This window comes from Streptomyces sp. AA4 (assembly GCF_000158875.1).
Lineage (GTDB): Bacteria > Actinomycetota > Actinomycetes > Mycobacteriales > Pseudonocardiaceae > Amycolatopsis.
Genome location: NZ_GG657746.1, coordinates 2,872,577 through 2,927,728, shown reverse-complemented (window position 1 = coordinate 2,927,728; position 55,152 = coordinate 2,872,577). Strand labels below are relative to the sequence as shown.

The 55,152-nt window shown below is 70.0% G+C and carries 58 protein-coding genes and 1 pseudogene (1 of these 59 running past the window's edge); 33 read left to right on the top strand and 26 right to left on the bottom strand.

All coding sequences use genetic code 11. The features are described 5' to 3' along the window. A protein-coding gene (locus tag SSMG_RS13575) for an ABC-F family ATP-binding cassette domain-containing protein (protein WP_009076631.1) crosses the window boundary here: on the top strand, positions 1–135 show its 3' end. It extends 1,485 nt beyond the left edge of the window; 135 of the gene's 1,620 nt are visible here — the last part of the coding sequence; its start codon lies beyond the left edge, outside the window; it ends in the stop codon at positions 133–135. On the opposite strand, the gene SSMG_RS13570 is transcribed toward SSMG_RS13575, so the two are convergent. Next, positions 132–638 (bottom strand): putative immunity protein, encoded by a 507-nt coding sequence (locus tag SSMG_RS13570; protein ID WP_009076629.1) that lies wholly within the window; start codon positions 636–638, stop codon positions 132–134. The genes SSMG_RS13575 and SSMG_RS13570 overlap by 4 nt on opposite strands. 61 nt (positions 639–699) lie before the next feature. Between SSMG_RS13570 and SSMG_RS13565 the strand changes: the two genes are divergently transcribed. After that, a complete protein-coding gene (locus tag SSMG_RS13565; protein WP_050788171.1) occupies positions 700–1,005 on the top strand; it encodes a hypothetical protein in 306 nt (101 codons plus the stop codon). Positions 1,006–1,009: 4 nt separating this feature from the next. Here the strand turns inward: SSMG_RS13565 and SSMG_RS13560 are convergent, their stop codons facing one another. Next, entirely contained in the window at positions 1,010–2,062 is a 1,053-nt protein-coding gene (locus SSMG_RS13560; protein WP_050788170.1) for a YeiH family protein, read from the bottom strand. A gap of 96 nt (positions 2,063–2,158) precedes the next feature. Here SSMG_RS13560 and SSMG_RS13555 point away from each other — a divergent pair, with 96 nt between their 5' ends. Together SSMG_RS13555 and SSMG_RS13550 are read left to right on the top strand one after the other, a co-directional pair. After that, entirely contained in the window at positions 2,159–2,935 is a 777-nt protein-coding gene (locus SSMG_RS13555; RefSeq protein ID WP_009076626.1) for a GntR family transcriptional regulator, read from the top strand. Positions 2,936–2,967: 32 nt separating this feature from the next. After that, a complete protein-coding gene (locus SSMG_RS13550) occupies positions 2,968–3,342 on the top strand; it encodes a hypothetical protein (RefSeq protein WP_009076624.1) in 375 nt (124 codons plus the stop codon). A 1-nt stretch (position 3,343) separates the two neighbouring features. Here the strand turns inward: SSMG_RS13550 and SSMG_RS13545 are convergent, their stop codons facing one another. Further along, complete coding sequence (locus SSMG_RS13545) at positions 3,344–4,135, bottom strand: thioesterase family protein (RefSeq protein ID WP_009076622.1); 792 nt, start codon at positions 4,133–4,135, stop codon at positions 3,344–3,346. A gap of 197 nt (positions 4,136–4,332) precedes the next feature. Here SSMG_RS13545 and SSMG_RS13540 point away from each other — a divergent pair, with 197 nt between their 5' ends. From SSMG_RS13540 to SSMG_RS13530, 3 genes are read left to right on the top strand one after another with little or no spacing between them, the layout of a single operon-like run. Further along, complete coding sequence (locus SSMG_RS13540) at positions 4,333–4,731, top strand: YciI family protein (RefSeq protein ID WP_009076620.1); 399 nt, start codon at positions 4,333–4,335, stop codon at positions 4,729–4,731. Continuing rightward, positions 4,728–5,966 carry an RNA polymerase sigma factor gene (locus SSMG_RS13535; protein WP_009076618.1) on the top strand — a complete coding sequence of 413 codons (1,239 nt, stop codon included), beginning with the start codon at positions 4,728–4,730 and terminating at the stop codon, positions 5,964–5,966. The genes SSMG_RS13540 and SSMG_RS13535 overlap by 4 nt, the downstream gene beginning before the upstream one ends. Before the next feature lie 30 nt (positions 5,967–5,996). Further along, positions 5,997–6,389 carry an Imm1 family immunity protein gene (locus SSMG_RS13530; protein WP_009076616.1) on the top strand — a complete coding sequence of 131 codons (393 nt, stop codon included), beginning with the start codon at positions 5,997–5,999 and terminating at the stop codon, positions 6,387–6,389. A gap of 20 nt (positions 6,390–6,409) precedes the next feature. Here SSMG_RS13530 and SSMG_RS13525 read toward each other — a convergent pair whose 3' ends face one another. Then, positions 6,410–7,246, bottom strand: coding sequence for an SDR family oxidoreductase (locus tag SSMG_RS13525; RefSeq protein WP_009076614.1), 837 nt, complete (start codon positions 7,244–7,246; stop codon positions 6,410–6,412). 173 nt (positions 7,247–7,419) lie between these two features. On the opposite strand from SSMG_RS13525, the gene SSMG_RS13520 reads away from it, so the two are divergent. The 3 genes from SSMG_RS13520 to SSMG_RS13510 all read left to right on the top strand — a co-directional run bounded on the left by SSMG_RS13520 (position 7,420) and on the right by SSMG_RS13510 (position 13,622). Further along, positions 7,420–8,631, top strand: a complete 1,212-nt coding sequence (locus SSMG_RS13520) for a hypothetical protein (protein WP_037713562.1) — start codon at positions 7,420–7,422, stop codon at positions 8,629–8,631. 1,236 nt (positions 8,632–9,867) lie between these two features. Continuing rightward, positions 9,868–10,626, top strand: a complete 759-nt coding sequence (locus SSMG_RS13515) for a trypsin-like serine protease (protein ID WP_009076610.1) — start codon at positions 9,868–9,870, stop codon at positions 10,624–10,626. A gap of 1,898 nt (positions 10,627–12,524) precedes the next feature. Continuing rightward, the gene (locus SSMG_RS13510) at positions 12,525–13,622 is read left to right on the top strand and encodes an MFS transporter (RefSeq protein ID WP_009076609.1); all 1,098 of its coding nucleotides are present in this window, start codon (positions 12,525–12,527) and stop codon (positions 13,620–13,622) included. A gap of 48 nt (positions 13,623–13,670) precedes the next feature. On the opposite strand, the gene eno is transcribed toward SSMG_RS13510, so the two are convergent. Next, entirely contained in the window at positions 13,671–14,945 is a 1,275-nt protein-coding gene (gene eno, locus SSMG_RS13505; protein WP_009076603.1) for a phosphopyruvate hydratase, read from the bottom strand. 334 nt (positions 14,946–15,279) lie between these two features. Between eno and SSMG_RS13500 the strand changes: the two genes are divergently transcribed. Together SSMG_RS13500 and SSMG_RS13495 are read left to right on the top strand one after the other, a co-directional pair. Next, positions 15,280–16,776, top strand: coding sequence for a metallophosphoesterase family protein (locus SSMG_RS13500; RefSeq protein WP_234392826.1), 1,497 nt, complete (start codon positions 15,280–15,282; stop codon positions 16,774–16,776). A 150-nt stretch (positions 16,777–16,926) separates the two neighbouring features. Then, the gene (locus tag SSMG_RS13495; RefSeq protein ID WP_199785900.1) at positions 16,927–18,147 is read left to right on the top strand and encodes a cytochrome P450; all 1,221 of its coding nucleotides are present in this window, start codon (positions 16,927–16,929) and stop codon (positions 18,145–18,147) included. A 332-nt stretch (positions 18,148–18,479) separates the two neighbouring features. On the opposite strand, the gene SSMG_RS13490 is transcribed toward SSMG_RS13495, so the two are convergent. Next, entirely contained in the window at positions 18,480–19,574 is a 1,095-nt protein-coding gene (locus tag SSMG_RS13490) for a CaiB/BaiF CoA-transferase family protein (protein ID WP_009076597.1), read from the bottom strand. A 209-nt stretch (positions 19,575–19,783) separates the two neighbouring features. Here SSMG_RS13490 and SSMG_RS13485 point away from each other — a divergent pair, with 209 nt between their 5' ends. Then, positions 19,784–20,350 (top strand): antitoxin, encoded by a 567-nt coding sequence (locus SSMG_RS13485; protein WP_050788169.1) that lies wholly within the window; start codon positions 19,784–19,786, stop codon positions 20,348–20,350. Positions 20,351–21,248: 898 nt separating this feature from the next. Here the strand turns inward: SSMG_RS13485 and SSMG_RS13480 are convergent. Further along, complete coding sequence (locus SSMG_RS13480) at positions 21,249–21,881, bottom strand: class I SAM-dependent methyltransferase (RefSeq protein ID WP_009076593.1); 633 nt, start codon at positions 21,879–21,881, stop codon at positions 21,249–21,251. 53 nt (positions 21,882–21,934) lie between these two features. Continuing rightward, the gene (locus SSMG_RS13475; protein WP_100266781.1) at positions 21,935–22,816 is read right to left on the bottom strand and encodes an ornithine cyclodeaminase family protein; all 882 of its coding nucleotides are present in this window, start codon (positions 22,814–22,816) and stop codon (positions 21,935–21,937) included. Positions 22,817–22,909: 93 nt separating this feature from the next. On the opposite strand from SSMG_RS13475, the gene SSMG_RS13470 reads away from it, so the two are divergent. The 3 genes from SSMG_RS13470 (at position 22,910) to SSMG_RS13460 (ending at position 28,383) form a co-directional block, all read left to right on the top strand. After that, a complete protein-coding gene (locus SSMG_RS13470; RefSeq protein ID WP_009076589.1) occupies positions 22,910–23,548 on the top strand; it encodes a GntR family transcriptional regulator in 639 nt (212 codons plus the stop codon). Next, positions 23,545–24,768, top strand: a complete 1,224-nt coding sequence (locus SSMG_RS13465) for an MFS transporter (protein ID WP_009076587.1) — start codon at positions 23,545–23,547, stop codon at positions 24,766–24,768. The genes SSMG_RS13470 and SSMG_RS13465 overlap by 4 nt, the downstream gene beginning before the upstream one ends. Before the next feature lie 243 nt (positions 24,769–25,011). After that, the gene (locus SSMG_RS13460; protein ID WP_199785899.1) at positions 25,012–28,383 is read left to right on the top strand and encodes a S8 family serine peptidase; all 3,372 of its coding nucleotides are present in this window, start codon (positions 25,012–25,014) and stop codon (positions 28,381–28,383) included. Positions 28,384–28,465: 82 nt separating this feature from the next. On the opposite strand, the gene SSMG_RS13455 is transcribed toward SSMG_RS13460, so the two are convergent. The 4 genes and pseudogenes from SSMG_RS13455 to SSMG_RS13445 all read right to left on the bottom strand — a co-directional run bounded on the left by SSMG_RS13455 (position 28,466) and on the right by SSMG_RS13445 (position 31,025). Beyond that, positions 28,466–29,320 (bottom strand): IS3 family transposase, encoded by an 855-nt coding sequence (locus SSMG_RS13455; RefSeq protein ID WP_009077419.1) that lies wholly within the window; start codon positions 29,318–29,320, stop codon positions 28,466–28,468. After that, entirely contained in the window at positions 29,317–29,640 is a 324-nt protein-coding gene (locus SSMG_RS46855; protein ID WP_234392755.1) for a helix-turn-helix domain-containing protein, read from the bottom strand. The genes SSMG_RS13455 and SSMG_RS46855 overlap by 4 nt, the downstream gene beginning before the upstream one ends. Positions 29,641–29,679: 39 nt before the next feature. After that, positions 29,680–29,751 (bottom strand): annotated as a pseudogene (locus tag SSMG_RS47620) (hypothetical protein); the annotation flags it as partial. 203 nt (positions 29,752–29,954) lie between these two features. Beyond that, entirely contained in the window at positions 29,955–31,025 is a 1,071-nt protein-coding gene (locus SSMG_RS13445; RefSeq protein WP_009076584.1) for a TetR/AcrR family transcriptional regulator, read from the bottom strand. Between the two features lie 88 nt (positions 31,026–31,113). Between SSMG_RS13445 and SSMG_RS13440 the strand changes: the two genes are divergently transcribed. The 3 genes from SSMG_RS13440 (at position 31,114) to SSMG_RS13430 (ending at position 33,526) form a co-directional block, all read left to right on the top strand. After that, positions 31,114–32,250, top strand: coding sequence for a cytochrome P450 (locus SSMG_RS13440; protein WP_037713559.1), 1,137 nt, complete (start codon positions 31,114–31,116; stop codon positions 32,248–32,250). Between the two features lie 85 nt (positions 32,251–32,335). Further along, on the top strand, positions 32,336–32,929 hold the full coding sequence (locus SSMG_RS13435) for an HdeD family acid-resistance protein (protein ID WP_009076581.1): 594 nt from the start codon (positions 32,336–32,338) through the stop codon (positions 32,927–32,929). A gap of 45 nt (positions 32,930–32,974) precedes the next feature. Next, positions 32,975–33,526, top strand: a complete 552-nt coding sequence (locus SSMG_RS13430; protein WP_009076579.1) for a DUF6069 family protein — start codon at positions 32,975–32,977, stop codon at positions 33,524–33,526. A 105-nt stretch (positions 33,527–33,631) separates the two neighbouring features. Here the strand turns inward: SSMG_RS13430 and SSMG_RS13425 are convergent, their stop codons facing one another. Beyond that, a complete protein-coding gene (locus SSMG_RS13425) occupies positions 33,632–34,483 on the bottom strand; it encodes an NAD(P)H-binding protein (protein WP_009076577.1) in 852 nt (283 codons plus the stop codon). Positions 34,484–34,571: 88 nt separating this feature from the next. Between SSMG_RS13425 and SSMG_RS13420 the strand changes: the two genes are divergently transcribed. The 3 genes from SSMG_RS13420 to SSMG_RS47615 all read left to right on the top strand — a co-directional run bounded on the left by SSMG_RS13420 (position 34,572) and on the right by SSMG_RS47615 (position 35,924). Further along, positions 34,572–34,979: a helix-turn-helix domain-containing protein gene (locus SSMG_RS13420; protein ID WP_009076576.1), complete on the top strand. Its 408-nt coding sequence runs from the start codon at positions 34,572–34,574 to the stop codon at positions 34,977–34,979. Between the two features lie 55 nt (positions 34,980–35,034). After that, entirely contained in the window at positions 35,035–35,388 is a 354-nt protein-coding gene (locus SSMG_RS13415; RefSeq protein WP_009076574.1) for a hypothetical protein, read from the top strand. A 413-nt stretch (positions 35,389–35,801) separates the two neighbouring features. After that, entirely contained in the window at positions 35,802–35,924 is a 123-nt protein-coding gene (locus SSMG_RS47615) for a DUF2510 domain-containing protein (RefSeq protein ID WP_078561103.1), read from the top strand. On the opposite strand, the gene SSMG_RS13410 is transcribed toward SSMG_RS47615, so the two are convergent. Together SSMG_RS13410 and SSMG_RS13405 are read right to left on the bottom strand one after the other, a co-directional pair. After that, the gene (locus tag SSMG_RS13410; RefSeq protein ID WP_009076573.1) at positions 35,925–36,488 is read right to left on the bottom strand and encodes an HD family hydrolase; all 564 of its coding nucleotides are present in this window, start codon (positions 36,486–36,488) and stop codon (positions 35,925–35,927) included. A gap of 12 nt (positions 36,489–36,500) precedes the next feature. Then, positions 36,501–37,571: a helix-turn-helix transcriptional regulator gene (locus SSMG_RS13405; RefSeq protein WP_063631938.1), complete on the bottom strand. Its 1,071-nt coding sequence runs from the start codon at positions 37,569–37,571 to the stop codon at positions 36,501–36,503. Positions 37,572–38,428: 857 nt separating this feature from the next. Between SSMG_RS13405 and SSMG_RS46115 the strand changes: the two genes are divergently transcribed. The 3 genes from SSMG_RS46115 (at position 38,429) to SSMG_RS46850 (ending at position 39,591) form a co-directional block, all read left to right on the top strand. Further along, positions 38,429–38,656 (top strand): helix-turn-helix domain-containing protein, encoded by a 228-nt coding sequence (locus SSMG_RS46115; RefSeq protein ID WP_199785897.1) that lies wholly within the window; start codon positions 38,429–38,431, stop codon positions 38,654–38,656. Between the two features lie 434 nt (positions 38,657–39,090). After that, positions 39,091–39,336, top strand: a complete 246-nt coding sequence (locus SSMG_RS13395) for a helix-turn-helix transcriptional regulator (RefSeq protein WP_009076562.1) — start codon at positions 39,091–39,093, stop codon at positions 39,334–39,336. A gap of 120 nt (positions 39,337–39,456) precedes the next feature. Beyond that, entirely contained in the window at positions 39,457–39,591 is a 135-nt protein-coding gene (locus SSMG_RS46850) for a hypothetical protein (RefSeq protein ID WP_255409867.1), read from the top strand. Positions 39,592–39,768: 177 nt separating this feature from the next. Here the strand turns inward: SSMG_RS46850 and SSMG_RS13385 are convergent, their stop codons facing one another. Continuing rightward, entirely contained in the window at positions 39,769–40,923 is a 1,155-nt protein-coding gene (locus SSMG_RS13385; protein WP_009076559.1) for an acyl-CoA dehydrogenase family protein, read from the bottom strand. A gap of 10 nt (positions 40,924–40,933) precedes the next feature. Next, positions 40,934–41,785: a 3-hydroxybutyryl-CoA dehydrogenase gene (locus SSMG_RS13380; RefSeq protein WP_009076557.1), complete on the bottom strand. Its 852-nt coding sequence runs from the start codon at positions 41,783–41,785 to the stop codon at positions 40,934–40,936. Positions 41,786–41,926: 141 nt separating this feature from the next. On the opposite strand from SSMG_RS13380, the gene SSMG_RS13375 reads away from it, so the two are divergent. Further along, positions 41,927–42,595: a TetR/AcrR family transcriptional regulator gene (locus SSMG_RS13375; protein WP_037713554.1), complete on the top strand. Its 669-nt coding sequence runs from the start codon at positions 41,927–41,929 to the stop codon at positions 42,593–42,595. 70 nt (positions 42,596–42,665) lie between these two features. Here SSMG_RS13375 and SSMG_RS13370 read toward each other — a convergent pair whose 3' ends face one another. From SSMG_RS13370 to SSMG_RS13355, 4 genes are all read right to left on the bottom strand, one after another. After that, a complete protein-coding gene (locus tag SSMG_RS13370; RefSeq protein WP_009076553.1) occupies positions 42,666–43,205 on the bottom strand; it encodes a YbaB/EbfC family nucleoid-associated protein in 540 nt (179 codons plus the stop codon). A gap of 1 nt (position 43,206) precedes the next feature. After that, positions 43,207–44,253, bottom strand: coding sequence for a hypothetical protein (locus SSMG_RS13365; RefSeq protein ID WP_009076550.1), 1,047 nt, complete (start codon positions 44,251–44,253; stop codon positions 43,207–43,209). A gap of 1 nt (position 44,254) precedes the next feature. After that, the gene (locus tag SSMG_RS13360) at positions 44,255–44,632 is read right to left on the bottom strand and encodes a hypothetical protein (RefSeq protein ID WP_037713551.1); all 378 of its coding nucleotides are present in this window, start codon (positions 44,630–44,632) and stop codon (positions 44,255–44,257) included. A 119-nt stretch (positions 44,633–44,751) separates the two neighbouring features. Then, positions 44,752–45,576 (bottom strand): DUF1295 domain-containing protein, encoded by an 825-nt coding sequence (locus SSMG_RS13355; protein WP_009076547.1) that lies wholly within the window; start codon positions 45,574–45,576, stop codon positions 44,752–44,754. A 51-nt stretch (positions 45,577–45,627) separates the two neighbouring features. Between SSMG_RS13355 and SSMG_RS13350 the strand changes: the two genes are divergently transcribed. Continuing rightward, the gene (locus SSMG_RS13350; RefSeq protein WP_009076545.1) at positions 45,628–46,128 is read left to right on the top strand and encodes an emopamil-binding family protein; all 501 of its coding nucleotides are present in this window, start codon (positions 45,628–45,630) and stop codon (positions 46,126–46,128) included. Positions 46,129–46,141: 13 nt separating this feature from the next. Here SSMG_RS13350 and SSMG_RS13345 read toward each other — a convergent pair whose 3' ends face one another. Genes SSMG_RS13345 through SSMG_RS13335 form a run of 3 tightly spaced genes read right to left on the bottom strand, consistent with a single transcriptional unit; the run spans position 46,142 to position 48,341 of the window. Continuing rightward, a complete protein-coding gene (locus tag SSMG_RS13345) occupies positions 46,142–47,632 on the bottom strand; it encodes an MFS transporter (protein ID WP_009076543.1) in 1,491 nt (496 codons plus the stop codon). 58 nt (positions 47,633–47,690) lie between these two features. Next, positions 47,691–48,059 (bottom strand): VOC family protein, encoded by a 369-nt coding sequence (locus SSMG_RS13340; RefSeq protein WP_009076541.1) that lies wholly within the window; start codon positions 48,057–48,059, stop codon positions 47,691–47,693. Between the two features lie 21 nt (positions 48,060–48,080). Beyond that, on the bottom strand, positions 48,081–48,341 hold the full coding sequence (locus SSMG_RS13335) for a dihydrofolate reductase family protein (RefSeq protein WP_009076538.1): 261 nt from the start codon (positions 48,339–48,341) through the stop codon (positions 48,081–48,083). Positions 48,342–48,555: 214 nt separating this feature from the next. On the opposite strand from SSMG_RS13335, the gene SSMG_RS13330 reads away from it, so the two are divergent. Together SSMG_RS13330 and SSMG_RS13325 are read left to right on the top strand one after the other, a co-directional pair. Next, positions 48,556–48,927, top strand: a complete 372-nt coding sequence (locus SSMG_RS13330) for a YciI family protein (protein WP_037717094.1) — start codon at positions 48,556–48,558, stop codon at positions 48,925–48,927. Then, positions 48,924–50,123 carry an RNA polymerase sigma factor gene (locus SSMG_RS13325; protein ID WP_009076533.1) on the top strand — a complete coding sequence of 400 codons (1,200 nt, stop codon included), beginning with the start codon at positions 48,924–48,926 and terminating at the stop codon, positions 50,121–50,123. Before SSMG_RS13330 ends, SSMG_RS13325 begins: the two co-directional genes overlap by 4 nt. Here the strand turns inward: SSMG_RS13325 and SSMG_RS13320 are convergent. Continuing rightward, the gene (locus SSMG_RS13320; protein WP_037713549.1) at positions 50,120–50,671 is read right to left on the bottom strand and encodes a D-alanyl-D-alanine carboxypeptidase family protein; all 552 of its coding nucleotides are present in this window, start codon (positions 50,669–50,671) and stop codon (positions 50,120–50,122) included. The genes SSMG_RS13325 and SSMG_RS13320 overlap by 4 nt on opposite strands. Positions 50,672–50,870: 199 nt before the next feature. Between SSMG_RS13320 and SSMG_RS13315 the strand changes: the two genes are divergently transcribed. The 3 genes from SSMG_RS13315 to SSMG_RS13305 are packed head-to-tail and all read left to right on the top strand — an operon-like array spanning position 50,871 to position 53,424. Then, positions 50,871–51,563: a response regulator transcription factor gene (locus tag SSMG_RS13315; RefSeq protein WP_050788167.1), complete on the top strand. Its 693-nt coding sequence runs from the start codon at positions 50,871–50,873 to the stop codon at positions 51,561–51,563. Further along, positions 51,560–52,969, top strand: a complete 1,410-nt coding sequence (locus tag SSMG_RS13310) for a sensor histidine kinase (RefSeq protein WP_009076527.1) — start codon at positions 51,560–51,562, stop codon at positions 52,967–52,969. Before SSMG_RS13315 ends, SSMG_RS13310 begins: the two co-directional genes overlap by 4 nt. Next, positions 52,966–53,424, top strand: a complete 459-nt coding sequence (locus SSMG_RS13305) for a hypothetical protein (protein ID WP_100266778.1) — start codon at positions 52,966–52,968, stop codon at positions 53,422–53,424. The genes SSMG_RS13310 and SSMG_RS13305 overlap by 4 nt, the downstream gene beginning before the upstream one ends. Position 53,425: 1 nt before the next feature. Here SSMG_RS13305 and SSMG_RS13300 read toward each other — a convergent pair whose 3' ends face one another. After that, positions 53,426–54,595 carry an MFS transporter gene (locus SSMG_RS13300; RefSeq protein WP_009076524.1) on the bottom strand — a complete coding sequence of 390 codons (1,170 nt, stop codon included), beginning with the start codon at positions 54,593–54,595 and terminating at the stop codon, positions 53,426–53,428. A 101-nt stretch (positions 54,596–54,696) separates the two neighbouring features. Between SSMG_RS13300 and SSMG_RS13295 the strand changes: the two genes are divergently transcribed. Beyond that, the coding region (locus tag SSMG_RS13295; RefSeq protein WP_009076522.1) for a TetR/AcrR family transcriptional regulator at positions 54,697–55,152 on the top strand (456 nt) is incomplete at its 3' end.

Here is a 55,152-nt window from a genome sequence, read left to right as displayed (position 1 = left end):
ACGGTGCTCGCGGTCACCCACGACCGCTGGTTCGCGCGTTCCTTCGACCGCTATCTGGTCTTCGGCTCGGACGGCGTGGTGCGCGAAACCCCGGAACCGGTCTGGGACGAGCGGCGGGTGGAGCGGGTCCGCTAGCCCTTGCGCAGCAAGGCATCCAGCTCGCGCACCAGCTCCCCCGCCCGTCCGCGGCCGCCGGGAGCCTCCGGATACCGCGACAACACCCGGACCACCACCGGATCGGCCGCTGGTCGCTGCGCTTCCAGCCCAGCCAGCTCGAACGCATACGCCGCGTGCCCAGCCGGGCCGAGGATGTGCCACACCTGCGTCGCCTTCGCGAGCGGATGCAGAAACGCCGCTCCGGCAGCAGCGACCGCGGCTCGCGCGGCCTCGCTCGCTGCGTGTTGACCGGCGTCGCGGGCTTCCTGATACGCCCGCTGCGCCGCCCAGGCACCGTCGCGAATCGCCTTGCTGCGCTTAGCTCCCTGGGCAAACGCCCGGGCCGCCTCGATCGCCTCGTGCGGGCGTCGGTCGCCGGGGCGGGCTTGTTCGAAGATCGGCAGCGCGGGCTCCGCACAGGCCACCGCGTAAGCCGTGACAGCGCGAAGCTCGGCCAGGTCGAGTTCGATCTCCTCGGTCATGTGCTTGAACTGTATCGTTGAACCGCCGGTTGGCAGTTCAGCACGACTTCCAACAGGAACGATGAGCGAAACCCTCAACCGGGGAAGGACGGCGGTGGACGAGCGGAGGGCGTGGTCCGAAGCCGACAAGGCGGCCTACCGCCGGTTCGTGCGCACCCACCACCCGGACGTCGGCGGCGACCCGGACGAGTTCGCCGCCGGGCTCCGCGAGTTCCGGCGCGGCCCGAAGAACGAAATCGCCGCGGGGACCGAATCGGCCCCACGCGGCGAATCCCTGGTGTTCGTGCGCCGCAGCCGAGCGGTGCCCCGGCTGCTGGCGGCCCTTGCCGAGCGCAGGCGGCGGAAGCGGAATCCGCGCGTGCGCTAGCGCGTCACATCCCGCCGGTCAGCGCCTGCAGCCCGAGGCTGGACGCGGCGACCGCGATCCACAGGATGGCCCCCATCAGCAGCGGCTTGTGGCCGGCCTTGCGCAGGTCGGACGGCTTGAGCGCCAGGCCGATCCCGGCGAGCGCCATGGTGATGAGGAAGGTGCCGAGCGTCGAGAGCGGCGCGTGCCACGAGGCCGGGATCCAGCCCGCGCTTTCCGCCGTGGCGGCGGCCAGGAAGCCGATCAGGAACGGCGGCACCAGACGGTGCCACGGCATGGCGCGCAAGGAAACCCGGCCGCCGGCCTGCTTGCGCGCGGCGAGCACGGCGAGGAACAGCACGATCGGAATCAGCGTGAGCGTGCGAGTGAGCTTCACGACGAGGCCGTACGAGCCGGCGTCGCCGCCGTAGGCGTAGGAGGCCGCGACGACGGAGGACGTGTCGTTCACCGCGGTTCCGGCCCACAGGCCGAACGCGTGCGGAGACATCCCGAGCGCGTGCCCGAGCGGCGGGAACAGCAGGACCGCGGCGACGTTGAAGGTGAAGATCGTGCCGAGCGCGTAAGCGATATTGGCTTCCTTCGGCTTCAGCACCGCGCTGGTCGCCGCGATCGCGGACGCCCCGCAGATGCCGGTGCCGACGCCGATCAGCGTCTGCGTGTCCCCGCGCACGCCGAGCAGCCGGCCGAGCACCCACGCACCGCCGAGCGCGACCGCGAGCGTGCCGAGCATCACCGGCAGCGACTGCCCGCCGACGTGCACCACCTGCTGGATCGACAGTCCCGTGCCCAGCACGACGATCGACAGCTGGAGCACCGGCCGCGACGCGATCGCGTAGCCCGGGCTGAACCGCCAGCCGCGCAGCCCCGGCACGACCGCGCCGGCGACCGCGCCGAGCAGGATCGCGAGCACCGGCCCGCCGACCACCGGAACGAGCTTGCCTCCCGCCGTGGCCACCGCCGCGACCAGCAGCGCGACCGCGAGCCCCGGCACCGGGCGGGCGAGTTTGGCCCGCCACGCCGCTGTCGCGCGCGTCGCTCCGAGCGTCGCGCCGGTCACCGGTTCACTCCTGTGCGCACTCTGGCCTCCTCGCTAATGTACGTACATTTAATCTAAGAGCTGTCCGTACATTTGGCAAGCGGTACTGTTCCCGGCATGGGCGAGGCAGAGCTGGTGCGCACCGGCGGACAGCCCCTGTGGCGGCAGTTGCAGCAGCGGCTGCTGGTGCGCATCCGCGCCGGGGAATTCGACAGCGCGTTCCCCGGGGAGCTCGCGCTCGCCGACGAGTACAGCGTCAGCAGGCAGACCGTCCGGCAGGCGCTGCGGGAACTGCGCGCGGACGGCACGCTCATCGCCGAACGCGGCCGCCAGCCCCGCGTCGCCGCGGCCGCGGAGATCCAGCAGCCGCTCGGCGCGCTCTACAGCCTCTTCGCCGCGGTCGAGGAGGCCGGGCTCGACCAGCACAGCGTCGTGCGCCGGCTCGACATCCGCGCGGACGCGGTGGTCGCCGAACGGCTGTCACTGGAGGGCTCCACTCCCCTGCTGTACCTGGAGCGCGTGCGGCTGGCCGGAAATGACCCGCTCGCCGTCGACCGCGTGTGGCTGCCCGCCGACCTCGCGCGGCCGCTGCTGGACGCGGATTTCCAGCACACCAGCCTGTACGGCGAACTCCACCGCCGCACCGGCGTCCGGCTCGACCACGGCGAGGAGCAGATCCGCGCGGTCGTGCCGACGCGGGCCGAACGCACCCTGCTCGGCTGCGGCGAAACCGTCGGCGCGTTCTCCATCGGACGCCTGGGAACGAGCGCGGGCAAACGGATCGAATGGCGGCACACACTGGTGCGCGGCGACCGCTTCGCGCTGACGGCGGAGTTCTCCGGGCGCACCGGATACCGGTTGGTCACGACGGGGGCACTCGCCGGAACCCGCTGACCCGTCGGGCACCGGGCCGCTACGCTCCGCGCATGTCGATCTTCGCGCGGATTCTGCAGGTCTTCTTCATGATCGCCGGACTGGTCAGCATCGGGGTCGGGCTGATCATGGTGCTGATCGCCAAGCCGTACTGGACGTGCGAGGTGTCGCGCAACGAGCCGAATTACACGTCGTGCCGCTCGACCGACCTCGAGTCGTTCACGAGCTACCACCTGTTCTGGTTCGTGCTCGGCCTCGCGCTCGAGATCATGGCCGTCGCGGTCGTCGCGGGCGCGCGCCGCCGGACCGTCGAGAATCTGCTGCTGTCGATGAACTCGCCGGCGCCCGCGCCGACGTTCCCGAGCCCGGCCGCCCCCAGCCCATACCCCGGCTACCCGCAGCAGCAGCCGCCGTACCCGGGGCAGTGAGTCAGCCGATCCGGATCCCGGCCAGCTGCGTGCCCTGCGCGACCAGCGTTCCGGCGCTGTCCCATACGTGACAGGACTCGTCGACCCGACCGTCGCCGATCAGGTGGGCGCGGTGCAGCACCCGCACCGGGCCGGGAGCCGGATGCGCCCGCACATAGGCGGTCAGTTCGAGCGTCGGAACCCAGCCGGACGGCGCGACGTCGAGCGTCGCCGGAGGCAGGGCGTCGACCGCGAACAGCAGGCTGACCGGGTCGAACGGCTCGCCGCCGGGCAGCGCGAGCAGGGCCCGCAGTTCGCCGCGGCCGCTGGGCCCGTCGGCGAGGGGGCAGTCGAAGTACACGTCGATCTCGTCGCGGATGGCGATCGGGATGCCGGACGACAGCGTGTCCGGACCCCACGGCTCCTCCGGGAACGGACCGAACTCCGGCCGCGGCACGCCGTCCTGCCAGAACGGTTCGGCCTCGCCGAGCACGCCGAGCGTCAGCAAGGCTTCGACCTGCGGGACGCCGTCCTTGAGCAGCCGTCCGCGCAGCTGGGTCGCGGTGCGGCCGGTGCGCAGCACCTCGACCTCGATCTCCGCCGGTCCCGGTTCGGGCGAGCGCAGGTAGTGCGCGCTGGCGGCGAGCACGTCCGGATGCCCGGAAACGACGGTCGCGGCGCGCGCGATGGTCGCCAGCAGGTAGCCGCCGTTCGGGCGGCCGCCGATGGTCCACGCCGGGCTGAGGTCGACGCTGAACTCGGTGTCCGACCGCTGCTTGACCGCCGAAACCGCGGCGAAGGTCGTCGTGCTCACGGGTCCCTCCAGGTGAGTTGCTTCCCGCAACCTACCTGCTAGACCATTCGGACGTCCCGGGCACTGAGACTCACGCCACCCGCTGCGCGCATTTCCCCGGCAAAATGTCCGCGGTGCGTGTCGAGGAAGGCGCGCGGGTTCCGTTCCCTTGGTGAGCCCGCCCGGGAAGCGGCGAGCCGGACACTGGAGGAAACGCCATGCCGAAGTACATGCTGCTGCAGACCTACGCCCAGGGCGAGGACTGCGACGTGCCGCTGCCCGAGTGGGCTCCGGAGGACATCCGCGCGCACATCCAGTTCCAGCACGTGCTCAACGCCGAGCTGACCGAGGCCGGGGAACTCGTCGAAGCTGAGGGCCTGGCCGGTCCGGAGGCGGCGAAGACCGTGGTCGCGGACGGCAAGGGCGGCGCGGTCGTCACGGACGGGCCGTTCCCGGAGGGCAAGGAACTGCTGGCCGGGTACCGGGTGGTGGACGTCGAATCGGAGGCGCGGGCGCTGGAGATCGCGACCCGGGTCTCGGCCGCACCGGGTCCGGAGGGCGCGCCGCTGCGGGTGCCGATCGAGGTGCGCCAGGTCATGAGCGCGCCGGAGGTGTGAGCACCGAGGCGGAGGACCTGGTGCGCACGCTCGCGCCCCAGGTCCTCGCCGTCCTCGCGCGCCGGTCCGGCGATTTCGGCGCGGCCGAGGACGCGACACAGGAGGCCCTGCTCGCCGCCGTGCAGCATTGGCCCGCCGAGGGCATTCCGGAGAATCCGCGCGGCTGGCTGCTGCAGACGGCCAGCCGGCGGCTCATCGACAGCTTCCGCAGCGACCAGGCCCGGCGGCGGCGCGAGGACACTGTCGCCGCCGAGCCTTCGGGCGCCGAGGTGCCGGACGAGGACGACACGCTGACGCTGTTGTTCCTGTGCGCGCACCCGTCGCTGACCTCGGCGTCGGCGATCGCGTTGACGCTGCGCGCCGTCGGCGGGCTGACGACCGCGGAGATCGCCAGCGCGTTCCTCGTGCCGGAAACCACTATGGCGCAACGGATCAGCCGGGCGAAGGCGAAAATCAAGAAGTCCGGCCTGCCGTTCCGGATGCCCGCCGCGGACGAACGGCAGGCGCGGCTGCGGTCCGTGCTGCACGTGCTGTACCTCGTGTTCAACGAGGGATACACGAGCAGCGGAGGCCGCCGCCTGCACCGGACCGAGCTGTCCGCAGAGGCGATCCGATTGGCCCGGCTGTTGCACGCCGCGCTGCCGGACGACGGCGAAGCGGCCGGGCTGCTCGCGCTGATGCTGCTCACCGACGCCCGCCGTCCGGCCCGCACCGGACCGGACGGCGACCTCATCCCGCTCGCCGACCAGGACCGGTCGCGGTGGGACCGTTCGCTGATCCGGGAGGGCGTCGCGCTGATCACCGCCGCGCTGACCCGCGACGGCATCGGCGAATACCGTCTGCAGGCCGCGATCGCCGCGACGCACGACATCGCGTTGCGGGCAGAGGACACCGATTGGCCGCGCGTCCTCACGCTGTACACGCGGATCGAGGCGCTGACCGGCAACCCGGTCGTCACGCTCAACCGCGCGATCGCGACCGCGATGGTGCACGGGCCGGAGGCCGGACTCGCGATGCTGGCCGGGCTCGACGACCGACTCCCCGACCACCACCGCCTCGCCGCCGCCCGCGCGCATCTGCTGGAACTGGCCGGCGAACGAGAGGAGGCGATTCGCCACTACACCGCAGCCGCCGCCCGCACCGGAAACACCGCCGAACAGCGGTATCTGACGCTGCGCGCGGCCCGGCTCCGCACCAGCCATTCCACAGGTCGCTCGCCGATCGGCACCGAGTAGTATCAGGACACTTCACGAGCGGAGCGCACCATGGCGAGCATCGAAGACGCCCGTCGCCGGACCGGGTATGACGTCACCGAGGCGACCGTCGACGACGTGCTCTCCGCTCTGCGCGCCGCCGAACCGCCCAGGCCGGACGCCGGGGTCGTCTGGTGGCTGTACGCCGGGCGAAAGCCGCGGACTCCGTACCTGGTCGCCGGTTTGCGCGGTACGCGAGGAAGCCTGGCGTGGCACGAAAACGGCGAGGTTTTCCTGCCCGCGGACGGTGCGGGCGAGGAGCCGGCCGACTACTTCAGCCTGCAGGGCGCGCACTTCCCGCAGCCCGCCGGGAGCGAGGTTTCCGCCGAGGAAGTGCTGCTCGCGGTGCGGGAACTGGGCGAGTCCCAGACGCGACCTGCCTCCGTTTCCTGGAAGCCCGCGTAGTTTCTGTCCACTTCGGACTGTTACGGACGCGGGGCGAAGTCGTCCCGGTGCGCCCGCGCCCACTCGCGGAAGGACGTCGCCCGGCCCGCGAACCGCTCCACCGTGTTGTTCACCGGCGCCACCCGGCCCACCGACGCCTCCTCCACGTCCATCAGATGCTCCAGGACCGCTGCGGGCATCCACTCCGGACGCCTCGCCAGCGCCTCACTCCGCGTCTCGGTCGCCACTTCGATCGGGCGACCCAATTCCTCCGCCAAGGTCTCCACGATCGCACGCTGCGTCATCGACTCGGGTCCGGTGAGCGGCAGCATCCGCCCAGGGTAGCTACGCTCCGTGAGCAACTTCGCGGCCACCGCGGCGACGTCCGCCTCGGCCGTCGGCGTGAACTGCGACTCCGGCGAGAAGAGCCGCACCGGCTCCCCGGCCCGGATCGCCGCACCCCAGTCGCGCCGGGTGTTGCCCATCAGCCAGCCCGGATACAGCACGGTGAACGGCAACCCGGACTCCGCCACCGCCTCTTCCGCGGGCAAATGCCCCCGCCGGATCGGGTTGCCCGCGGCTCCTTCGTAGACGTCCGGCGACGACAGCAGCACGACGTACGACACGCCCGCCTTCCGCGCCGCCGCAAGGAAATCCGCCGCCCCGTTCGGCCGCGTCGGGTACAGGAAGATCGCTTCCACGCCGCTCAGTGCGTCCTCGAACCCGCCTTCCGCCGCGAGATCCACCGACACCGCATCCGGCAAATGCAGCGCGGCCGCGTCCCGTGCCGACCCGCGCACCTCGTGCCCGCCCTCGCGAAGCACCCGGACGACCTCGCTCCCGACATTCCCCCGCGCCCCCGTCACCAGGATGGTCATCCCACACTTCCTTTGCTCTTAAATTAACTTTGTTAACAAAGATATATCCGTGACCGCCCGCTGTCAACGGCGCGCCCCCGGGTACACGACCGGGCGAGATCGTTGTATGGATCGTGTACGGATCCCTCCGACACTCCGGCAGTTCGATTCGGACGAGTGAAGGGAGATCCGTCGTGGTCGGGAATGTGACGGTCCGGCGCACGGTCGCCGCACTGCTCGCCGCGGGGGCGGTCACCGCAGTCGCGACGCCGGTGAGCGCTGCCGAGGCCTCCGGAGCCTGGCGAGCCGATCTGTCCTCAGTGGACAGTGACGACGTCAACGTCGCCGTGTCCAGCGGCACGCTCACGCTGCGAGACTCCGCGTGGAGACCCGCCGACCGGGGCGCGGGCAGCGAAGGCTACCTGCTCTCCGCCGAACGCCGCCTGCCCGCGCCGGTGAACCGGGTAGCCGCCGACATCTCCGCCGACGCCCCGCAGGGCACCTCGGTGGAAGTCGACGTCCGCGGCCGCTCCGGCGCGGACGACTGGACGGAATGGACCCCCGCCGGCACCGCATTGCCGCGTGCGGTGAGCGTCGTGCAGACCAGGATCACGCTGTCCAGCACCACCGCCGCCCGCCCCACCGTGCGCGACGTCGAACTGACCGCTTCCCTTTCCCCGCAGGCGAACGCCCTGGTCGCGGCCACCCCGCTCACCTACACCATCTACGCCACCCGCGAAGGCCTCGCCGGCCACACCACCGCGAACGGCCACGTCATCGCTAGCAACGACCATTTCGTCGCGCTGCCGTCAGGAAAGGCCTTGTCCCCCAAGGGAACCGGCAACTACACCGTGCGAGTGTGCAAGACGGACAACAGCCGCTGCGAATACGCGCCGGTCTGGGACGTCGGCCCGTGGAACACCAAGGACGATTACTGGAACCCGTCCTCGGTGCGCGCGGAATACAAAGACCTGCCCCAAGGCCAGCCCGAGGCATATGCGGCCTACCACAACGGCTACAACGGCGGCCGCGACGACCTCGGGTACAAAGTGGGCAACCCCGCGGGCATCGACCTCGCCGACGGCACCTTCAGCTCCGGTGTCGGCCTCGGCGACAACGGAAACGTGAAGGTCACCTACCTGTGGACCGGCTCCGCCGCGGCGACCGGCCTGGTACAGACGGCAGGCGACCCGGTGAACGTGCGGTCGGGCGCGCACACGTCCTCGTCGGTGAAGGGCCTGGCGGCGAACTACGCCAAGGTGAACATCGAATGCTACGTCAACGGGGACACGGTGACCGGGAAGTTCGGCACGAGCAAGATCTGGGACCGGATCGGGCCCGGGCACTACATCTCGGACACCTATGTGAAGACCGGCTCGGACGGGCCGGTGGCTCCGCTCTGCTGAGGTTTCTCGGGCCCGCCGGTGGGTCTTGGGGCTCACTGGCGGGCTGTTTGCTCGACGTTCTGCTGGAGTTCTCTGGTTTCCGGCGGGGATCTCACCGGCGGGACGCTCGCTCGATGCTTCGCCGAGGTGCTCCGGGATTGCCGGGTCTCAACGGCGGACTGTTTGCTCGACGCACTGCCGCGGTTCTCCGATTTCCGGCGGGGAACTCACCGGAGGGCCGCTCGCTCGACGCTTCACTGAGGTTCTCCGGGATTGCCGGGTCTCAACGGCGGACTGTTTGCTCGACGCACTGCCGCGGTTCTCCGATTTCCAGCGGGGATCTCACCGGCGGGCCGCTCGCTCGACGCTTCACTGAGGTTCTCGGGGATTGCCGGTGGGATCTGGGGGTCTCACCGGCAACTCTCCTTCACTCGCCTGAAGTGCTCCGGCACTGCCGGATCCTGGGGTCTCATCGACAGCTATCCCACTAACCCCACGCGTTGCTGCGTTGTTCGAGAAGGGTCGGCGGCGAGCCCGAGAGTTCTCACTGGCGGCTTCCCGTTGCTTCCCGCCCCTGAGACAAGCGGGAATCGCAGATGGCGGGCGTCGAAGCCGCAGAAGCTCCGGCAGAGAACCAGGGCTGTGCCCCTCCGTCAACGACCGGGCAGGCCGCCCTTCATGCCCGACCACCACGTCGGCGATCTTGCGCGCGTTGCGGAGGATCCTCGGCCTTCGAATGCAGCCGCGCTTGGTGCTGCCGCAGGGATCGGGGACTCCCGCCCTCGCAACCGTGCTCCCAGCGTTTGGCCAAGCTCTCCCCGGATCCGCCTCTTCGCCCGCCGATTCCGGACACGCTGTCCCCGGTACGCCGCCGCGATCTCCGGCCTGCTGTGGACCGCCGCGTGAGCCTCGCACCGGCCGCCCGAGAGGGACTCGGCAGGTCTTCGTCGCGCCTCCCGGGTTCGCCCGGAAGCCCTGGGCTCTGCACGGTTTCTCGCACTTTCGGTCCAGCTGCCAACGAGTCCCGCGCACGAATTCCAGGTTCTGCCCCTCAGCACTACTCCATCCGCGTGATCGCCGCCGACGGATCCACCCGGAATCCCTTTGTCCAAGCCACGTTTCGCCAACGCTTCCCCTCAACCACCGCGGGATTCCGGACCTGGACGCTCGCGTTTTCCACCCGGTTCAGCGACGGTTTTCCCCTCAGCCGCCGGTTAAAGTGGTCATCGTGCGCTGCCGCAGCCGAGGGGGTCCGCCATGCCACGCCGATTCGCATTCATTGTCGCCGTCGTCCTGTCCGTCATCAGCCTGAGCACATCCGCCGCGAGTGCCACACCGACCATCATCGGAGGCGAAAAAGCTTCCCTGGCCAGACATCCGTACGCAGTGTACTTAGTGGACAGTCACGGAACCCAGTTCTGCGGCGGTGTCATCGTCAGCCGCACCGCGGTCGCGACCGCCGCGCACTGCGCCGCGACTGTTCCGGCCAGTGAACTCAGCGTGGTAGCCGGACGGGAAGACAAACGCAGCCAAGACGGCATCGTCCGAGCAGTGTCCGACGTCTGGCAGCACCCGGATTTCCGCACGCCGCAACAAGGTTCGGACATCGCAGTCCTCACCGTCCGGGGCTCGCTCCCCTACCGCCCCGCCGAGCTGGCCCGCGACCCAAACCGCTACCCCGCCGGAACCGCCGCCACCGTACTGGGATGGGGCCGAACCGCCGACGGCGGCGACCGATCGGACTACCTCCGCCAAGCCACAGTGCCCCTGGCCGACGACCCCACCTGCCACACCGCCTATCCGGAATACTCCGCGACAAGCATGCTCTGCGCCGGTTACCCGAACGGCGGCATCGACGCCTGCAAAGGAGACTCCGGAGGCCCGCTGGTAGTCGGAGACACGGTAGTCGGCATCGTCTCCTACGGCGACGGCTGCGGGAAACCGGGCAAGCCCGGGATGTACACCAGGGTGACGTCCTTCGCCGACGACATCGCCGCCCACGCAGGGGCCAGGTGAGGCCGCAACCCACCATCGCCACCCCGCCAGTCGCTCCGCGGCCACCCGACCGGCCCGCGCCGCGCGAGGCCAGCTGCCACGCGCCGAACGCCTACTCCAGCGGCCACGTCGCCATGCCCCTAGGCCAGGCAGCCCGCAAGACCGACCTGTACTGGACAGGAGCGCCTCGAACTCGACGCGCGCCAGATCCACACGAGACAAGTTGCCTCGCGCCGAACGCCAGCGACCACATCACCATGTCTCACGCCCAGCCAGGTTTCCCTGCCGCGAGGAAGGAATGGCAGAACCCACGCGACTCCCTGAGCGCAGCAAGGTAAAGTCCAGGACATGACGTCGCCGGAGGCCAGCAGACGGTAGCCGCCCAGCCGCGAGCTGGGCGGCGGAGTGACGGGTGCCGGATCGGATTTGGCTGACCGGCGAAAGCTTCACCACAAACGTGGCACGGTTGAGCTGTGCCCTGCGCAGGTCCTAGTGCGTGCTCGTACAGGTTCTCACCGAGCCAGAACGCGCACGACAGATACCGATGCGGGCAGGCACCACCGGTCGGCCGCCAGGCGTAAGCGACTGCGGCAATGGCAGGCAAAGCGAAGCCTGCGCACGACGGCCACGCCACGGTGAAGTCTGACGCCACGGTGAAAGCCCGACGTGTCCGGACTCGCCCGGACGAAGCCTGCGTGCATCAGGACCGTTGGCGAAGCATGTTCGCCACCGTGGTTCCGCAGGGTTAAAGCTGTCGGGCTGAGTACGGCAATGCCTGTGCCCAGCGACCGGCGATCACCGGTCGGGCCTGCTCACGGCAGCAGCACCACTGTCACGGCGTTCCTGGCACGGCCATGTCAGGGCGGGCCTGCTCGCCACCGCAGGAGAGCAGTGCCACGGCTTGCCCGGCATAGCCAGGGTCAGGCCGAAGCCTGACGGCCACCGCAGCAGCGCCAGCATCACGGCTTCCCCAGGCACAGCCGCGTCGGCCCGCCACCGGGGCGATGCTGGATCTGCCGCGTCCGCAGCACCGCTGGCAGAGCACGCGATGCACCGCCGTGTTCGGGCGAAGCCTGCTCGCGCCAACCAGGCGGTAGCAACGCTCCGCCCGGCGCAACTGCAGCTGGCGAAGGCTGCGCAAGCCACCGGCCTGGCACCCCAGCCGACACACGGCCGACGCACGCATGCCGAAGCCAACGCAGGGCCGGGGCACGCAAGTGGACGCCGCACGCCGAAGCCAACGCAGGCCGGAGCACCCAAGCCGACACACACACGCCGAAGCCAACCCAGGCCGGTGCACCGAGGCGCAAGCCACATGCCGAAGCCAAAGCGGGCGACGCACCCGGGCCAACGCACGCACGCCGAAGCCAACCCAGGCCGGTGCACCGAGCCGCAAGCCACATGCCGAAACCAACGCAGGCCGGAGCACCCAAGCCGACACACACACGCCGAAGCCAACCCAGGCCGGTGCACCGAGCCGCAAGCCACATGCCGAAACCAACGCAGGCCGGAGCACCCAAGCCGACACACACACGCCGAAGCCAACCCAGGCCGCTGCACCGAGGCGCAAGCCACATGCCGAAGCCAAAGCGGGCGACGCACCCGGGCCAACGCACGCACGCCGAACCCGACCCAGGCCGCTGCACCGAGGCGCAAGCCACATGCCGAAGCCAAAGCGGGCGACGCACCCGGGCCAACGCACGCACGCCGAACCCGACCCAGGCCGGTGCACCGAGGCGCAAGCCACATGCCGAAGCCAAAGCGGGCGACGCACCCGGGCCAACGCACGCATGCCGAAGGCGAACCCAGGCCGGGGCACCGAGCCGCAAGCCGTGCTGCCCGCAAGGCACCCCACCCCGCACCCAAACCGTCCTTATCCCAGGCGTCCCCGACGCCACCCACCATCGGAGCAGAAACCCTTGCCTCCCATAGTCTTCCTCCTCTCCGCCGCAGTCTTCGCGCAAGGAACCTCGGAATTCGTGCTCTCCGGGCTCCTCCCCCAGATCGCCGCCAGCACCGGCGTCTCCCTCGGCACCGCAGGACTGCTGACGTCCCTCTTCGCGGCCGGAATGGTCGTCGGGGCGCCCGTGCTCGCGACGCTCGGCAGCAAGTTGCCGCGCAAGTTCGCGCTTCTCGCCTTTCTGGGGCTGTTCAGCGGAGTGCACGTCCTCGGCGCCCTCACCACCGACTTTCCCGTCCTCCTCGGCACCCGAGCGGTCGCGGCGTTCGCCAACGCCGGGTTTCTCGCCGTAGCTCTCGCGACGCTCACCTCGCTCGTCCCAGCCGACGCCGTCGGGCGGGCGACGTCCGTGTTGCTGTCCGGAGTCACGCTCGCGTGCATCGTCGGCGTTCCCGCCGGGACGGTGCTCGGCCAGCACTCCGGATGGCAGGCCGCGTTCTGGGCCATCGCGGCAGTCACCGCGATGGCCGCCGCCGCGTTGACCACCACGAAGTTCGACGACCCGCCGGCGACGAGCCCCGTAACCCGGGAGTGGCGGGTCCTGGCCCAGCCCCGCGTCCTGACCACGGTGGTCAAGGGCGTTCTCGTCAACGGCGGGACGTTCGCCGCCTTCACCTACCTCGGCACCATGACCACCGAACCAGCATGGGTTCCGGTCGTGCTGGCCGCGTTCGGGGTGGGGTCGTTCGTCGGCGTCACGGTCGCGGGCAAGGCCGGGCCGAAGATCCTCAAAGCGGGCACGGCCGTGCTGACCGCCGTGTGGGTGGCGGCGTTCTTCGCGGCGCAGAGCCTTCCGGGGATCCTCACCGCGGCCTTGCTCGCCGGGGCGACGGCGTTCGGCGTCGGGTCCGCGTTGATCGCGGCGATCGTCGCCTCGGCCAGCGAGGGCGCGCCGCGGGTGGCCGGGGCGGTCGCGACCACGGCGTTCAATCTCGGCGCGGTGGTCGGGCCCGCGGTGGCGGGGGCCGTCGTCGTGGACGCGGCGCACGCGCGGGCGGCGTTCTGGGTGAGTGCGGCCTTCACTGCCGCGGCAACGGTCCTCAGGCACCGGAAATAGCGAAAGGCGGCCCGGGCGCAAACCCGGGCCGCCTCGCGAAAAGCAATCTCAGCGCAGGGTGTCCCAGCCCGCGTAGCGAGCTTCGGTGCCCAGCTCCTCCTCGATGCGGATCAGCTGGTTGTACTTCGCCGTGCGGTCGGACCGCGACAGCGAACCCGTCTTGATCTGGCCGCAGCCGGTGGCGACCGCGAGGTCGGCGATCGTGGTGTCCTCGGTTTCGCCCGAACGGTGAGACATGACCGCCGAGTAGCCCGCCTTGTGCGCGGTGTCGACGGCGGACAGCGTTTCGGTCAGGGTGCCGATCTGGTTGACCTTGATGAGGATCGAGTTGGCGATGCCGCGCTTGATGCCGTCGCGCAGGATCTCGACGTTCGTGCAGAACAGGTCGTCGCCGACGAGCTGGACGCGGTCGCCGATGCCGTCGGTCAGCTGCTTCCAGCCGGCGTAGTCGTCCTGGGCGAGACCGTCCTCGATCGACACGATCGGGAACCGCTCGGTCAGCTCGGTCAGGTACGCGACGTGCTCCTCGACGCTGCGCTTGCGGCCCTCGCCGGTGTAGTCGTAGACGCCGTCGCGGTAGAACTCCGACGCCGCCGGGTCCAGCAGCAGCGCGATGTCCTTGCCCGGCTCGTACCCGGTCTGCTCGATCGCGCGGACCACGAACTCGAGCGCCTCGTCGGCCGACCCCAGCTGCGGCGCGAACCCGCCCTCGTCTCCGACATTCGTGTTGTGTCCCGCTTCGTGCAGCGATTTCCGCAGCGTGTGGAACACCTCCGAGCCCATCCGCACGGCGTCGGCGAACGTCTCCGCGCCGACCGGGCCGATCATGAACTCCTGGAAGTCGATCGGGTTGTCCGCGTGCGCGCCGCCGTTGATAATGTTCATCATCGGCATCGGCAGCAGGTGCGCGTACACCCCGCCGACGTAGCGGTACAGCGGCAGCGTGTTCGCCGCGGCGGCCGCCTTCGCCACCGCCAGCGAGACCCCGAGCGTCGCGTTCGCGCCCAGCCGCGCCTTGTTCTCGGTGCCGTCGAGGGCGATCAGCGCGCGGTCGACGTCCGCCTGCGCCTCGGCCTCCATGCCGATCACGGCGTCGGCGATCTCGCCGTTCACCGCGTCGACCGCCTTGCGCACGCCCTTGCCGTGGAACCGCTTCGCGTCGCCGTCCCGCAGCTCAACGGCCTCGCGCGTGCCGGTGGACGCCCCGGACGGCACCGCCGCGCGGCCCGCCGACCCGTCCGCCAGCACCACGTCGACCTCGACCGTCGGGTTGCCCCGGCTGTCGAGCACCTCACGGCCCCGGACCCGGACGATGCCTGCCATAACGCTCCTCGGAGGTTCGAGCCGAAGCACTCAGCGCACGCTCCGTGAAGCGCCCCGGCAGCAACGCGGCACCACGGCGAGCCGCACGTCACCCCGGAGGCTAGCAGAAAGGTTCTGAATCGATCCGGCAAAGCCCGGACGCTCCACTTCGGACAGTCCGGAAACCGTTTCCCGGCAAAGGGAACGAACCGGAACCCGCGCGAAAGACACTTCACGCGCCGGACAGCCGGCGTTCATCGACGGGCCGCGCGGCCAGCATAGCTTCGCTTGCCTGGAGCCGGAGGAGGCCGCTGTCATGTCGAACACCGTCAGCCGTCGAGGAGCATTAGGCCTAATGGGCGCGAGCGCTGCCGTACCACTGCTCGGCACTGGTACGGCAGCCGCCGCTCCGCTCGCGCCGAGCCCGGGCGGCGGCGCGACGCCGGTACAGGGATTGCATCTCACGTTCGGCCGCGATCCCGCCCGGCAGATGGTGGTTTCGTGGCTCACCGACGGCCCGGTCCGCCGTCCGCGCGTCCTCTACGGCACGCTCGACGACGGCTTCGGCTCGTACGCCCCCGCGGTCACCCGCACCTATCTCGACGGCGCGTCGAACCGCACGGTCTGGGTGCACCACGCCGAGATCAACCGGCTCCGCCCGAACACCGAGTACCTCTACATCGCCCAGCACGACGGCGCGACGCCCGACGCGGGCACGTTCCGCACCGCGCCCAGCGGCCGGGCGCCGTTCACCTTCACCAGCTTCGGCGACCAGTCCGCGCCGCAGGTCACCTGGGATCTCAAGGGCGCGCCCGCGCTCGACTTCTTCTCCACGCCGGCCACGAAGGACATCGTCACCGGCATCGAGACCGTCGCGCCGCTGTTCCACCTGCTCAACGGCGACCTCTGTTACGCCAACCTCGACGTCGACCGCGTCCGCACCTGGAACAACTTCTTCACCAACAACACCCGCTCGGCGCGGTACCGGCCGTGGATGCCCGCCGCGGGCAACCACGAGATCGAGAAGAAGAACGGCGCGATCGGCATGGACGCCTACCAGGCGTACTTCCAGCTGCCCTCCACCGAAACGGACCCCGAACTCGCCGGGCTCTGGTACGGCTTCACCGTCGGCTCGGTGCGGGTCGTCGTGCTGCAGAACGACGACAACTGCCTGCAGGACGGCGGCGACGTCTACGTCAACGGCTACTCCGGCGGACGGCAGCTCGCCTGGCTGGAGAAGGAACTCGCCGCGGCCCGGGCGTCGCGAGACGTGGACTGGATCGTCGTCGCGATGCACCAGGTCATGATCAGCACGTCCGACGCGAACGGCGCCGACCTGGGCTTGCGGGAGAAGTACGGCCCGCTGTTCGACCGCTACGGCGTGGACCTGGTGCTCTGCGGGCACGAGCACGACTACGAACGCTCCCTCGCCGTGCACGGAGTCGTCGCGGAAAGCGAGACGCTGACGCCGAATCCGGTGTCCGACGCGACCGACAACATCGACGCCACGCACGGCACCGTGCACATGATTCTGGGCGGAGGCGGCGTCTCCGGGACCACCAACGGGAGCTTCTTCAAGGACGGCACCGGAAAAGTGCTGACCGCCGTCGCCGACAAGCGGGATCCGGCCACCGGCAAGCGGAAACCGACCTACGTACGCGAAAAAGCGGTGTGGAGCGCGGTGCGCGACCTCGACCATCCGTACGGCTTCGCCGCTTTCACCGTGGACCCCGGGCACCGGCCGGGCGGCACGACGACCATGCACGTGACCTACTACAACGTGAACAAGCCGACCGGCGAGCTGTCGGTGTTCGAGCGGTTTTCGCTGCACCGCAAGCGCGCCGACGGCTGACGTCAACCCCTTCCCTGGCCGGGTCCGCACCCCCTCAATACCGGCAGAACGCCCCTCGGCCTCGATAGGCTCACCGCGGACCCGGTGGCCGCTGCGGACACCTCTCCCATCGTCAGTCCATTGTGGACCATCGGGCCGCGAGGAGCGCCCATGGACCACGCCGTCACCCCCTTCGTGCTCGACCCGGCCGCGCCGGACGTGCACGGCGAGGGCGCCCGGCTTCGCGCCCGCGGACCGCTGACCGTGGTCGAACTGCCGGGCGGCGTGCTCGCCTGGTCGGTCACCAGCCTGCCGCTGCTGCGCACTCTGCTCGCCGACCCGCGCGTGTCGAAGGACGCCCGGCGGCACTGGCCCGCCTACCGGGACGGGAAGATCTCCTCCGACTGGTCGCTGCACATCTGGGTTTCCGTGCAGAACATGTTCACCGCCTACGGAGACGAGCACCGGCGGCTGCGGTCGTTGGTGTCCAAGGCTTTCGCGCCCAACCGCATCGCCGCGCTGCGCCCGGTGGTCAAGGACATCGTCGACGGGCTGCTCGCCGAACTCGAAGCCGGGCCTGCGGAAATCGATCTGCGCGAGCAGTACTGCTACCGGCTGCCGATCGAGGTGATCTGCCGGCTGGTCGGGGTCCCCGAACAAGCGCGGCCGGGCCTGCGCACCGCGGTGGCCGGGATGTTCGCGACGTCGACGACCGCGGATGAAGCGACCGCGAACGTCGAACGGCTGTACGGAATCCTCGCCGAACTCGTCGAACAGCGACGCGCCGATCCCGGCGACGACCTCGCCACCGCACTCATCACCGCCCGCGACTCCGACGGCTCCCGGCTCAGCGAAGCGGAACTGGTGGACACGCTGATCCTCATGATCACCGCCGGCCACGAGACGACGGTCAACCTGCTCGACCAGGCCGTGACCGCCTTGCTCACTCACCCCGCACAGCTGCGGCAGGTTCTCGACGGAACGCGCACCTGGGCGGACGTCGTGGACGAGACTTTGCGCTGGCAGTCCCCGATTTCGCACCTGCCACTGCGGTTCGCGCGGGAGGACATCGAGGTCGAGGGCACGACCATCCGCGCGGGCGACCCGATTCTCGCGTCCTTCGGCCCCGCCGGCCGCGACGAGCACCACCACGGTCCGGATGCTGACGAGTTCGACCTGTCCCGCAAGGACAAATCAGCGCTCGCGTTCGGGCACGGGGTGCACTATTGCCTCGGCGTGCAGCTCGCCCGGATGGAAGCGGAGCACGGGCTGCCCGCGCTGTTCGAGCGGTTCCCGGGGTTGGCGTTGGCGGTGGCTGAAGGGGAATTGGAGCCGATGCCGTCGTTTATCACCAATGGGCATGTGACGTTGCCGGTGCGGTTGCGGGGGTAGGCGGGCCTTGCGTTGGCGTGATGGCAGCGTGACCGTCGGGTCGTCCTGACAGTGCGGTGCGGGGCTGAGGGGTTGCACGCCTTCGCCGCGCGTGGATCGAGCGAGGGACGTTCTTCTGGCGTTGCGGTCGCAGGCTAGGCCGGGCGGCAGATCCCGGGCCTCGTGCTGGTGCCGCGTGCCGACCAGCCGGAACCTGATCCGGTCACGCCATCCGGCCGGTGCGATCGCCGGGCAAGGCATTTCCACGCCCGTCACGTCATCCCATCGGCGCGGCAGCGGAAGCAAGCACTCCGGTACCGCCTCCTCGGAGCCCGGCTGGGGTGAGTGCGGAACTAAGCGCCCCAGTCGGCGAGGACCTTTTCCGTGTCCGCGCCCGGAACCGGCGGTGGGGTCGGCGTCTCCGGCGTGCTGCGGGAGAACCGCGGCGCCGGGGCGGGCTGGACGATCCCGTCCAGTGTGATCAGGCCGGACCGTGCGGCGATGTGCGGGTGCGCAGCGGCCTCGTCCGGTGCCAGGACGGGCGTGACGCACGCGTCGGTGCCGTCGAAGATCGACGCCCATTCGTCGCGGGTGCGGGTCAGGAAGGCGCGGGTGAAGGTGGCGCGGAGGGTGGGCCAGCCGTCGCGGTCCAGTTGCGGCGGGAGGTCTTCCGCGGCGAGGCCGAGGCCGTTCAGAAGGGCCGCGTAGAACTGCGGTTCGAGGGCGCCGACGGCGACGTATCGGCCGTCCGCGCAGACGTACGTGTCGTAGAAGGGCGCGCCGCCGTCCAGGAGGTTCGTGCCGCGTTCGTCGGACCAGGAACCCAGGCCGCGCAAGGCCCACATCATCTGGGAGAGGACGTTCGCGCCGTCGACCATCGCCGCGTCCACGACCTGGCCTCGTCCGGTCCGGCCGCACTCCCACAGCGCCGCGAGCACGCCCGCGATCAGGAACATCGAGCCGCCGCCGAAGTCGCCGACCAGGTTGAGCGGCGGCACCGGGCGTTCGCCCGCGCGGCCGATCGCGTGCAGCACGCCGGTGAGGCCGAGGTAGTTGATGTCGTGGCCGGCGCGCTGGGCGAGCGGGCCCTCCTGTCCCCAGCCGGTCATCCGGCCGTAGACCAGGCGGGGGTTGGCGGAGAAGCAGTCGTCCGGGCCGACGCCGAGCCGTTCGGTGACGCCCGGGCGCAGGCCTTCGATCAGCACGTCGGCTTTCGCCGCGAGGCGCAGGACGAGTTCGCGGCCTTCGGGGGTCTTGAGGTCCGCGGCGACCGAGCGTCGGCCGCGCAGCAGCGGGTCCGGTTTGCCGCCGGTGAGGTCGAGCGATCCGGAAGGCCGTTCCACGCGGACGACGTCCGCGCCCAGGTCGGCGAGCACCATGCACGCGTGCGGACCCGGCCCGATCCCGGCCAGCTCGACGACCTTCAGCCCGCTCAACGGTCCCGCCACATGTCCTCCTCGGCTCCGGTGCCCTTGCGGCGGCGACCCTACCGGCCGGTCGGCTGTCGTTCCGGGCGTGTGGGGTAACCCACCCGTGGCCCGACCCGGGCAGAACCGGCGCCGCGCCTCACCCGAACCGGGGACTGGGGTCTCGTCACCCGGTCGGCCGGGTACCCGACTGGTATCCATGTGTCACGAATAGATCAAGGAGGATTTCGATGAGCTTTTTCGACCAGGCGAAGGACAAGATCCAGGAATTCGCGGGCAACAACCCGGACAAAGTCGGTCAGGGCATCGACAAGGCCGCCGAATTCGCCGACCAGAAAACCGGCGGGCAGCACGGCGACCAGATCCGCCAGGGCGCGGACAAACTGAAGGAAAACTTCGGCGGCGGCCACCAGGGCGGCCAGGAACAGGGCGGCGGCCAGCAGCAGGGCGGCTTCGGCCAGGGCGAGCAGGGCGGCCAGGGCGGCTTCCAGGGCGGCGGCCAGCAGGGCGGCTTTGAGCAGGGCGGCCAGCAGGGCGGTTTCCAGGGCGGCGGCCACCAGGGCGGTTACGAACAGGGCGGCCAGCAAGGCGGTTTCCAGGGCGGCGGCCACCAGGGCGGCCAGGGCGGCTACCAGCAAGGCGGCCAGGGCGGCTTCGACCAGGGCGAGCGCGAAGGCGGCTTCCAGCAGGGCGGCCAGCAGGGCTACGAACAGGGCGGCCAGCAAGGCGGCTACGAGCAGCAGGGCGGCTACGAGCAGAGCGGTCAGCAGGGCGAGCAGCAGTGGGGCAACCAGTAATACCGACAACGGTTCTGGCCTGAGTTCCCACGACGCACACGCCCGCAGGAAGCCCCGCTGCGGACTTCGGCTGCGGCGGCTGCGGCCCCACAGCGGGCTGCTGCGGGTGCGCGGGTGCGGCGGGCTGCTGCGGGCTGCGGCGGGCTGCGGATGAACGCAGCTACGGCAAGCGAAGCCGCGCAAGACGCGAGGCCTCGGGAACCAGCGCAGTACCCCAAGCTGCGCCAGGCACGAAGCTCGGCAATCGGCTGCCAGTGCGAGCCGCCCGGATGGGCCTCGGCGAACCGAGTGAGGCGGGAGTCGCCAGAATCGGTTGTGGTGAGCGAAGTTTGAGCCGGTCACCGCACTCAGCTGCGGTGACCGGCCCTCGCGCTGGACCGAAGCAAGCCAGACGCCGCCGAGGCAAGCGAGCGTCGAGCCGGTCACCACGCCAAGCCCACAGTGACCGCGCCTCGCGGTCGGCCGAAACAAGCGAAACTTGAGCGCTGGACTGAAACCAGCCAGACGTCGCCGAGGCAAGCGGCACTCGAGCCGGTCACCATGCCAACCCGCGGTGACTGGCTCGCTCGGTCCACCGGAGCGAGCGAGACATGAGTCAGTCACCTCCCAACCCCGCGGCGACCGGCTCGCTTGGGTGGCCGGAGCGAGTGCGGCGGACTGGTTTCCGTGCGGCGCGCGCGAGAATCAGTTGCGGTGGGTAATTCGGGTGGGCCGGTAATCGATCGGCGCTAGTCGTTCCTCATTCGATCGGTTGAACAATCAGCTCAGCGAGCGGGGCTTGGCGGAATTTTCCGCACAGTTTCCGGCGTGTTCACCTGGACCGCGCGAAAATGCCGCCTTGTTTCCAGCGGCACCCAAACGACGAATTTGTTTCACGACCCCGCAAACCCGGCTGGACTCAGCTGGGTTTGCGGGCCGAGATCAGGAGGTGTTCCTCCGGTTCCGCGCCCGGTTTGTCCGGCGCGAACGTCTCCGTCCGGGTTCCCGTCACTTCCAGCCCGGCCGCGCGAACCCGGTCGACCAGTGCGTCGATTGGGAAGCTCGTCAGCCGGATCGAGTGGCCGAGGAAGTCGACCGGCAGGTCTTCGACGTCGGCGGGGACGGTGATCAGCGCGAACCTTCCGCCGGGCACCAGCCAGGCCGCGATTCGGCTGAGTGCCTGCTCCGTTTCGAGCCTTGACAGCTGCAGGAACGGGAAGAACGCGCATACGGCGTCCCACACCCCTGGCTCCGACTCCCATTCTCGCAGGTCAGCTTGCACGAACGTCGCCTCGGGAACCTGCTCGCGGGCGATCCGCACCATCTCCGCGGACACGTCGATCCCGGTCACTCGGTGTCCGGCAGCGGTGAGATCGGCCGCGGTGGGGCGGCCGGTTCCGCTGCCGAGGTCCAGCACCCGCGCGGACGGGGGCAGCACCGCCAGCAGCTCCCGCACGGCCGCGTCCACTACCGGCGGACGGCCGAACGCCTCCTCGTACCCGGCGCCGATCGCGTCGAACAACTCAGCCGCGGTGGTCAGTTCCTTGGACATCCGGTCTCCCCCTCGCCGTCGAAGGAGTCCAGGTTATCGGGCCCCACCGACAATTACGCGGCAGCTTCGTAGGCAGCTGCGGCGACGACCAGGTCTTCCCACGCCATCCCGACGCTCTTGAACAGCCGAGGGCCCGGCGGCACCGCGAAGCCTTGAGCCAGTGCGGCGAGCGAGACCAGATCGCCTGCGGCAAGGGCACCGGATTCCATTGCCAGTACTACCTCTCCGGCCTCACGGGTAGCCGCGCCGATGGCTTCTACGACCACAGTGGACCGTCCAATGAGGACATCATCGACTTCTCGCGCGTCGGGTTCGTGCGAGCCGACGGCCACCACCGTGGCGTGTTCGGGGACCTTCGCGCCTTCGAACACGGGGGTTCGCGACGAGGTGCAGCAGACGATCAGGTCAGCCGAGGAGACGTCGTCCGGTGTGCCGGTCCGGGCGAACGGGTACCGCGCGACGAAAGCCTCGGTGCGCGCTGGATTCCGGCCGACCACCACGACCTCCTGCACTGGCCGCACCGCGAGGAAGGCTTCGAGGTGGCTCTGCGCTTGCGGGCCGGTCCCGAACACCACCAGTCGTTCCGCGTCGGGCACGGCCAGCAAATCAGCCGCCACGGCGGAGACGGCTGCCGTGCGGACCGACGTGAGGGCGACGCCGTCCAGGAGGGCCATGGGGGTGAGCGTCGGGCCGTCCATCAGCAGGTAGTGGCCTTGGATCCGCGGCAAGCCGCGCGCCGGGTTGCCGGGAGCGACGGAAGCGACCTTGACCCCGGCGTAGCGGTCCCAGGAAGCGGGCATGAGGAGGAACTGGCCGGCGGGCACGGGCACGACGGCCCGCGGCGGGTCCTGGTCCGGGTCGAGACCGCCGGTCAAGGCGGCGCGGATGGCGGCAACGGCTTCGTGCACGGTCGGCGCGGCATCGAGGAGCAGCACCCGGCGAGCATCGCACACGACACCGACAAAACCGGCTGAGCCGCAGGTCACAACGCCTTAGATACAAGCTGGGATGCATGTTAGCGTCGCAGCGTGAACGCGTTGAAACCCGCGGCCGACCGCGCCTACGAGCTGACCAAGGAACTGGTCCTGACCGGCGAACTGCCCGGCGGGCACCTGTTCAGCGAGGGCGAGATCGCCGAGCGCCTCGGGGTGAGCCGGACTCCGGTGCGCGAGGCGTTCCTGCGGCTGCAGGTCGAGGGACTGCTCAACCTGATCCCGAAGCGCGGCGCGATCGTCGTGCCGATCACGCCGGGCGAGGCCGAGGACGTGCTCGAAGCCCGCGAGGCCGTCGAAAGCGCGGCGGTACAACGGCTGGGCCGCCGTCCGGAGTTGATCCCGGCGGCGCTCGAACAGCTGCGCGCGGTGCTGGACGTCCAACGGCAGCACGCGGAAGCGGGCGACGTGCCCGCGTTCGCGGAGGCCGACGCGCTGTTTCACCGCACGATCGTCGAGGCCGGCGGCAACACCCTGCTGCTCAGCTTCTACACCACGCTCGCCGACCGCCAGCGCCGGATGAACGTCCACGCGCTCGCGCCGATCCCGGCTCGCCTGCCGCAGGTCGTCGGCGAGCACGAACAGCTTCTGCACATCATCGCGGAGGCCGAAACGAAGGCCGGCACCTTCGCTCCGGCCCTGCGAGCACACCTGGATTCGGTGCACCGTCGATGACCACTACCGCTGACCGCGCTCCCCTGCCCGAAACACCCGGTACCACCGCTCGTCCGGCCTGGCTCCCGGCCGCCGCCGCGGTATTCGCCTGCGGCTGGGGCGGCAACCAGTTCACCCCGCTGCTCGTGATGTACCACGCCGCGGGCTACTCCGCGTTCACCGTCGACGCCCTGCTCGGCGCGTACGTCGTCGGCCTCGTGCCGGGACTGCTGCTCTCCGGCGGACTGTCCAATCGGTACGGTCGCCGCCCGGTGATGTTCGCCGGCACCGGGTTGTCGCTGCTGGCGAGCGTGCTGCTGGCGCTCGGCCCCCTCGGCGTCGGATGGATCGCCGCCGGCCGGTTCCTCTCCGGCATCGCCGTCGCGGTCGCGATGGCCGTGGGCTCCACCTGGATCAAGGAACTCGCCGACGCCGACCCGTACAGCGCGGCCGACCTCGGCACCCGGCGCGCCGCGCTGTGCCTGACGCTCGGGCTCGGCATCGGCCCGGGCATCGCCGGAGCGCTCGCGCAATGGGGCCCCTGGCCGATGGTCCTCCCCTATCTGGTCCACATCGGACTCGCGCTGGTCTCGCTGGCCGCGGTGACGCGCAGTCCGGAAACGCTCGCGGTCCGGGCCGAAACCGTCCGCGCCGCGTTGCCCGCCACCGCGCGGCATCCGCGGTTCCGCCGGGTGATCCTGCCCGCCGCGCCGTGGATCTTCGGCTCGTGCGGCGTGGCGTACGCGATCCTGCCGCAGCTCGTCGAGCACCAGACCGGGTCGTGGGCGCTGGCCTACTCCACCTTGCTCACCGTCTGCGCGATCGGCGCGGGCGTCGGGATCCAGCCGATCGCCAAGCGGGTCGACCGCGCCACCAGCGCGCGGGCCGTGCTCACCGGGATGGTGGTGCTCTGCGTCGGGCTCGTCTTGAGCGTCTTCGCGGCCGCGCGGGAATCGCCGTGGATCGCGCTCGGCGCGGCGGTCGTGCTGGGCGCCGCTTACGGCATCGTCGTGGTGTCCGGACTGCTGGAATTGCAACGGCTGGCCCGGCCGGACGAAATCGCGGAACTGACCGGCGTGTACTACGCGCTGGCCTATGTCGGATTCCTCTTGCCGTCACTTTTAGCGGCCCTGAACGGAGTAGCGGGCTACCCGGTGCTGCTCGCCTGCGTCGCGCTGGTCGCCGTCGCGGGAACCCTTGTGGTGACCCGACACTCGCGCCGGCACCTGCCCCAGGACTGACCCCGATTCCGGCAAACGGGACCGAATGCGCGACCGCGCGGAAATTCGGTCCCGTTTGCCGGATTTGTTTCCCACTATTGTCGCTTGTGGATCGTGAAGGAGTCGGAAAGAGTTCTGCTGTCGGGAAATCAGGCGCGGCACGAGTGCGCCCGATTTCGTCGGGGCCGGTAACTCACGAACCCTTCTAGCAGGAAGTGGGAACTGCACATGGGGCGTTCCTCGCGATCCGTTCGCGCCCTGGTCATGGCTGCGACCGGCAGCCTGGTGCTGGCCGGGGCGACCCAGCCGGCGCAGGCTGCCGCGCCCGCCGCCGCGGCCGAGACGGCACCGCAATCGGTGATCGTCGTCCTCGCGGACCAGCTGCCCAGCGCGCCGCCCACCAAGGCGGCGTCGGACACTCGCCGCGCCAAAGCCACCCAAGAACAGGACTCGGTGCTCGCCAAGCTCGCCGGCGCGGCGCCCGCCAAGGTCAAGCACTTCGCGCTGGGCAACGCGTTTTCCGCCACCGTAACGCCCGCGCAGGCCGCCCAGCTCGCGCACGACCCGGCGGTCGCGCAGGTGCTGCCGGACAGCAAGGTGACGCTGCCGGACGCCAAACCGAGCGCACCGGCCGCCGCGCCCAAGGCAGGCGGACCGGCCGCGCAGTCCGTTCCGAACGCGACCTGCCCGAGCGACCCGGCGAAACCGTTGCTGGAGCCCGAAGCGCTGACCTCGATCCGCGCGTACAGCACCACCGGCGGCAAGAGCGCGTCCGACCTGGCCAACGGCGCCGGCGTCAAGGTCGCGTTCCTCGCCGACAACATGGACCCGAACTACGCGGACTTCATCCGTCCCGACGGCAGCCATGTGTTCTCGGACTACCAGGACTTCTCCGGCGACGGCCCGAACACGACCGACGCCGGCGCCGAGGCCTTCGGCGACGCCTCCTCGATCGCCGCGCAGGGCGTCGTGGTGCACGACCTGTCGAAGTTCGTCAACGAGAAGCACCCGCTCCCGGCGGGCTGCAACATCGTCGTCAAGGGCGTCGCGCCGGGCGCGAGCCTGGTCGGACTGAACGTGTTCGGCAAGACCGCCACGAACTCCGCGGTGCTGCAGGCGATCGACTACGCGGTGACCGTCGACCACGTCGACGTGATCAACGAATCGCTCGGCCTCAACCAGTACCCGGATTCCAGCTCCCGCAACCTGTTCCAGGTCTTCAACGACCAGGCCGTGGCCGCGGGCGTCACGGTCACCGCGTCCAGCGGCGACGCGGGCACCACGTCCACGATCGGCAGCCCGGCCACCGACCCGCTGGTGATCTCGACCGGCGCGACGACCGACAACCGGCTGTACGCGCAGACCGGCTACGCGGCTTTCGGCTTCTCCAACGGGAAATGGGTGAGCGACAACATCTCCGCGCTGTCCTCGTCCGGCATCACGCAGAACGGCCGCACCATCGACCTCGTCGCACCCGGCGAGGGCAACTGGGCCGACTGCTCGCCGGCGTACGCGGAATGCCACAACTTCAACACCGTGCCGCAGCCGACCGACCTCGAGTCCTTCGGCGGCACCAGTGAATCCGCCCCGCTGACCGCGGGCGTCGCCGCGCTGGTGATCCAGAGTTACCGCAATTCGCACCACGGTGCGTCGCCGTCGCCCGCGCAGGTGAAGCAGATCATCACCAGCACCGCGCGCGACCTCAACCTCCCGGCCGACGAGCAGGGCGCGGGCCTTCTCGACGCGCGCGCGGCGGTCGAGGCGGCGCTCACCGCTCCGGGTTCGACCGGGGCGCCGGCCGGCGTTTCGTCGAACATCACGCTGTCGGCCGACCAGCTGACGCTGGAAGGCGCGCCGGGCAGCACGCAGCAGGCCTCGGTGAACGTCACCAACTCGGGCACCAAGCCGCTGACGGTCAGCACCGGCACGCGGACGTTCGCGCCGATCGGCACGCAGGCGCAGACCACCTCGTTCGACTCGACCAAGCTGCCGACGTTCCCGTACTTCAACGGCACCAACTGGGCGTACAAGAAGGTCACGTTCTCCGTGCCGAACGGCGCGCAGCGGCTGCTGGCGCGGATGGCCTGGCAGGGCAGCCCGAAGACGGTCAACGGCCAGTCGGTCACCCCGGTGGTGCGGCTGACGCTGCTCGCGCCGGACGGCACCTTCGTCGCCAACAGCCGTCCGCAGGGCGGGGCCGCGACCGCGAACTACGCCAACGTGGACGTCACGCGTCCGGCGGCGGGCACGTGGACCGCGGTGCTGTACTCGGCGTCCGGACCGGCCGGGTACACCGGTGACATCCAGCTGGCGACGACCGCGCAGCGGGCCGTCCCGTACGGCCAGGTCTCGCCGCAGATCCTGCAGCTCAACCCGGGTCAGACGAAGCCGGTGCACGTCTCCCTGCAGACCCCGAGCAGCGGCGGCGACGCGGACTACTCGATCGTCTTCGGCAGCTCCGACGGCCACCAGACCACCGTATCGGCCGTGCTGCGCGCGCTGATCCCGACGAAGAACGGCCCGGGCACGTTCAGCGGCACGATCACCGGCGGCAACGCCCGTGCCGTGTCGCCCGCGCAGACCTTCTCCTACGAGTTCGACGTCCCGCGCGGCAAGCGGGACCTCGACGTCGCGGTGAAGCTGCAGGATCCGGGCACGCTGCTCGACGGCGTCCTGGTCGACCCGAACGGCGAACTCGCCGACGTGAACAGCAACGCCTTCCTCGCCTCGGCCACCACGCTGGGGCAGGGCACCGGGTTGCAGCTCGTCGACGCGAACCCGCTGCCGGGCCGCTGGCACCTGGTGCTCGTCGTGCAGAACCCGGTGACGGGCAAGCAGATCGACCAGCCGTTCACCGGCACCGTCGGCTTCGACCAGGCCTCGGCCAGCGCCCCCGCGCTGCCGCAGTCCGCGTCGCTCGCGGCGGGCAAGGCGGTGACCGTGCCGGTGACGGTGCGCAACACCGGCATCGAACCGATCGCTATCGGCATCGACGCGCGCACGAACGCCCGGCAAACGCTGCAGCCGCAGCCGATCCAGGGGTCGACCGAGGTCAACCTGCCGGAGCTGAACGCGGACGCGCCGGTGTACTCGATTCCGCCGGAGACGAGCAAGTTCACCGTCGCGACGTCCTCGACCGTGCCCGCGCAGGCGGAAATCCAGGGTTCGGCGGCGGGCATCGACGTGCTCGGCGACCTGAAGTCCGCGCAGAACGGCAGCACGGTGTCGGTCGCGACGATCGGCGAGAAGACCGGCTACGTCACCAAGGGCGTCTGGTTCGCCGACGTGCAGGAGATCGGCCCGTTCGGTCCGGAAGGCGCGCCCGCCGGGCATTCGAGCTACACGGCGTCGATCCAGACGGCGGGCTTCGACGGTTCGGTGACGTCGTCGACCGGCGACCCGTACGGCCAGTCGGTGGACCCGAACGGCACCGGCGGCACGCCGCAGCTGGTGAAGCCGGGCGAGACCGCGACCATCCTGGTGACGATCACGCCGTCGGGCAACCGCGGCGACAAGGTGGCCGGGCACTTGAACATCGTGACCGTGCCTTCGCTGCCGACCGGCGTGACCGGTCTGCCGCAGGTCGGAACCGGTGAGGTGCTGGCGACTCTGCCGTACAGCTACCGCATCGGCTGATCTCGCGTTCCGTGAGGGGAACCCTGAGGGACTCTGAGTCCCTCTGAACTGGGCCCCGGAAGTTGGACTGGTTATGTAGAGGTTAGGCGGCGAGGGTCTGGGCCCGGTATTCGGCCGGGCTCAGGCCTTGGAGCGTGGTGGAGATGCGGGTGGTGTTGTACCAGTCGATGTAGTCGTGCAGTGCCGTGATGAACGTGTCGACGGTGTCGAACTTGGTGTGGTGGAAGAGTTCTTCTTTGAGGTGGCCGAAGAAGTTCTCGGCGACGGCGTTGTCCAGGCAGGTGGCTCGCCGGGACATCGACTGGGTCAGGCCGGCGTCGGCGAGCAGGGAGCGCCAGGAGGCGTGCCGGTACTGGAAGCCCTGGTCGGAGTGCACCAGCGGGCGGGCTCCGGCGGGCAGGGTCGCGATCGCGGCGCGCAGCGAGGAGTTCGTCAGCTCCAGCGTCGGGGACGGCCCGCAGGCGTAGGCGATCACGGACCGGTCGAACAGGTCGATCACGGGCGAGAGGTAGACCTTGCGGTCGCCGATGCGGAACTCGGTCACGTCGGTGACCCATTTGGTGTCCGGGGCCTCGGCGCCGAACTCGCGGTTGAGCAGGTTCTCGGCGGCCGTGCCGGGCCGGCCGGGCCAGGACCGGCGCCGGCGCGGCCGCCGGACCTGGCAGACCAGGCCGAGGGCGTTCATCAGCGCGAGCACGGTTTTCTTCGCCACCCGCCAGCCGGCGCGGGCCAGGACCGTGTGGATCCGCCGGTGCCCGTAGCGGCCGCGGGCGGCCTCGAACGCCTCGGCGATCGCGGCCTTGAGCCCGGCGTGCGGGTCGGGCCGGTCGGGCCGGGCCTGGTGGTAGAAGAACGTCGACCGGGCCAGGCCCGCGACCGCCAGCAGCACCGGCAGCGGATAGTCGGCCTTGAGGGCGGCGACGGCCTGGGTTTTCACCCTCGCCCCTGCTCCCTCAAGGCCCGCAATTTTTTTAGGTAGGCGTTCTCCGCCGACAGCCGCAGGTTCTCCGCCCGCAACCGCTCCAGCTCGCCGGGACCCGGCGAGTCCGCGACACCGGGCGGACGGCCTTTCGGCTTGGGCCGCAACGCGTCCTCTCCCTCGCGCCGATACGCCCGCGCCCAGTTCTCCACGAGTTTGGGCGAGGACAGCCCGTGCTCGCGCGCCAGCTCGGCCGCGGTCGCCTCGCCGCCGACATACCGGCGCACGACCTCCAGCTTGAACTCGAACGCGAACGACCGCCTGCCTGGCTTGTCCATCAGCGCTCCCGCGCTCCGCAGCCTCCAACGATCACGCAAGCGTCGCACGGCACCCGCCGACACCCCCAACCGGGACGCCACGGCCTTCGCGCCATACCCGTCCTCGAACAACGCAACAGCGGACGCCCGCTGCCACTCAGACAACGAACTGCGTGGATGCAACGAACCACTCCCCGGACAGCTGGAACTGGATTCCCAGTCCAACTTCCGGGGCGCAGTTCACTCAGGGTTCCCCTCACGAACGTCACGTGGGCCGGGAAGGCGTTCCCGGAAGCGCGCACGGCGACTGGTCCCGCAGTTGATTCCGCACCGTTTCAGCGCGGTTCCCCGGATCCGGCGGGCACGGTGCTCGTCGCGGCGGCGTGGCAGGCGCCGAAGCCCTCAGCGCGCAGCAGGATGTGTCCACTGTGGACCCGGAGCGCGGTCTCGGTCGCGTCGCTGACCGCCGAGACCCCGGCCGCCGCGGCTACCGCACCGGTCTCGTCCACGATCACGCGCACGTCCGGCCAGGCCGAGTGCGGGCACGAACGCTTCAGCAGGCCGCGCAGGTCCGCCAGCACCAGATTCGTCAACGGCACCAGCTCCCCCGGCTGCCCCGTGACCACGACCAGCGTGACGTCCTTGGCCGCGCGCAAGGCTTCCTCCGCGGCGGACAGCCGGTGCAGCCCGAGCACCGCGACCACCCCGTCGCCGTCGATGCGCGCTGGACGCTCGCGCAGGGCGTCGAAAACCTCTGGCGGAGACCAGGTTTCCCCGGCCGCTTTGGCTTGCGGCACGATCGGCGGCTCCGGCCAGGTGTCGCTCAATCCCAGCGCGGGCAACGCTTCGCACGCGCGCACGACGTTGAACGGCTCGCCGAAACCGGGTGCCGCGGCAGCCAGCTGGCTCGCCCCGTGCAGCATGGTCAGCGCCGCTTCCGCCACGCGCACCAGCCGTCCGGACGAGGGCGAAAGCCGTTCCAGCACAAGGCCGAGCACGATCGCGTCGAAGCGCAGCAACTGCGCGTACGGCCGGTGGGTGAGTTCGTCGGCGAGGATTTCCGGCAGCAGGTCGACGCCGAGGCGCGCGTCCGGGTCGGTGGCCAGCGGCAGCCTCGCCACCCACGCGCGGGCGAACGCGCCGAGCGCTTCGGCGGGCGTGAGACCTGGGTCCGGTTCGGGCGGCTGGGCGGCGAACCGCTCCGCTTCGGCGGCGAGCACGGCGAAGTAGAGGGCGCGTTTGCCGGGGAAGTTGGAGTAGACCGCGCCGCGGGTCAGCTCGGCGCGCTCGGCGATCACGTCGATCTTGGCGTCGCGGAACCCGCGTTCGGTGAACTCCTCGCGAGCGGCGGCCAGCACCTTCGCCCGGTTGCGCTCCTGAGTCTGCGCCCTGGTCAGCCGCGCCATCGTGAGTCCTCCCGGTCCGCTTCCTTGCCAAGATACCGCCACCATTCATATGATGAGATCATCTGAAGTGACCATTTGGAGGTCCGCCTTGTCCCCCGTTCCCGAACTCGACCTGACCGATCCGGCCGTCACGAGCGACCCGTTCGCCGCCTACGGAGCCGCCCGCGAACAGGGCCCGCTGGCCAAGCTGACCGGTCCCGGCTTCCCGCCGATGCGGGTGCTGACGCGGCACGCGGAGGCCCGCGCGATGCTCACCGACCAGCGGTTCGCCTTGAGCGAGGCCAGCTACCAGCGTCCGGACGTGCCGGAGCACTGCCGGCCGTATTTGCGGACCATGCAGGAGATGGAAGGGGCCGAGCACACCCGGCTGCGCCGTCTCGCCACGCCCGCGTTCGCCGCCCGCCGCGCACTGGACTTCCGTCCGGAGATCGAGAAAATCGTTGCCCGGTACCTGGACGCACTGCCCGAGGAAGGCCCGGTCGACCTGCTGGCCGAGTTCGCCCGGCCGCTGCCGATGGAGGTCATCTGCGCACTCGTCGGCGTGCCGGAAGCCGAACGGCCGCGCTGGCACGAGTACGGCGCGGCGGTCGTCCAGGTGTCCGGCGAGGGGTTCGCCACCGCCGTGCCCGGGATCATCGACAGCTCGCGGGCGCTGGTCGCGCATCCGGACAGCGCGCTGCTGGCGCATCTGACGAGCGCGGGCCTGACCGAAACGGAAGCCGTCGCGCTCGTCTGGCAGCTCGTGCTCGCCGGGCAGACTCCGGCGAACTTCATCGCCAATTCCGTCGAAACCCTGCTGACGCACCCGGATCAGCTCGAAGCGCTGCGCGCGGAACCGGAACTGTGGCCGGGCGCGGTCGAGGAATTGATGCGCTGGTGCGGTTCGCAGCTGCTGACGATCCCCCGGCTGGCGACCGAAGACCTGGACCTGCACGGCGTGCGGATCCGCCAGGGCGAGCCGGTGACCGCGTCGATCGCGGCGGCGAACCGGGACCCGCGCGTCTTCGCCGAGCCGGACCGGTTCGACGTCCGGCGTTCGGCCGGCGCCCACCTCGGTTTCGCGCACGGTCCGCATTTCTGCCTCGGCGCGTCGTTCGCGAGGGTGCAGGCGGAGGTGGCGCTGACCGCGCTGCTGGAGCGGTTCCCCGGATTGCGTGTCCTCGAGGCGAAGCGGGTACCCGACCCCGGGACGTGGCGGCTCGCCGGGCTGACGGTCGCGCGGTGACACCTGTTCGGGTGAGGTCCCGGCGGCGCTGCCCTGGTCCGGTTACCGTTTCGCCAGGTCAGCACGACACCCAGGGAGGCATCCGATGTCCACGTCCATTCCGCCCGTCCTCGGCTTCGCGGTGCTCGATCCGCGCCGCGCGTGGCCGCTCGTCCTCACGCGCGGGATCCTGGGCGTGCTGTTCGGCGTGCTGGCGCTGGTGTGGCCGGGGATCACCGTGCTGGCACTGGCCTTCCTGTTCGGCATCTACGTGCTGGTCGACGCGGTCGGCGCGCTGATGCAGGCGTTCCGGCCGGGCGACGGCGCGCACCGGATCGCGTACGCGCTGCTCGGCGTGCTGGGCCTGCTCGCCGGGATCATGACGCTGGTGTGGCCCGGGGTGACCGTGCTGGTGCTGGCGACGCTCGTCGGGGCGTGGGCGGTGGTCACCGGGATCATGGAAATCGTCGCCGCGATCCGGCTGCGCAAGCAGATCACCGGCGAGGCGTTTTTGATCGTCGCGGGCGCGCTTTCGGTGATCGCCGGGGTGCTGGTGCTCTTCCACCCGATCGCCGGCGCGTTCGGCGTCGCGCTGCTGATCGGGATTTACGCGGTGATTTACGGGGTAACCCTCGTGGTCCTGTCTTTCCGGCTGCGTTCGCTCGCGAAATCCGCCGACCCAGCGGAGCAGCCGAACTAGCGGGACAATCGGCAGCGACCGCTTTCGCGACGGAAGGACCGTTCGATGGGCCAGCAATACCCCGGCAATTACGGGGAGGACACCCGGCCAGGCATCGACGCCGCCAGGTTGTGGGCAGGCGGACTGGCCACCGCCGTGGTCGCCGCTCTCGTGGCGGTGGTGGGCCTGCTGATCGCGCGAGGCATCTTCGACGTGCCCGTGCTCGCCCCGAAGGGCGACGGCCTGTGGGGCAAAGCGAGCACCCCGACGTACGCCGTCTCCGCCGCCGCGGTGGCGTTGCTGGCGACCGGCCTGATGCACCTGCTGAGCGTGGCGACCCCCGCGCCGGGCCAGTTTTTCGGCTGGATCATGGTGCTCGTCACGGCCATCGCGGTGGTCGTGCCGCTGACCCTGACGGTGGGCCTGGAAGCGAAAATCGCCACGGCGGCGATCAACCTGGTGATCGGTTTGGTGATCGCTTCCCTGGTGAGCAGCATGGCGGCGAGCGCCCGGACGCTGCATCGGCGGAAGCGGAGCAGCCGGGCGGAGCAGCAGCCGCCTCCGCCCCCGCCCACGCGGCAGTGGCCGGAGGGGCCGACTACGTATTACGACCGCTGAGCCTTCGCCAGAGCTGCCGCGCACCGTCCGGACGGCGGATCGGGTTCCACCCCGATTGCCGCCGTCCTCTCGCGCGCGCCCCCAGCAGGTCCGCGACCTGTGCCTTCAGCGCCCCGCAGGAGCGAAATCGGCCGCGTGATCGGCCACCCACTGGGCGAAACTCCGTGCCGGAACCCCGGTGACGTCTTCCACCGTCGTCGTCGGCCGGTCGGGTTCGCGGCCCGCCAAAAGGGCGTACGCGTCGAGCATGGCGTCCGCGTACTTCGCCGGCATCCGCTCGAGGAGCGTTTCTCGCATCACCTCCCGCGGCACCTCCTCCCACCGGGTCTCGCGGCCGATCACCTCTCCGATCACGCGGACCTGCTCGACCTGCGTGAGCGCAGCGGGGCCGGTGAGGTCGTACTTGGCGCCGACGTGCCCGTCGGAAGTCAGCGCGGCCACCGCGACCGCCGCCATGTCGGCTTCGTGGATCAGCGTCGAGTACACCGAACCGTAAGCTCCGCGAACGACACCGTTCTCGCGAATTTGCGGCGCCCAGCCAAGCGTGTTGCTCGCGAAGCCGTGCGGTTGAAGGAACGTCCACTCCAGACTCGTGCGCTCGATCGCCTTCTCCACCGCACGATGGACCTGGCTGATCGCGTCGTCCGAATCACTGCGGGCAGCGGCCGAAGACAGCAGGACCAACCGACCGGCGCTGGCCGCGATGGTGTCCGCGATCGCCTCGGCCGGATCGCCGGAGATCAGCGGCCACATCAAAAAGGCAGACTTCGCCCCACGCAACGCGGCACGGAGACTGTCCACATCAGACAAATCACCGGGAACGACTTCGACGCCGTCGGGCAGATTGGCCTTCTCGGGCCGCCGAGCCAACGCGCGTACCGGAAGGCCGCGCTCGGCCAGCTGGGTTGTCACCTGACGGCCGACGTTGCCGGTAGCGCCGATCACCAAAACGGTCACGGGGAGTACCTCCTTGTGTCACAGTGAAGCTCACCCTAGGTTCTGGGCTAACTTTTGGTAAGAACACACCTTGAGGTAAGCTTCTGACATGGGAGTAAGCATCGAGGCAGGACGCCGAGCCGCCCCGGACCCGGGTGACGCGTTCAACAGCGACTGCCCCGGCCGGACAGTGCTCGACCACGTGTGCAGCCGGTGGGGCACGCTGATCCTGCTCTCGTTGCGCGAACGCCCGGCGCGCTTCTACGAACTGCGCGACGCGATCGGCGGAATCAGCGAAAAGATGCTGTCGCAGAACCTGCGCACCCTCACGCGCGACGGCTTGATCCATCGCGAGGTGGAGCCCGCTACGCCGCCCAAGGTGACGTACTCGCTGACCGACCTCGGACAGGAACTGACGACGCCGCTGCGGGGGCTGCTGGATTGGGTCCTCGTGCGGACGGTGGACGTGGTGAAGGCGCAGCGGAGGCATGATCGGCAGCACAAAGCCGGGGCTTGACCGCTGGGCGACGCGCGGAGCGCCCTGGCCGCGTTGACTCGGTAGGGTTTGCGGGGTGACAGCTGCGTCGGGGAAACGGCCGAAACCCGTCGATCAGTGCCAGGACGTGCACGAGATCCTCGACCAGATCCGGCTTCGCCCGAAGATGCGGCTGCGGCAACGTTCTCTGCGGGACTTGCAGATCCTCCTCCTCGGCTACGGCGTCGCCCTGGACGTGCACGGAATCGACGAGGAGTTCGAGTGGCGGCCCGTCGGCCCGTTCGCCCAATGGCTCGAGGCTCGTTTCGGCTGGCCGATGGCCTTGGGATGGGCGGCCGCCGTCGAAGAGCACGCCGACGGCGAGGACCCGCTGGACGTGTTCTTCCGGCTCCGCGACGAGTACCGGGCCGTGAGCCGCGAGCGCGCCTGAACTACCGGAGCGAGGACCTCAGCCCTTCAGCAACTGCCGAGCCATCACCAGACGCTGGATCTGGTTCGTGCCCTCGTAAATCTGCGTGCTTGAGGAAGAGCATAAGGCTGACCAGGGCGGACATTTTCGATCTTGCCGCTGGACCTGCAGATCGGGCGTTTGTCTTCGTTGGCTCACGACGGCACCGATTGGCTGTCCCACGGAACAGAGACGGAACACGGCAAGATCATCAGCGACCCGGCGCGCAGCGGGTTGGCTCCGATGATCCCCGCCGCGCCCTGGAGGGGTCATGAGCCCGGCGGTTGCGCAGTACTTGGTGCTCGGCATAGTCATCCTCGCCGCGCTAGCCATCTTGGCCGGAATACCGACGCTCATCGCGGTGATGGTGAAGGGGCCGAACCGCAGCGCAGCAGCTGTGCAACTCGCCGCTGGGCACTCCCCCGGGCTGGTATCCGCCGCCGCAGCAGCCGGGCCAGTTGCAGTGGTGGAACGGCACCAGTTGGGCCGACAGCTTCACGCTCCCGGCATCTCAGTAATCAGCGACCTCGCCATGCCAACGGGGACAGCGTCACCGCGGCCTCGGCGATCCGTCGAGCTGCCTCGGTCGCGAGTCCCTTGCGACCGGAGTCAATCCACCCGGCAACCCGCTCGACCCCGATTTCGCGGTATTCGATGGCCTGCAACAGCATTTCGAGCTTGTCAGCGTCCTTCGCGCATTTTGCTTCGAGTGTCTCCCGGGTCTCGTACTCGTCGACCGCGGCCCGCACTACGTCGCGGGTGCCGCCGGGCAGCCCGCCGGTCTGGTCTGCGGTGATCTCTCGCGGTTCAGGCTTGGCCAGGTACTTGCCCGCGGTGTGCGGGATGTCGCCGGTGCGGGTCTCCTGGGTGTCGTGCCAGATCGCGAGGAACGCGGCCCGCTCCGGGTTCGCGCCTTCCTCGGCGGCGAGCAGCGCCGCGATCTGCGCGGCGCGCAAGCTGTGCTCCGCGACCGATTCCGGGTCGCGGACGCCGACCTGCCACCAGCCCGCACGGCGGATGCGCTTGAGCAGCCCGAGTTCGTAGCCGAACGCGGCGAGGGCGGCGGCGGTTTCGTCTGGCATGAAGTGATCTCCCTATCGGTCGGCGAGACGCAGAGCGTAGTGAAGTCCGGCGACCTGGTCACGTCCCTGACGTGACAGCACGTCGTCCGACGAGAGCACGTCCAGTGCCTCGGCCAGTGCGTCCCGTTCGCCGGACCGTTCGGTCAGCAGGGCAGGACGACTGGCCACGAGCGAGTGCATCGTGTGCAGGTTGAGCGGGAGGTGCGGCGAAGCCGGGTCGAGCCGACCGACCAGATGGTGAAACAGCCGGATTCCCGACCATGTTCGGGTGTCGGCCTCAGCCATGAAGTGATCGTCGGCCTGGTCGTCTTGCAACTCGCCGATCCAATGCGCCCAGTAGTTGAGATTCGCGATCTCGGCGTCAGTGTCTGCGGTGCGCGCGACGAAGTCGTGCAGGTGTGCGCCGTCGCCGATTGACGCGAGCGCGACGGATGCCGAGCGGGCCTCGAGGAGCCTGGTCACGTCGCCGTCGGCGATCGCTCGGCGGCCGGCGTTTGCCCATTCCCCTCGCAGCCACTGCACGACCTCGCCGCGCCGGTCGAACCCAAGCAGGTACACAGCTTGCCGGCGCAGCAGCGCCTCGCCCGGGAGCACCCCGCGCTCAGCGACGGTCAGCAGGTGGTCGAAGAACCGGGTTCGTGCGTCGGCGCTCATCGTGGGGCCGGGCGCGACGGGACCACGGCGAGGCGCCTTCGGCCCGAACACCCCGAGTTCGGACGGCAGGTGCCCAGTGAACGGCCACGTGATCATGTTCGTGAGCGTCTTGCGGTGCACACTCGCAGCCAGCGGATGCAACTCGGGGTCTACCCACGCGTCTCCGGCGGTGGAACCGGTCGAGAGAACGAGATCGGCTTCGACGGCCGTGCGCAGGTGCCGCCCAGTCGAGGCAGGCGCGCCCAAGCGGGGCAACCGGGCACAGAGACGGGCGAAGTCCCCCGCGTTCATCGCCGAGAGGGGCCTGCGCCCCGACTCCCACCCCTGAACGGTGCTTCCGTCGACCGCTAGCCGTTCCGCTAGGCGCTCTTGCGTAAGCCCCGCGGACTCGCGCGCCAACTTGAGCACGTACCCCGAGACGACACCCATTGACCGGGAACCCTGGCTCCCGGTCAGTGTTGCCGACACTCCGCCCACGGACGCCCCCGTCTTGGCTGTTCCAGCCGAACCGTACCCGTACTCGCGGTCCGTTCTGTTTGCTCTCCGGCGATCGTAGCGTCACTTATCGAAGTTGCAGACCCGCTGACCAGTCAAAACGCTGAGGGGGTGGTCTCGAGTGCCAGCAATGATCTACATCGACCCGGCAGCAATCCTTCCTGTGATCGACAATGTGTGGCACCGCACCCGTCTCTCTGGCATCCCGGCGCCGGGCCAGGGCCTCACAATGCTGTGCGGAGAAACCGCGGTTGCGGAGTTCGAGACTCTCGATAAGCGTCGGATGCACGGTGCGCCGACCCAATGCCCGTACTGCGATGTGGTGTACCGCCGCTCACTCGGCTGGACGGTTCCGAAGGGTCACCCCGGCCTGCAGCCGCGACCCCGACAGCCGAGGCCTGTGCCATGACCGCGGCTAATCCTCACAATCACGGCCGCGCCTACCGGCGTCGCTACTACTCCGACGACGAGAACGGCGTCAACCCTCTCTTGCTGTTCGCCGCCTGGCTGCGTGGAGAACCAGGCTTTGCGCGCTCTGCCCCGGTCCGGCCGCGGACACGCATACGGCTCGCCTGCAAGGCCTGCCGGGCGACCGCGAAAGCGACTGACCACCGGTGCGGCGAATGCGGCGAACCCTTCTGGACCTGCGGCAAATAGCTCCCACAGACGGCGAGGACAGGACACCGGATGGAAACGCCCGACGAGGCGCGCGCAACGGATCAAGCGGAATCGCGCAAGCACACGGCCTGTCGCTGAGCTGGACTGGGCGGCTGTTGCGCCAGCAGGGTGCGGTGCTTCCGCCGATCCGGCAGGGCGTCAGGCGTGCCGACCTGCCTGTCGCGGAGATCATCCGCAAGTACGAGAAGGGGGCGTCGATGCAAGCACTGGCGGACGAAAACAACCCGTCGTACGGCACCATCCACCGGCTGCTGATCAAGAACAAGGTGCGGATCCGGCCGCACGGCGGCCAGAACGCCATCGAGTTCTCACCCCTGCTGGCTCCCCGACCCCGCCAGTAACCGAGACCAACGCCGCCCGGCGGCGCGCTTTCTCCGACGAGGCGCGCCGACCGGGCTGTCGGGCTGCCCACGTTTCCACGACGGAATGAGGACAGCAGATGGGACGCGACCGAGCAGGCAAGAGCCCCACCACCCCGGTATCCGGCAAGGACCACCGGACGACCAAGCCCACAGAGAAGAACTCCACTCCGCAACCCCGGCCGATACAGCCCGACCGCCCCCACCCGAAACGGAAGCATTAGCCATGCCTGACCGCCGCGAGATGCGCAGTTGCCTAGCGGCCGGGCGGGAAGGCAACCTGGTCTACGGGTCTCCGCCGAGCCGCCCGCCACAGCAGCCGACCGGTCCGACCCTGCCCGGCGGCGGCTACCGGTCGACCCGCTTCAGGTGGCTTTCCAACCCTCCACCGCCGGACGACGAGTAGAATCGAGGCCATGCGGGCGGCCCGGGAGATGGACAGGCTGGCGACGACGTTTCTGATCGGAGGCACCGACGCCCGCTTCACCGCTGTGGCTCTCCGGCGGGACACGGGGCTGCGCAGTTCCCGGATGCTTCCGTTATTGGACGAGATGAAGCGGCTCGGCTGGATCACCACCGAGTGGCCCGAAACCGACCCGGCTCGGGCGCAGTGCTACTACCGGCTGACCGAGCGCGGCCGGGAAGAACTGTCCGACGCCTAGCCCGTTCAGCGGGTGTGGCAGGAAACTTCACGGGCGGCTACGTCCAGGCCACAGGGCTGGTTTGATGGCTGCCGCGTTCGGGTGCCCGGCTCAGCGGCGACTCGCGGACGGAGCCGGTACGTGACCACCCGCAAGGAGGGCACGCACCAACTCCGCCACTGCTACGCCTCGGTCAGGCTCGCCGCGCGCGTGTCGATCCGCGAGCTGGCGGAGTACCTTGGCCACGCCGAGCCGGTGTTCACACTCCGGGTCTAGGGCCACCTCCTGCCCGACTCGCACGACCGCGCGCGGCAGGCAATCGAGCTCCGCCTGTTCCGTCCTCGCGCCGTCGGCTGACGGAACATAGACGGAACAGGCGGAGCAACGATCAACGCCAACCCGACAACGGAGTAGGCATGCGAGCCGAAGAAAGTGGCCGCGAGCTGGGGATTTTCAGCCCTTCAGCAACTGCCGAGCCATCACCAGACGCTGGATCTGGTTCGTGCCCTCGTAAATCTGGGTGATCTTCGCGTCCCGCATCATGCGCTCCAGCGGGAAGTCGCGCGTGTAGCCGTACCCGCCCAGCAGCTGGACCGCGTCCGTCGTCACGCTCATCGCCACGTCCGACGCGTGGCACTTCGCCGCCGCGCCGAAGAAGGACAGGTCGTCGTCCCCGCGCTCGGACTTGGCGGCAGCGGTGTACACCATCTGGCGCGCCGTCTCCACGGCCATCGCCATGTCCGCCAGCATGAACTGGATGCCCTGGAAGTCCGCGATGTGCTTGCCGAACTGCTTGCGCTCCTTGACATACGCCAGCGCGTGGTCCAGTGCGCCCTGCGCGATGCCGACCGCCTGGGCGGCGATCGTCACCCGGGTGTGGTCCAGCGTCTTCAGCGCGATCTTCAGGCCCTGGCCCGGCTCGCCGACGATGCGGTCGCCCGGGATGCGGACCTGGTCGAAGAGCAGTTCACGCGTCGGCGAGCCCTTGATGCCCAGCTTCTTTTCCTTGGCGCCGAAGGAAAAGCCCGGGTCGGACTTCTCGACCACGAAGGCAGTCACGTTGGCGCCGCGACGGCCGTCCGGGTCGGTGACTGCCAGAACCGTGTAGTACTCGGAGAATCCCGCGTTGGTGATCCACGACTTCTGTCCGTTCAGGATCCAGTCGTCCCCGGACGGGGTGGCGCGGCACCGCATCGAGGCGGTGTCCGAGCCCGCGTCGCGTTCGGACAGTCCATACGAGAATCCGGCCTCGCCCGAAGCCAGCGGGGGCAGGTACTTCGCCTTGACGTCCTCGTTCGCGGCCAGGATCAGCGGCAGGCTGCCGAGTTTGTTCACCGCGGGGATGAGCGACGACGAAGCGCACACGCGCGCCACTTCTTCGATCACGATGCAGGTGGCCAGCGCGTCGGCCCCGGCGCCGCCGTATTGTTCCGTCACGTGCGGGGCGTGGAAGTCCGACGCGACCAGTGCGTCGTAGGACGCTTTGGGGAATTCTTCGCGCTCGTCGGCCTCCGCGGCGTGCGGGGCGATTTGCTCTTCGGCGACCGCGCGGACGGCCTCGCGGATCGCTTCGTGGTCTTCGTTGATTTTGAACAGGTCGAAGCTCATCGGAGATCTCCTAGTAGGTGTAGAAACCGCGGCCGGTCTTGCGGCCGAGCAGGCCCGCGTCGACCATCCGGGCCAGCAGCGGCGGCGGCGCGTACAGCGGCTCCTTGAACTCCTCGTACAGCGATTCCGCGACCGCCTTCGTGGTGTCCAGGCCGATCAGGTCGGCCAGCGCGAGCGGGCCCTGCGGGTGCGCGGCGCCGCGCACGAGGCCCTCGTCGATGGCTTCCTTCGTCGCGAAGCCCGACTCCAGCATGCGCACGGCGGCGAGGATGAACGGGATCAGCAGCGCGTTCACCACGAAACCGGCCCGGTCCTGGCACAGGATCGCGTGCTTGCCCAGGGTCTCCTCGGCGAACTTCCGCGCGCGGTCGGTGGTCTCGTCGCCGGTGAGCAGGCTCGGCACCAGTTCGACCAGCGGCAGGACCGGCACCGGGTTGAAGAAGTGGATGCCGAGCACCTGCGCCGGGCGTTCGGTCGCGGTGCCGAGCTTCATGATCGGGATGGACGACGTGTTGGAGGCCAGCACCGCGTCCGGCGCGGCGACGATCTTGTCCAGCTTCCCGAACAGCTCCGCCTTGACCGCCTCGTTCTCCACGATCGCCTCGACGACGAGCGTGCGGTCGGCCAGGTCGTCGAGGTTTTCGGTGATCCGGATCCGCTCCAGCACCTCGGCCGCGGACGCGATCTTCCCCTTGCGCTCGGCCCGGCCCAGCGACGCCTCCAGCCGCGCCCGGCCCGCGTCGGCGGCGGCCCGGCTCGATTCGACCGCCACGACGTCCAGCCCGGCCCGGGCGCACACCTCGGCGATCCCCGCCCCCATCTGGCCGCAGCCGACCACGCCGACGAGCTCCACGTGCCTCACCCATCCCTTCCGGTACTTGGTTTCATGATGACGGTACTCAGTACCGGCGAGTAGGCGAGAGCGGGGTGGCCCACGTCACCCTGCTCGCCGGCGGCCGCGGCCGATTAGGCTGGCCGCAGCGTGCGTGCGAAAGGTGGCCCGATGCCCGAGAAACCGGCCAAGCAACGGCTGACCGAGGCCGCGTTCGCGCTGTTCGAGGAGCGCGGCTACGACCAGACGACGGTGGACGACATCACCGACCGCGCAGGCGTCGGGCGCAGCACGTTCTTCCGCGCCTTCCGGTCCAAAGAGGACGTCATCTTCCCGGACCACGAGGTCCTGCTGAGCGCGATCGAGGCCCGGCTCGCCGGATCCGACCCGCGCACCGCGATCGTCGCGGTCACCGAGGCCGCGCGGCTGGTACTGCGGCACTACGTCGCGGAGGGCGACCTGGCACTGGCGCGGTACCGGCTGACCCGCAGCGTGCCCGCGTTGCGCGCGCGGGAAATCGCGGGCACGCGCCAGTATCAGCGGCTGTTCCAGGAATTCGTCCACCGCTGGATGGGCGGCGGAGAAGACACCGCGTTACGCGCCGAACTCATGGCGGCGGCGGTGGTGACCGCCCACAACCACGTCCTGCGGCGCTGGCTGCGCGGACAGGCGACGGACCCGGAAGCGGCCTTCGACGCGGCGATGGCGGACACGGTCGCGTTGTTCGGCAACACGGGCGAGACGGAAACGACGGTGGTTGCTTTCCGTACCGGCAAGGATCTTTCCGCGGTGTTGCCTGGGTTGCGCAAGCTGCTCGGGGACGAGGGCACGCTCGGTTGACCGGACTGCGTGCAGCCCCGATGACCCCGAGACCGAGAGCGTTCCGCACCGGGAACGCTCGGCTGAGCGGCTACCAGGCCTCGTCGAACCGCACGCCCGCCTCGTACCAGTCCTCGTCGCTCACCGGGCGTTCCGGTTCCGTCGGAGGCTCGGGGTCGGCGGTGCGGTTGCGAAGGTAGTCCCCCTCGCCTGGTACGGCGGATGCACTTGCCGCTTGCCGAGGTTTCTCCGGCGCAGCAACGGGTTTGGGCTCGGCCGGTGAAGCAGGCGGCCGCGCTTCGGCGGGTGGAGCCGACCGCCGAGGAGCTGCGGGGGCCGCCTCGGGCGTGAATTCGGCCCGCCACTTCAGGCGGTCCATCACGTACCCGCGGGTGCCGAGCGGAGCCAGCAGCGCCGCGGTCCGGTTCGCCGATTCCCGCTGCGCTTCGGCGTACGTGTGCAGCACCAACGCGGCCAGCTCGTCCGGCGGCAGATTCCGCACGGCGCCAGAGAGTTTGAGTCCAGTGAGGACACCGTCGGTGTTGACGGTGGCGGTGACCGCGTTGCCGGGCGAGGACGCCTCGACCGACAACGCGGACAAAGCCTGGACCAGTTCTTCCGGACCGGCCACGTCAGTCCATTGTGGACGGCGAGAACGGCTGCGACACCGAACCGTCCGGCGCGATGTCGACGTTCCGGTCCCGGACCCGCTTCTCGGTGCCCTTCGGGGTGTTCGAGGTTTCGAAGTTGGACGGGTCGAACGAATCGCCGGGGCTCACGTCGGGCGGGCTCGGCACGGGCGGCAGGTTGACCGACTTCTCGTGGATCTTGTCCGCGAGCCGGCCCGCCGATTCCTGCATGTGCGAGCGGATCTTGTCCACGCCGCCGAGGAAGCTCTCGAAGATGTCGTCCGCGTTGTCGCCCTCGACCTTCGCCGAGGCCTGTGCGGTCACCTCGGTGAGACCGGCTCCCGCACCGGCCACCGCGGCCTGCGCTCCGACCGCGCTCATCGACAGCCCGCCCGCGGCGGCCGCGGCTCCGGCCGGGGTGGCGACCACGGCCAGCATCCCGACCAGCGCGCCGGTGAAGGCCACCGCCGCCACCTTCGACCAGGAGATTTCGCCCTCCTTGGCCTTGGCTTTCTGGTACTTCTCCGCGGTTTCCCGGAAGGTGAGCGCGAGCGAACCGAGGTCGTCCCGTGCGGCCCACACGCCGTCGCGAGCGGCGACGATGTCGCTCTCCACCACCGTGATCTCAGCGGCGAGCGCCTCGTACGCCTCCGACAGCCGGTCGAGGTAGGTCTTGACGTCCTCGGCCGCGTTGCCGCGCCACGAACCCAGCAGTTCCTTCGCCCGGCGCAGTTCGGTGATCGACCCGCGGCTGAGGTTCTTCCACACCGGTTCGTACGAGTTGATCATCGACTGCAGGCCGCCGCCGGTGTCCTTGAGGTCGGCCTCGGAGAACTCGCGGAAGACCTCGGTGACCTTGTCCTGGTACGCCTCGAAGAGCCCCTTCGCCATGGAGAACTTGAAGAACTCCGCGTAGCGCAGGAATTCCAGCCCGTCGAGCGCGTCATTGGCGCCCTGGTGCAGGTCCTCGCTGATGCCTTCGAGCAGTTCCGCGCGCGGACGGCCGTCGCTGCCGCCGCTGAGCCCGAAGTAGTCCTCCTGCTCGCTCACGTCAGCGCACCTCCCCGCCGGCGCGCCGCACCGCGGCCTGCGACTCGGCGTCCGACGCCTCGTACAGTTCGGCGACCCGCTGGAGCGCTTCGCTCGCCTGGTGCGTCGTGTAGGCCAGCTTCGCGAGCGCATCCTCGACCTTCGCGCGGTGGTTTTCGTACGCCGCCGCGACTTTGGGCATGCCGAGCGAGCCGCCGAACGCCGTGGTCGGGCCGCCGCCGAACGGGTTGATCGAGCCGATGATGGCGGCTGGGCTGACCGCGTCGGGCAGGTCCAGCCCGCGCACGCCGCCGCGCGCGGTGTCCGCCGCGTCCCCGGCGGCCGCGACGAACCTGCTCGCCTTGCGCAGGTCGTCGAGGTCGGTTTCGAAACCGATCATGAAACTACCCCCAGTCGTGTGAACCGTGACCCTACCGGGCGAACGGTATCCCTTCCGACTCATCGGACACCGGGGAGGTTCACGGCATTGACGTGAGGGCGGTCACAGCGCGGCGGCGCTCAGTCCGAAGTGGACCCGACAGCACTCCCCCGGCGCGGGAACCACGGCACGATCGGCGAAACTCGCCGCTGGTAGTTCGCGTACTCGGGGTAGCGGCCGAGCGTGATGCTCTCGGTGAAGATCGTCGAACCGATGAAGAGGGCGGTCAGGAGGACCGCGCCGGCGATCGTCCAGGTGACGGCGCCCGCCGCGGATACGCCGAACAGGAACACCAGCCACCACTGCGCTTGTTCGAAGAAGAAGTTGGGGTGGCGGGAAAACCGGAAGAGCCCGGTCTGCGCGAACCGCGGTTCGGGGGTGCGTCCGGCGGCCGTCTCGCGCTTCTTCCACTGGTGGAAGTTCCATTGCTGCTGGTCCGCGACCGTTTCGCCGACCAGACAGGCAACGAACGCGACGGCCAGCACGATGTCGGCCGCGCCCAGCGGCGTCCGATGGTCCAGCGCGGTCCACGCGGGAAGCGTGATGAGCAGCAGGATGACGTTCTGGTAGAGCGTGATGAAGAAGAGGTTGAACAGCTGGAACTGCCACCGCGCCATCCGGCCGCGCAGCACTGCCCAGCGGTAGTCCTCGCCGCCGGGCGCGTAGCCGCCCTTGCGGGCGTAGTTGAACGTCAGCCGCGCACCCCACAGGAACACGAGCGCGAACAGCAGGTTCAGCCGGGCGTCGGCGAATCCCGCGTGCCCGGCGAAGATCCCGGCGTAGGCCACCGGGACGACCGACCAGATCCGGTCCACCCAGGAGTACTCCCTGGTGAGCACCGACAGCAGCCAGCAGCCGGCGCAGACGCCCGCGAACACCCAGAGGCAGACCTGGAACGCGTTCATGACCGCGACTGTACTGGCGAATTCGCCGGCGCGAGGCCGTAGAATCCGCCGATGGACGCCCCGAACCTGCCGCTGCGCGAGCGCAAGATCGACCTGTTCTTCGCGGCGATCTTCTCGGTGTTCACGGTGACGTCGCTGATCAGCGACCTGCTGCCGACGATCGGCGTCGACTTCTCGCGGCCGACCGGCAACTTTTTCGTCGACTCCAACTACTGGTACGCCCACGACGCCGACCCGCTGTTCATGCATCCGCCGGACTGGATGCGGATCGTCACCGGGCTCTCGGCGTTCGTCTACCTCCCGTTCTACGTCGTGCTCGTCTGGTGCCTCGTCGCGGGCCGCAACGGGATCCAGCTGTTCGCGGTGATCTACGCGACGATGATCGCCACCCTCACCGGGATCGTCGTGTTCGGCGTCGAGTTCTTCGGCGACCCGGCGACCCGTACCGGCAATCCGGGCAAGTTCCTCGCGTTCAACCTCCCGTACGTGCTGATTCCGTTGCTGCTGCTGGTCCGGATGCGACGGCCGCTGCCGTTCACGCGGCGGTTCTGACCATTGTGGACGGTCAGGTCACGTCCGCGGCTTTCCGCAGCGCCCGTTGTCGCCGGCTGGTGCAGGCGGCGACCGAACCGCACAGCAGGGCGAGGGCCGCGACCGCGACCAGCACGTCCGACACCGACCTGACCAGCAGAGACAGCACCAGCGGACCAGCCAACCCGCCAAGCCGGTTGAAGAACGACACCGACCCGGCGACCCGCCCGCGCCGACCGTCGTCGACCACGTCGGCCGCGACCGGGAGGAAGACTGCGGCCATCGTGTTGACGCCCAGCAGAGCGACCGTCAGCACCGTCGCGGACAGCCACGGCGCGGCGACTGCCCATCCGGATACCGCGAGCGCCAGCAGCAACACCGCGGTGCAGACGGCTAGCCGCACCGTGACGCCGGTGGGGCCGAAGCGTCGGTAGCCGAGTGCGAGCAGTCCCGCGCACAGCACCATCGCCACGGCGGATCCGGTCAGGAGGGCGTTCGCCGTGGTCAGCGAGAGCCCGCCGACGCGGGACAGGGTCGGGACCCAGGTGGTGAGGCCGAATGTGGTGACACCGATCGAGAAGGCGAACACCCATTGGAGGCGGGTCGTGAGGGTGTTGCGGGCCAGCCAGTCGTCCTGCGCTGGGGCGGGGGTGTGTGGTTGATCCGGGGGTCCGGCCGCGACAGGTGGCGGGGTGCCTCGCTGATCCGGGATCACCACCGCCGCCGCGGCTAGCAGGAGGCCGGTCGGAGCGCCGATCAGCCACAGCACTCGCCAGCCGAACACTGGTTCCAGCCACAGCGCTGAACCGGACGCGACCAGATAGCCGATCGCGGTCGCGATGATCGACAGGCCGGTTACGGTCGCGCCTCGGCTGCGGCCGGGGAAGAGGTCGCTGAGGACGGTGATCAGCATCGGGGCCAGCCCGCCGACGGCGATGCCCATCAGGAAGCACATCACGACGTTGCCGCGGAAGTCCGGCATGGTGCCGCACATGCTGGTCGCGGTGAAGCCGAGCGTCGCGAGCAGATAGCAGGCCCGGCGGCCGACGCGCTCGGCCCATCGGCTGCACAGCAACGCGCCCAGTGCGGTGCCGGACAGGCCGCTCACCGCGAGCAGTGACGCGGTCGAGGCGTCGATGCCGTATTCCGAGCGCAGGCCGGGAATGACGAAGCCGAGCGTCGACGTCTTGCTGATGTCGATCGTCAGCGCGGCGGTGGCGACCACCGCGATCGTTCGCCTTCCCCGGACCGTAGGCGTGGACAGGGGAACACTGTGCCGCGGCTGGCCCAGGGCCAGCGCGGCTCCCAGTGCGAGGAGCAGTGCCGCTCCGGCGACGAACATTTCCGGCATGTCCGCCAGCGGCATGCCGTGCAGCCGCCGGTCCGGAGCAGAACCCGTAGAGTCCATTCCGGACATCTCGAACCCCCGGAAGAAGCCCACCGCCGAAGCGGCCACGACCACTGCCGCCGCCAGGGCGAGCACCCCCTGCCAACTCGTGCGAGCTGGCCCCGAAACTGTCGTCATGCCTCCAACTTCTCACCCGGCGCCGCGCTCCGGCATCTTCAGTTTTGCGGTCCTCGCCTCAATTTTCCTGCAGGACCGAAAGAATATTCCCCGCTGGATCCCGGAACCACGCGATCAGCGGACCGCCTAGCCGGAAGATGCCTTTTTCGTCGACGCCGTCGAACGGTTCGAAGGAAACCCCCGCCGCGCCGAGGTCCGCGACCGCTTGGTCGATGTCGTCCACCGGGAAGTTGAGAATGGTGTACTCGGCCGGAACGTGCTTGTCGCCCTTGGGATAGACGAGCACTTCGCGTCCTTCGGCGAGACGCAGGCGCAGCATCCCCCAGTTTTCGGCGACCTCGATGCCGAGCGTCTCGGCGTAGAACTTCCGCGCGGCCGGGATGTCGTCCACGGAGAAACCGCTGAATGCCTTGCTGGTGTCGAACATTTTTGCCTCCTGGATATTTGGTCAGCGTTGCTTCGGACGGTAGGTCACGGAGAGGACGCCATTGCGGATCAGCAGGTTCAGCTCGTCGAGCAGGCCCGCCAGCAGCAGCGACCGCACCAGCCGCGGGCTGCCGGGAAGGTGGATGTTCTTGCCCGGCTTGCTTTTCAAGGAGTTCAGCTCGGCCGCCAGATCAGGGCCGAGCAGCGTCGAACCGCTCCAGTCCGCCTCGGTGAGCGTGCTCGACACGACGTACTTCGGCGTGTTGTTCAGGAACGCGGCCATCGGCGATGCTGGCGCGGATCAGCTCGTCCGGCTCGTGGTTCAGCATCATCCAGTCCGGCGGCGATCCGGTCACCCCGTCGAGCGAAACCGACAGTCCGGCCACGATCTTGCGCACGGTTATGCTCCTTCTTCAGCTGACATGTGCACGGGGGACGTCGGAGCCGGGATCCTGAAGGCGACACCGGCGGAGAAAAAGTTTTCGAAGGGGCCAGTCGTGCGGTACCTGATCATGATCCACAGCAACCCGCGGTTCCGGGCGCTCTGGGAGGAGCTGCCGGACGAGAAGAAGGCCGAGTTCGCCCGGAGCCATCTCGCGCTGAACCGCGAGCTCGAAGAATCCGGCGAGCTCGTGCTCAGCGACGGGCTGGCCGACCCCGCCGAGGCCAAGTGCGTCACCGTGCAGGACGGCAAGGCGGTGGCGAGCGACGGGCCGTTCGCCGAGGTCAAGGAGCATCTCGTCGGCTTCTACCTGGTCGAATGCGAGAGCATGGAACGGGCGCTGGAGCACGCCGCGCGGGTGCCGGACGCTTTGTACGGCAAGATCGAGGTCCGGCCGCTCCGCAACGTGAAAGAGCTGAACCTCTGACCGCCGTCGAGCAGCTCCTGCGCGACCTCGCGCCGCAGGTGCTCACCGCCGTCTGCCGCCGGTTCGGCGACTTCACGCTGTGCGAGGACGCGGTGCAGGAAGCGCTGCTGTCCGCCGCGCTGAAATGGCCGGAGCAGGGCCTGCCGGACAACCCCAAGAGCTGGCTGATCACCGCGGCCGCGCGCAGGCGCATCGACATCGAACGCAGCGAGTCCGCCCGCCGCCAGCGCGAGCACACGGCCGCGGGGCTGGCGGTGCCGCAACCGGAACTGGCCCCGGCCGACGACGACACGCTGACCCTGCTGATGCTGTGCTGTCACCCCGAACTCGGCAAGCCGTCGCAGCTCGCGTTGACGCTGCGCGCGGTCGGCGGCCTCACCACCGCGGAGATCGGCCGGGCGCTGCTGGTTCCGGAGAAAACCGTGAGCCAGCGGATCAACCGGGCCAAGAAGCGGCTCAGCGGGGCCCGGTTCCGGATGCCGCCGCCGGGCGAACGGGCCGAGCGGCTGGCCGCGGTGCTGCAGGTGCTCTACCTGATCTTCACCGAGGGACACACCGCCAGCTCCGGAACGGCCGTCAACCGGGTCGAGCTGACCGCGGAGGCGATCCGGCTGACCCGGCAGCTGCACGCGCAGGTCCCCGACGACGGCGAGGTCGCCGGGCTGCTGGCGCTCATGCTGCTCAGCGACGCGCGGCGGCCCGCGCGGACGCGGCCGGACGGCACCGCCGTGCCGCTGGCCGAACAGGACCGCACCCGCTGGGACGCCGCCGCGATCGCCGAAGGGCGCGACCTGATCGGGAAAACCCTGGTCACCGCCCAGCTCGGGCCGTATCAGCTCGAGGCCGCGATCGCCGCCGTGCACGACGAGGCGGCGCGCGCCGAGGACACCGACTGGCCGCAGATCCTCGCCCTCTACGACCTCCTGCTCGCCCTCGCGCCGAGCCCGATGGCGGCGCTGAACCGGATCGTCCCGGTCGCGATGGTCCACGGCGCCCGCGAAGGGTTGCGGCAGCTCGACGAAATCGCGGGGCTGGACGAGCATCACCGCGTCGACGTCGTGCGCGCGCACCTGCTCGATCTGGCGGGCGAGCCCGAGCAGGCCCGGGTCTATTACCGTTCAGCGGCACAGAAAACGCTCAGCGTTCCGGAACGAAGATACCTGGAATCCCGTGCCGCGCAAGGAAACTCGCCTTAGCCGGCCACCCGCACGATCGTCGGCGACCGCAGTGCGTCGGGATTCGGCAACCGCACCGGCACGGTGTCCCCGTGGTACTCGAAGTGCCACCATTCGTTGTCGTAGCGGCGATACAGCCGGTACTCGGCCCCATGCTGCTCCAGCCACGCCGCGCCCTCGATCGGCCGCACGTCCAGCGCCGTGCCGCGGACGTGCGCCGACTCGTGCGGTGGCAGCACTCGACGCCGGGCTGCGGTGACGGAGCCGGTGCGCTGCACTTCTTCGGCGAACAGCCGGTGCTGGTCGGCGACGTCGCGATGGCCGGAGGTGAGCCCGATCAGCTGGCGGTGCCGCCAGAACGCGTCGGTGCGCGCAGCGGTGAAGGCCGCCCGGGTCGGTTCGCTGAGGCCCGCCAAGTCCTCGGCCGGGTATCGCAACGCGAGCGCCCACTGGCAGGCCAGGTACCGGCCGCGGCCGGGCGAACGCAGGAACGCCGCCGGAAGCAGCGCCACCGCCAGGAGGCGGGTGACGGCCGCGAGGACCCGGGGCCGGCGAAGCGACTCGATCATGGGACCCACTTTCGGGTCCCAGTGTGCGCGCACTGCGCACGGAGTTTGACAGCTCTGTAACGGTTCCCCGCGGCGGCGCTGTTACCGAACGATGACACGGCACGCACCGGGCGGGGATCCGCGCCGGGCAGGCTGGAACCCGGCTGTCCGCTGTGGACTGTCCGGGCGGCCGGACGGGCGGGCTGCGATAGTGGGAGACATGCCGAGGGTGCTGCTGATCGAAGACGACCGGGCCGTGCGCGACGGCCTGCGGCTGGCCCTGACCTATCAGGGCCACACGGTCGACGCGGTGGAGACCGGCGAGGAAGGCCTCGCCCGGCTCGCCGAAGACCCGGCCGACGTCGTGGTCCTCGACCTCATGCTGCCCGGGATGGACGGTTTCGAGGTGTGCCGCCGCATCCGCGCGGCCGGCGACCTGCCGATCATCATGCTCACCGCGCGCAACGACGACATCGACGTGGTGGCCGGGCTCGAAGCCGGAGCCGACGACTACGTCGTGAAACCCGCGCAGGCCCGCGTGCTGGAGGCGCGCATCCGCGCGGTGCTGCGCCGGACGGGCGGCGAACCGCGCGGCCCGGACGCGAAGCCGGGTCCGGAACGGCACGGCGACCTCACGATCGACCGCGACGGTCTCGTGGTCAGCAAGCACGGCACGGTGATCGGGCTCGCGCCGACCGAACTGCGGCTGCTGCTGGAGCTGTCGTCGGCGCCCGGCCGCGTGCTCAGCCGCCAGCAGCTGCTCGAATCCGTGTGGGACCAGGGCTATCTCGGCGATTCGCGGCTCGTCGACGCGTGCGTGCAGCGGTTGCGCGCGAAGATCGAGGACGATCCCGCGAAACCGGTGTACGTCCAGACCCTGCGCGGGTTCGGCTATCGCTTCGGGCCGCTGTGACCGGCTGGCGGCTGCGCGGGCTGCGCACCCGGCTGCTGGTGGCGTTCGCGCTGCTGAGCGTGTTCACCGCGCTCGCCGTCGCCGGGATCGGCTACGTGCAGGCCCGAAACGGGATCCTGCAGCGCACCCAGGACAACGCCGCCGTCGAGATGACCACCCAGCTCAAGCAGCTGTACCCGCTCCCCCGGCAGCCGGTGAAGACGAGCGCGCTGCAGTCGGCCGCCGACCGGCTCGACGGCCGGAAGATCTCCGCGCTGGTGACGAGCGGCGGCCGCAGCGCCGGCGACATGCCCGCCTCGGTGATCACGCCGGAGCTGCGGGCGGTCGTGCGGTCCGGCCGGGTCGCGTGGCAGCGGGTGGACGTCGGCGGGGTGACGCAGCTGCTGCTGGGCTCCCCGCTGCTGATCGCGACCGGCGACCGGCTGAACCCGACGATCCCGTCCGGCATCGAGGTCTACGAACTGCGCAATCTCGACGCGGAAATCGACGCGGTGAACCGGCTCGCCCGGGACGCGTGGCTCGCCGGCGGGGCCGCGCTGGTGGTGGCCCTGATCCTCGCCGTGCTGGCCGCGGGCAGCGTGTTGCGGCCGGTCGGCGAACTGCAGCGCGCCGCTCGAAGGCTCGGGGCGGGCGATCTCGACGCCCGGATCGCCGTCCGCGGCAGCGACGAACTGGCGAGCGTCGCGGAGACGTTCAACGCGACCGCCGAATCGCTGCAACGGCACGTCGGCGAGCTGCGCCGGATGGAAGCCGACGCGCGGCGGTTCGTCGCCGACGTGTCGCACGAACTGCGTACGCCGCTGGCCGCGATGACCGCGGTCACCGACATGCTCGACGCCGAAGCGAAACGGCTGCCGGACCCGGCGGGCGAGGCGGTGCGCCTGGTCAGCCAGGAAACGCACAACCTCACGCGGCTGGTGAACGACCTGATCGAGGTCACCCGGTTCGACTCCGGCACCGCGTCCCTCGAAGTGGACGACGTCGACGTGGCCGAGGCGGTCCGGGCGACGCTGCGGGTGCGCGGCTTCGAGGTCGAGACCGATCTGCCGGACGGGATCCGCGCGCGGATCGATCCGCGTCGGCTGGACGTGATCGTGGCCAATCTCGTGGGGAACGCGTTGCGGCACGGCGCGGAACCGGTGACGGTGCGGCTGCGGGGCGACCAGGCGGGGATCACGCTCGCCGTCGAAGACTCCGGTCCCGGCCTGGACGAGGAGGTGCTTCCGCACGTGTTTTCCCGGTTCTACAAGGCGGACACCGCGCGCAGCCGGTCGGAAGGGAGCGGGCTCGGGCTCGCGATCGCCTGGGAGAACGCGCGTTTGCACCGCGGGGAGCTGGTCGCCGGGAACCGGCCCGAAGGCGGTGCGGTGTTCACGTTGTGGCTGCCTCGGGAGGTGCGGCGATGAAGCAGTTGCTGACGCTGGTCGCGGTCTTGGTGCTGGCGAGCGGTTGCGGGGTGCGGCCCAGCGGCGTGATCCCCGGGGAGAACGCGCCCAGCGGGCCGCCGAACGGGAACCTCGGGCCTACGGCGACGGTGTATTTCGTGCTGGAAGGAAAAGTCGTGCCGGTCGTGCGCACCGGTGTCGACGACGTGCCCGCGGACCGGGTCCGGGCGCTGGAGCAGGGGCCGCACGAGGACGAACGGGCCAGCGGTTACACGACGGAGCTTCCGCCGTCGTTCGAGCCGATCGCCATCGGAGTGGGCGAAGCGGCGATCGGGGTGAACGTCCGGGAGTTGTCGCCCAACGCGGTCGCGCAGCTCGTCTGCACGATCCTCGCGGCGGGCGGCGGCGGGACGTCCGGGACGATCACCCTGTCCGGCGGGGGCCAGAAGCTGGCGCCCCGGGCGTGCGGAGGCTGATTCAGCCGCGCGGCTTCATCGCGGGCGCGAACACTACCGCCACCACGCACAACGCCAGGGGCAGCAGGAACGCGACGTTCAGCGGCACCCAGTGCGCCAGCCCGCCGATGATCGCCGGACCGGCCAGCAGCCCGACGTACCCGACGCCGACCACCCGCGCCATCAACGCCCCGGACGCGCGTTTGTCGAGGTTGCCCGCCGCGGTGAACAACTGCGGGACGCCCCCGGAAAGCCCGAGCCCGAACAACGCCCAGCCGCCCAACGACAACGGCACCCACGGCGCGAGCGACGCGATCGCCAGCCCCAACGCGGCCAGCCCGCTCCCGTAACGCACCACGGCGACCGGACCGGCCAGCGCGGCGACCCGGTCGGTCGCGAACCGGCCGACCGTCATCGCCACCGCGAACGAACCGTAGGCCAGTGCGGCGGTGCTTTCGGACGTCCCCAGCCCGTCTCGCAGATACAGCGCGGCCCAGTCGTTCGCGACGCCCTCGGACAGCATCAGCGCGAAGGCCAGCAGACCCAGCAGCCACACCACGCGCATCGGGGTGCGGGCCGGTTTGGCTTCCTCAGTGGCTTCCTCCGCGGTTTCCCCGGACGAATCAAGCAGATACCGGCGGACCACCAGCGACACCACGATGCACAGGACGCCGGTGCCGCCGAGCGACACGAGCGTCGGCACGCCCGCCCCGAGCACTGCCGCGCCGACGACCGCCGCGATCGCACCGCCGATCGACCACATCGCGTGGAAGGCCGCCATGATCGGCCGCGGATACGCGCGTTCGACGACCACGGCGTGCGCGTTCATCGCGACGTCGAGCGACCCGTTGAAGAACCCGAACGCCGCGAGCGCCAGCCCGAGCGTCCACCAGTTCGCCGCGAGCCCCGGCAGCACGACCGCGACCCCGACGAGCACCCCCGCGACGGACACGACCCGCGGATGGCCGAACCGGTCCGCGAGCGGCCCGGTGACCTGCATGCCGATCAGCGCCGATCCGCCGAGCACGAGCAGCAGCGCCCCGAGCGCGGTGTGCGAGACGCCGGTCGCGCGCTCGATCACCGGAATGTGCACCACCCACATGCCGACCGCGAACCCGCACAGGGCGAACACGATCCAGGTGGCGACGCGGGCCGCGCGGGGCAGCACCGGGGGCGGGGAAAGCTCGGTCATCGGGCTCGGCTCCTCTTCGGGGGTCGGGTCCGGTCGGGAACACGGACGCGGTGGGCGCTGGGGCATGATGGGCGGGTGGAAGCCGACCTGGGCGCCGCCCCGTGAGCGAGGGCTACCTGAAGGGCAGAATCCGCCGGGACGACATCGTTTCGGCGGCCGCCGTCGTGTACGGCGAGGCTGGCTACCACGCGTCGTCGCTGCGGGAAATAGCCAAACGAGCAGGCATCACCCACGCCGGCTTGCTGTACCACTTCCCGACGAAGGAAGCGCTGCTCGCCGCGGTCCTGGAACGCCGCGACGCCGAGGACGCCGCCCGCGAACAGCTGACCGCCGCCCCGCCCGGGCTCGAGGTCCTGCGCCGCTTCATCGCGCTGGCCGAACACAACGTCCGCCACCGGGGCATCGTCGAGGTGTACTCGCGCCTCGCCGCCGAGGCGATCTCGGAAGACCACCCCGCCCACGCCTACTTCGCCCGCCATTACCGCGAGGCCCGCGAGACCATCGCCCAGTCGTTCCACGCGCTCGCCGAAACAGGCGAGCTGCGCCCCGGCGTCGAC

Excerpts from the sequence above, each read along its gene's own strand:
- SSMG_RS13570 (WP_009076629.1), bottom strand. The coding sequence starts at position 638 with ATGACCGAGGAGATCGAACTCGACCTGGCCGAGCTTCGCGCTGTCACG.
- SSMG_RS13565 (WP_050788171.1), top strand. The coding sequence starts at position 700 with ATGAGCGAAACCCTCAACCGGGGAAGGACGGCGGTGGACGAGCGGAGG.
- SSMG_RS13555 (WP_009076626.1), top strand. The coding sequence starts at position 2,159 with ATGGGCGAGGCAGAGCTGGTGCGCACCGGCGGACAGCCCCTGTGGCGG.
- SSMG_RS13550 (WP_009076624.1), top strand. The coding sequence starts at position 2,968 with ATGTCGATCTTCGCGCGGATTCTGCAGGTCTTCTTCATGATCGCCGGA.
- SSMG_RS13540 (WP_009076620.1), top strand. The coding sequence starts at position 4,333 with ATGCCGAAGTACATGCTGCTGCAGACCTACGCCCAGGGCGAGGACTGC.
- SSMG_RS13530 (WP_009076616.1), top strand. The coding sequence starts at position 5,997 with ATGGCGAGCATCGAAGACGCCCGTCGCCGGACCGGGTATGACGTCACC.
- SSMG_RS13525 (WP_009076614.1), bottom strand. The coding sequence starts at position 7,246 with ATGACCATCCTGGTGACGGGGGCGCGGGGGAATGTCGGGAGCGAGGTC.
- SSMG_RS13515 (WP_009076610.1), top strand. The coding sequence starts at position 9,868 with ATGCCACGCCGATTCGCATTCATTGTCGCCGTCGTCCTGTCCGTCATC.
- eno (WP_009076603.1), bottom strand. The coding sequence starts at position 14,945 with ATGGCAGGCATCGTCCGGGTCCGGGGCCGTGAGGTGCTCGACAGCCGG.
- SSMG_RS13500 (WP_234392826.1), top strand. The coding sequence starts at position 15,280 with ATGGGCGCGAGCGCTGCCGTACCACTGCTCGGCACTGGTACGGCAGCC.
- SSMG_RS13495 (WP_199785900.1), top strand. The coding sequence starts at position 16,927 with ATGGACCACGCCGTCACCCCCTTCGTGCTCGACCCGGCCGCGCCGGAC.
- SSMG_RS13485 (WP_050788169.1), top strand. The coding sequence starts at position 19,784 with ATGAGCTTTTTCGACCAGGCGAAGGACAAGATCCAGGAATTCGCGGGC.
- SSMG_RS13480 (WP_009076593.1), bottom strand. The coding sequence starts at position 21,881 with ATGTCCAAGGAACTGACCACCGCGGCTGAGTTGTTCGACGCGATCGGC.
- SSMG_RS13465 (WP_009076587.1), top strand. The coding sequence starts at position 23,545 with ATGACCACTACCGCTGACCGCGCTCCCCTGCCCGAAACACCCGGTACC.
- SSMG_RS13460 (WP_199785899.1), top strand. The coding sequence starts at position 25,012 with ATGGCTGCGACCGGCAGCCTGGTGCTGGCCGGGGCGACCCAGCCGGCG.
- SSMG_RS46855 (WP_234392755.1), bottom strand. The coding sequence starts at position 29,640 with ATGGACAAGCCAGGCAGGCGGTCGTTCGCGTTCGAGTTCAAGCTGGAG.
- SSMG_RS13445 (WP_009076584.1), bottom strand. The coding sequence starts at position 31,025 with ATGGCGCGGCTGACCAGGGCGCAGACTCAGGAGCGCAACCGGGCGAAG.
- SSMG_RS13435 (WP_009076581.1), top strand. The coding sequence starts at position 32,336 with ATGTCCACGTCCATTCCGCCCGTCCTCGGCTTCGCGGTGCTCGATCCG.
- SSMG_RS13430 (WP_009076579.1), top strand. The coding sequence starts at position 32,975 with ATGGGCCAGCAATACCCCGGCAATTACGGGGAGGACACCCGGCCAGGC.
- SSMG_RS13420 (WP_009076576.1), top strand. The coding sequence starts at position 34,572 with ATGGGAGTAAGCATCGAGGCAGGACGCCGAGCCGCCCCGGACCCGGGT.
- SSMG_RS13410 (WP_009076573.1), bottom strand. The coding sequence starts at position 36,488 with ATGCCAGACGAAACCGCCGCCGCCCTCGCCGCGTTCGGCTACGAACTC.
- SSMG_RS13405 (WP_063631938.1), bottom strand. The coding sequence starts at position 37,571 with ATGGGTGTCGTCTCGGGGTACGTGCTCAAGTTGGCGCGCGAGTCCGCG.
- SSMG_RS13395 (WP_009076562.1), top strand. The coding sequence starts at position 39,091 with ATGCGGGCGGCCCGGGAGATGGACAGGCTGGCGACGACGTTTCTGATC.
- SSMG_RS13385 (WP_009076559.1), bottom strand. The coding sequence starts at position 40,923 with ATGAGCTTCGACCTGTTCAAAATCAACGAAGACCACGAAGCGATCCGC.
- SSMG_RS13375 (WP_037713554.1), top strand. The coding sequence starts at position 41,927 with ATGCCCGAGAAACCGGCCAAGCAACGGCTGACCGAGGCCGCGTTCGCG.
- SSMG_RS13360 (WP_037713551.1), bottom strand. The coding sequence starts at position 44,632 with ATGATCGGTTTCGAAACCGACCTCGACGACCTGCGCAAGGCGAGCAGG.
- SSMG_RS13355 (WP_009076547.1), bottom strand. The coding sequence starts at position 45,576 with ATGAACGCGTTCCAGGTCTGCCTCTGGGTGTTCGCGGGCGTCTGCGCC.
- SSMG_RS13350 (WP_009076545.1), top strand. The coding sequence starts at position 45,628 with ATGGACGCCCCGAACCTGCCGCTGCGCGAGCGCAAGATCGACCTGTTC.
- SSMG_RS13345 (WP_009076543.1), bottom strand. The coding sequence starts at position 47,632 with ATGACGACAGTTTCGGGGCCAGCTCGCACGAGTTGGCAGGGGGTGCTC.
- SSMG_RS13340 (WP_009076541.1), bottom strand. The coding sequence starts at position 48,059 with ATGTTCGACACCAGCAAGGCATTCAGCGGTTTCTCCGTGGACGACATC.
- SSMG_RS13335 (WP_009076538.1), bottom strand. The coding sequence starts at position 48,341 with ATGGCCGCGTTCCTGAACAACACGCCGAAGTACGTCGTGTCGAGCACG.
- SSMG_RS13320 (WP_037713549.1), bottom strand. The coding sequence starts at position 50,671 with ATGATCGAGTCGCTTCGCCGGCCCCGGGTCCTCGCGGCCGTCACCCGC.
- SSMG_RS13315 (WP_050788167.1), top strand. The coding sequence starts at position 50,871 with ATGCCGAGGGTGCTGCTGATCGAAGACGACCGGGCCGTGCGCGACGGC.
- SSMG_RS13305 (WP_100266778.1), top strand. The coding sequence starts at position 52,966 with ATGAAGCAGTTGCTGACGCTGGTCGCGGTCTTGGTGCTGGCGAGCGGT.
- SSMG_RS13300 (WP_009076524.1), bottom strand. The coding sequence starts at position 54,595 with ATGACCGAGCTTTCCCCGCCCCCGGTGCTGCCCCGCGCGGCCCGCGTC.